Origin of the sequence: Hoylesella timonensis S9-PR14, from assembly GCF_000762405.1 — a bacterium.
Taxonomy (GTDB): Bacteria; Bacteroidota; Bacteroidia; order Bacteroidales; family Bacteroidaceae; genus Prevotella; species Prevotella timonensis_A.
In genome coordinates, this window is record NZ_JRPQ01000055.1 from 1 (window position 1) to 57,671 (window position 57,671).

Genomic DNA, 57,671 nt, shown 5'->3' on the forward strand with positions numbered 1-57,671 from the left:
TTATTTTACCAAAAAACGACCATCTAAAATCTTCAAAATAGAAAAAATCAATAGGCAATCCATATACAAAAATGGGCTGATTTTACCAAAAAAGCTGTCGTTTTAAGTTGGAATATTGATTTAACGGGCTTGGAAACATACATTAGCGGCGTTATTCACATGCTTCAACCTCATTAAAGCATGCAAATTGTTAGCTTATCTCAATGGGTTAGTCGAAGAAAAAAGGGGAAAAAGAAAGTAAAAGGAGAGACTTTACTTGTAATATGTTCAATAACAAGCGATTATGAACATTGCTCATAACTCGCGTATTTGCGACCAACTTTGTTGTTGGTGGTTTACATGCGAGTTATGAGAGGCACTTTGTAAAGAAAATTCAGCATTTATTTTTATTTAATACGTCGTATCATCGAGATTACAAACACGACTTCGGGGGTGTGCATCGTAGTGAAACTATCATTCATCAATGAAAGAGCTGTAGTTCATAGTTTTTTAGAGTCAAGCCATACTTATTGTTAAAAAGAGAGGTACAGGTTTGTCTATATATATAAATAAGGTGAAGATAATAATGCAAGTTTTGTCGGAATAATCTCTTTGATATATGGAAAATTGCGTATATTTGCATAACAAATGGGGGATTAGTTTTTAAGACATATTTTATACCTATCATTATTTTTGGACATTGTTCCAGTAATTGAATATAGTTTTACGTAGTAGATGATGAAAAGACTTTTATATATTTTCTTTATAGTAAGCTTTGTTGTGACTGCCCAAGGACAGAGAAAAGAGATTTTACAAGCAAGACAATGGGTGAAACGTGGAAACAATTTGGATAAAGCCGAAAAATCCATGCGCAGCTTGCTCAATGACTCAACCAACAGAAGCAATAAAAAAATATGGTTAACTCTTTTTGAAGCGGTTAGAAAGCAATATGAGCAAGGAAATGAGAAGTTGTATTTGAAGCAAAAATACGATACCACACGGTTGTTTTCTTTGGCAAGAAATATGTTTGAAGATTTACAGGCATTTGATTCCATTGATGCACTACCTAATAAAAGGGGGAAAGTAGCTCCAGCCTATCGTAGCGAACATGCACAATATCTGCATCAAATCAGACCGAATCTCTTTAATGGTGGGGCTTTCTTCCTTAATAAAAAGAAATATGCTGAAGCCTATCAAATGTACAATACTTACATTCAGAGTGCTTATGAGCCATTGTTTGAAAAATACCAGTATGTAGAGAAAGATAGGCGAATGCCTGAAGCTTCTTATTGGGCTGCATTTAGTGCTTACCAATTAAGGAACTATGATGCAACTTTGAAACATTCGCATCTCGCATTGAAGGATTCGGTGCATTATCCCTACATGCTGCAATATCTTGCCAATATCTATGAAGAGAAAAAAGATACAACCATGTATCTAAAGGTTTTGGACGAGGGATTTACCACTCATCCCAGCTTTCCATTTTTCTTCCCTCGATTGGTTGATTATTATGTAATGACGAAACAATTTGATAATGCCTTGGACGTCATTGACCGAGCGTTAGCGGTGGACAGTACCAATCAGTTATATCAATTTGCCAAGAGTACCGTACTTTTGAATACCGGTAGATACGATGCGTGTATTCAAATCTGTGATGACCTCATCGCAAAGAATGACAGCATGCCAGAACCCTATCTCAATGCAGGTCTTGCTTATTTCAATCAAGCTGTTCTCTTAGACAATGATACGAAATTATCAAAGAAAAATAGAAAGCAAATTCTTGGCTATTATCATAAGGCTTTGCCCTATTTAGAGCGTTATAGGGCTTTGGCTCCCGAGATGAAAGATAAATGGGGTACGCCGCTGTATACCATCTATCTGAATTTGAACATGGGTAAGGAGTTTGAAGAAATCGATCGTATTATCAATCAAAAACAAAAATAAGTCATGAATGTCACCGTCGATTTAGCCAAATTAGGGATAGAACAACTGAGTGCCATGCAGTTGAAAGCTTCTGACAGCATTGCACAAAGCGGACGTGATGTTATCCTTCTATCTCCAACTGGGTCGGGAAAGACTTTGGCTTATTTGTTGCCGATTCTTCAAAAGTTGGATGTAAGTTCAAAAGAGGTGCAAGCCGTAGTGATAGTTCCCAATAGAGAGCTTGCCATTCAATCAGCAGAAGTCTTGCAACTGCTCACCAAAGCAATGAAAGGATTTGCGTGTTATGGTGGACGTCCCGCCATGGATGAACACCGACAGTTGCGACAAGTACAACCACAAATCGTTTTTGCTACGCCTGGAAGGTTGAATGACCACTTAGACAAACGAAACATCAGTATTGAAACGATTCAATATGTCGTTATTGATGAATTTGATAAGTGTTTAGAGATGGGATTCCAAGAGGAGATGAGCAAGATACTTGAGAAGCTTACTGCCGTCAAACAGCGCATCCTTCTTTCGGCAACAGATGCCGTAGAAATTCCTCATTTCGTCAACATGAATAATGTCGACCGATTGGATTATCTCACATCAGCAACCGTCTCTCATCAGGTTCGAGTCTTTTCGGTTCGTAGTCCGGACAAGGATAAGCTGCAAACACTCAAACAACTGTTGTTGTCGTTTGGAAATCAGAGTACGATAGTGTTCACGAATTATCGGGAAAGTGCCGAACGCATCCATGATTTTTTGACATTTCAACATTTTTACTCTACTGTTTTTCATGGTGGTTTAGATCAGCAAGAACGTGAAAGTTCGATCTATAAATTTTCTAATGGGTCGGTGAATATCTTGGTGAGTACGGATTTGGCTTCGCGTGGATTGGATATTCCAGATGTAGACAACATCGTTCACTATCAATTGCCAGACCAAGAAGAAAACTATGTACACAGAACGGGGAGGACAGCTCGTTGGGAAAAAGAGGGTAGGGCGTTCCTGCTCATTGGCCCCACAGAGGTGATACCTGCATACACTATCAGTCATACTCAAGAATATAGCATCCCTGTTACGGACAGTCAGCCCGCATTACCCAAAATGGCAACTATATATATAGGTAAAGGGAAGAAAGATAAGATAAGCAAAATGGACGTTGTTGGGTTCTTGTGTAAGAAATGTCAACTTGCTCCTGATGAGATAGGACGTATTGATGTGAATAATTATTACGTATATGTGGCAGTCCAAAGAAATAAGTTGCAAGAAGTTCTAAAAAGGGCAAAAGGACAAAAAATTAAGGGTTTGAAAACGATTTTTGAGGCTGCAGAATAGAAAAAACGCGGAAAGTGCAAAATAATACAGTTTTTATTTTTGTCTTTCAAACTATTGTTGTAAATTAGCAACCAATTACTAATACTTGTTTAATTTTAACTTTAAAACAATGGAAAAATACAATTTTAATGCAGGTCCATCAATCCTTCCTCGTGAAGTAATTGAAAACACAGCGAAACAAATTCTTGACTTTAATGGTATCGGACTTTCTCTGATGGAGATTAGTCACCGTTCAAAAGACTTTCAGCCAGTTGTTGACGAGGCTGTAGCTTTGATTAAAGAGTTGTTGCAGATACCAGAAGGTTATGCAGTTATCTTCTTAGGTGGTGGTGCATCATTGCAGTTCCACATGATTCCTAACAACTTCTTTGTAAAGAAAGCTGCTTACCTGAATACAGGTACATGGGCTAAGAAAGCTTTGAAAGAAGCAAAATTCTTCGGAGAAGTAGTAGAAGTAGCTTCTTCTGCAGACAAGAACTATTCTTATCTTCCTAAAGGATGGAGCGTACCTGAGGATTGTGATTATTTTCACATTACTTCCAACAATACCATCTACGGTACAGAGATACGTAAAGACTTGGATGTAAAGGTGCCACTTATTGCAGATATGTCATCAGATATATTTAGTCGTCCTATTGATGTTTCTAAATACGCATGTATCTACGGTGGAGCACAGAAGAACTTGGCTATGGCTGGTGTTACATTCGTTATCGTTAAGGAAGACATGTTAGGTAAGACCGGACGTGAAATACCAACGATGTTGGATTATCGCACACACATCGAGAAGGGTTCTATGTTCAACACTCCTCCTGTTGTTCCTATCTATTCAGCTCTCGAAACATTGCGTTGGATTAAGAAGAACGGCGGTGTAGAAGCAATGGATAAGTTGGCTCACGAAAGAGCAGACTTGTTATATGCTGAGATTGACAGAAACAAACTGTTCAAGGGAACTGTTGCTAAAGAAGATCGCTCATTGATGAATATCTGCTTTGTCATGAACGAAGAATACCAAGATCTTGAAAAACCATTCTTCGAGTTCGCTACTGAACGTGGTATGGTTGGTATCAAGGGACACCGTTCTGTTGGAGGTTTCCGTGCAAGTTGCTACAACGCTATGAGTGTTGATGGTGTGAAAGCACTGATTGCTTGCATGAAAGAATTCGAAGACAAACATTAATCCATTACAAACTACAAACTAATCATGATTTACAAATAGGCTAAAATAAGAAAATTAGGTGAGCGTAATTATCCAGTTTGCTTGATACAACCTTATTTTAGCCTGTTTGTTCATCAATTCATGCGTAATCACTTCCTATTGTGGTTACGTACTTAATTAACCCATTCAATATTCTAAACAAATGAAAGTACTTATTGCTACAGAAAAACCTTTTAATGCAAAGGCAGTTGAGGCTATTAAAAAAGAGTTGGAGAGTCAGAATCATTGCGTTAAACTGTTAGAAAAATACACTTCTACCGATGAACTCAAAGATGCTGTTAAAGATGCAGAGGCGATGATTGTTCGTTCTGATAAAATAACGAAAGAAATCCTTGATGCTGCTCCAAAACTTAAAGTTGTTGTTCGTGCAGGTGCTGGTTACGATTCTATTGACACCGCTTATGCCAAAGAAAAAGGTATTGTGGTAGAAAATACTCCTGGTCAGAACTCTAATGCAGTTGCTGAATTGGTATTTGGCTTGTTGATTTATATGTGTCGTAGCTGCTTCTCAGGAAAATCAGGTTGTGAACTGAAAGGTAGAAAATTAGGTATCTTGGCTTTCGGTAACATTGGTCGTCATGTAGCTCGCATCGCTAATGGTTTTGGTATGGAGGTATATGGCTTCAGCCGTTCGCATGCAGAGAATCCTAAAAAAGAAGATGGCGTACAGTTTGTAGCTACCAAAGAAGAGCTTTTCAAGAAGTGTGATATTGTTAGTGTACATCTTCCCGCTAATGAACATACAAAACAAAGTGTTGGTTACGATGTTGTTAATTTGATGAAGAAGGGTGGCATTTTGGTAAATACTGCTCGCAAGGAAGTTATCAACGAACCAGAATTGTTGCGTTTAATGGGTGAACGTGAAGATCTTAAATTTGTGACAGACATCAAGCCAGATGCTGATGCAGAATTCGCAAAGTTCGAAGGTCGTTACTTCACTACTCCTAAGAAGATGGGCGCACAGACAGCAGAAGCTAACGCTAATGCAGGAATTGCTGCCGCACAGCAAATCAATGCTTATTTCAAAGACGGTTGCACGAAATTTCAAGTTAACAAGTAAACACTATGGCAACAATTAAACCATTCAAAGGCGTTCGACCTCCAAAAGATTTAGTCGAAGAGGTTGAGTCACGTCCATACGATGTCTTGGATTCTGAAGAGGCGAGAGAAGAAGCTGGAGATAATGAAAAGAGTCTGTATCACATTATAAAACCAGAAATCGATTTCGAGCCAGGAACTTCTGAATATGACCCACGTGTCTATGAGCAAGCAGCTAAGAACTTTAAGAAGTTCCAAGATAAAGGCTGGCTCAAGCAAGATGAGCACGAAAACTACTATATCTATGCCCAAACCATGAATGGTAAGACACAGTATGGATTGGTAGTAGGCGCTTATTGTCAAGACTATCTTAATGGAGTTATTAAGAAGCATGAACTGACCCGAAGAGATAAAGAAGAAGACAGAATGAAGCACGTACGGGTATGCGATGCCAACATAGAACCAGTTTTCTTTGCTTATCCCGACAATCAAACGCTTACAGCTTTGATAGAGCGTTATGCCTCTGAAAATCCTGAATACGACTTCATTGCTCCTATTGACGGTTTCAGACATCAATTCTGGGTAATCTCCGATGGGAAGGATATTGAAACAATTACAGCTGAATTTAAGAAGATGCCAGCCTTGTATATAGCTGACGGTCACCACCGTTCTGCAGCTGCTGCATTGGTTGGTGTTGAAAAATCGAAAGCCAATCCTAATCATACAGGTCATGAAGAATATAACTATTTCATGGCTGTTTGCTTCCCTGCATCTCAGTTAACCATTTTAGATTATAATAGAGTGGTGAAGGATTTGAACGGAATGACATCAGAAGAGTTCTTAAAAGCTTTGGAGAAAAACTTTGATGTTGTTGAGGAAGGTACGAAGAGTTACAAGCCGCAGCAGTTGCATGAATTCTCTTTGTATCTGGACGGAAAGTGGTATAGCTTGAAAGCAAAACCAGGAACATACGACGACAACGATCCAATTGGGGTATTGGACGTAGATATTTCTTCTCGATTGATACTTGATGAATTACTCGGAATCAAGGATTTACGTTCAGACAAGCGTATTGATTTCGTTGGTGGCTTGCGTGGCTTGGAAGAGCTTGAGCGTCGAGTAGACAGTGGAGAAATGAAGATGGCATTGGCTCTTTATCCTGTTTCTATGCAGCAGATTATGGATATTGCAGACTCAGGAAAAATTATGCCACCGAAAGCAACATGGTTTGAACCTAAACTGCGTAGTGGCTTAGTGATTCATAAACTATCTTGATGACAGATCAATATAGAACCATAACTCATCAAATGGGCGAGGGATTTTACTCCGAGAAACGGAGTAAATTCCTCGCCTTTGCGCACCATGTCACGACTGAAAATGAAGTGAAGGAATTGTTGCAAGCTTACAAGAAGAAATATTATGACGCTCGCCACTGCTGTTATGCGTACATGCTGGGAGCGGACAGAAGTGTTTTCCGTGCGAATGACGATGGTGAACCTTCCAGCACCGCAGGAAAACCTATCTTGGGACAAATTAACGCTCATGAATTGACTGACATCTTAATTGTTGTTGTGAGATATTTTGGTGGTACCAAATTGGGAACCAGTGGACTTATTGTCGCTTATAGAACAGCTGCTGCGGCAGCTATAGAAAATGCACAAATAGAAACGAGATATGTAGAAGATATTATTGATTACTCTTTTACCTATCCGCTGTTAAATGAAGTTATGCGAGTAGTGAAAGAGTTGGAGCCTCGAATTGTTTCTCAAACATTCGATAATACTTGTCACATCTCCTTAGCCATACGAAAATCTCAAGCTGCTGAATTGCGTCAGCGATTGCAACAATTATCTTTTCAATAATCCCTTGTGTACTGCTTGTCCTGTTGAAGTACAGTGTTTTTCCCTTTTGTTGCATTGAAAAACATTGACAAGTGATTTTGAACATACAAACTAAAAATGTTGAGTAATTTTGGAGCTGTAGTCAACTCTTAGAAATTGTGAGCTTCATTCATAGAGATAGAGCGCTATGAATGGTGGATGATTTTAATAATTATGCTGAAGGCTATTGAAAATTGCTTGTAGATTGAGAAAATATCGAAAAAATGTGCTATCTTTGTAACGTATATATACAGTTGATTTAACAAGGATAAAGTATTTCATGCGTGAGTGTTTCGTCTTATAGAAGAACTTCATACATGCCAATTAAGTTATTCAATTATTGACAGTTATCTCTCTTTCGGGATATTCAATTATTAGGAAAAGATAGTATTATGGGAATTTTTGGTCTCTTCAACAAGAAAAAGAAAGAAACCTTAGACCAAGGTTTAGAGAAGACAAAGCAAAGTGTGATAAGCAAACTTTCGCGAGCCGTTATAGGGAAATCTAAGGTAGACGATGAAGTGTTGGATAACCTTGAAGAGGTGCTTATTACCTCTGATGTCGGTGTTGATACGACTTTAAAAATTATCCAACGTATAGAAGAACGGGTAGAACGTGATAAATACGTCTCTACCTCTGAACTTAATGCCATTCTACGTGAAGAAATTGCCACTTTGTTAGCAGAGAATCATTCCGAAGATAATGAGAGTTGGAGTTTGCCAACAGATCATCAACCTTATGTTATCCTTGTTGTTGGCGTCAATGGTGTAGGAAAAACTACAACAATAGGAAAGCTTGCTTATCAGTTTAAGCAGGCTGGAAAGAAAGTATATTTGGGAGCTGCAGACACTTACCGTGCCGCTGCGGTAGACCAAATCGTGATATGGGGTGAGCGAGTAGGAGTACCTGTCATTAAACAACAAATGGGTTCTGACCCTGCTTCGGTCGCTTTTGACACGTTGCAGAGTGCTAAAGCTAATCATGCAGACGTAGTTTTGATTGATACAGCAGGACGCTTACACAATAAAGTGGGACTGATGAACGAGCTGAAGAAAATCAAAGAGGTAATGAAAAAGGTACTGCCTCAAGCTCCAGATGAAGTGTTGTTGGTTCTTGATGGTAGCACTGGTCAGAATGCATTTGAACAAGCAAAACAGTTTTCTGCGGTAACTCAAATTACGTCTTTGGCGATTACCAAACTTGATGGTACGGCTAAAGGCGGCGTAGTGATTGGCATCAGCGACCAATTGAAAGTGCCTGTGAAGTACATTGGATTAGGAGAGCAAATGGAAGATTTGCAACTCTTTCAGCGAAAGGAATTTGTTGATAGCCTTTTTGGATAAAAATAAAAAAAGTAGTTGGTTGTTTTGAAGAAAAATCAAATTGATATTATTACCATGGGTTGCTCAAAGAATCTTGTTGACAGTGAGAAGTTAATGAGATTGTTTGAAGACAACGGCTATCGTTGTACCCATGACAGTGAGTCTCCTGATGGTGAAATTGCGGTTATTAATACTTGTGGTTTCATAGAATCGGCAAAAGAAGAGAGTATCAATACCATTTTAAGTTTTGTCGAAGCTAAGAAAGAGGGTAGACTAAAGAAGCTTTTTGTGATGGGTTGTTTGAGCCAGCGATACAAAGATGAACTGGAGAATGAAATCCCTGAAGTGGATAAATTTTATGGAAAATTCAATTATAAGCAACTCTTGTCTGATTTGGGAAAAGCTGAAATATCCTCCTGTCATGGCTTGAGACATCTGACAACACCCCGCCATTATGCGTATTTAAAGATTTCAGAAGGCTGCGATCGTCAGTGTGCTTATTGTGCCATACCACTCATGACAGGTAAACATAAGAGCAGATTGAAGTCGGATATTTTAGCGGAAGTCAAGGACATGGTGGCACAAGGGGTGAAAGAATTTCAGGTCATTGCCCAAGAATTGACTTATTATGGTAGAGATATCGATGGCAAGCAACATATTGCGGACCTGATTTCTGCGATTGCAGAGATAGAAGGAGTGCAATGGATTCGGCTTCATTATGCTTATCCAAACCAATTCCCGTTAGAGCTTTTAGACGTAATCAGAGAAAACAAAAAAGTTTGTAACTATCTTGATATTGCTTTACAGCATATTTCAGATGGCGTGTTATCTCGTATGCATCGCCATGTGAGTAAGCAGGAAACGCTCAATCTCATCAAGACCATTCGAGCAAAGGTTCCAGGTATTCATTTACGAACAACGCTCATGGTTGGATTTCCTGGTGAGACGGAAGAAGAATTCCAAGAATTGCTTGACTTTGTTCGGTGGGCACGATTTGAAAGAATGGGTGCCTTTATGTATTCGGAAGAAGAGGGTACCTATGGTGCTTTGCATTATCAAGATGACGTGTCGTTGGCAATGAAGCAACACAGACTGGATCTACTCATGGCTGTGCAACAAGAAATTAGTGCAGAGATTGAGGCAGAAAAGATAGGAAAGACAATGAAAGTAATCATTGACAGAAAAGAAAACGATTACTATATTGGACGTACAGAATATTGTTCTCCTGATGTTGACCCTGAAGTCTTAATACATTCGACGGGGAAGAACTTGGAAATTGGAGCATTTTACCAAGTGAATATCACGGATGCAGAGGAGTTTGATTTGTACGGAGAAGTTGTTGAATGAAATATCATACAATCCATGAATAACAAAGAGTTTATCGCAGAACTTGCGCAGCGTTGTGGATATACACAAGAAAAAACGCAAAATTTAGTCAATATCTTGGTAGAAGCGATGGCTTCAAACTTTGATGAAGGAGAAGCCGTATCTATCCCTTCTTTCGGTACCTTTGAGATAAAAAAGCGATTGGAGCGTATCCTTGTCAACCCATCGACAGGTAAACGAATGATGGTACCGCCCAAATTGGTTCTCAACTTCCGCCCCACACCTTTAGTGAAAGAACAACTGAAGAAAGGAGGCAACTCATGATTAAATTAACAGATTTGGCAGCTGTATTGGTTGAGAAAGCAGAACTGACAAAGCGAGAGGCAGATTTTTTCATACCTTTATTTATAGATGTACTCACAACAGGACTGAAATCGGGCAAGCAAGTAAAGATTAAAGGTCTTGGAACTTTCAAGGTAACAGCAGTGAGTCCGCGTGAAAGTGTGGATGTGAATACAGGAGAGCGAATCTTGATAGAAGGAAGAGATAAAATATCTTTTACACCTGAAGTTGCGTTGAGAGATAGAGTGAACGCTCCATTTGAACAATTTGAGACGGTCACCATTAGCGATGATGCTGATTTCTCCGAAATAGACGAACGATATCAAGCTGAAGAAAATACGGAAGAACAAGAAGAGACTTCGCCTACACAGCCTCCAAAAGAAGAAGAACAGCAACCAGAGGAACAGCTTGCACAGCAAGAAGTAGTGACAGATAACGTTGATGCACCTTCTAAAGAGATGGCAAACGAACCCGAAGAAAAGCAGGTAGAGCCATTGGTTGAGCCTTCGCAACAGCCTGAAAGTTCGGTTATCGTAGCTCCTATGACCGAAGAAAAGAAGGAAGAAGCAAGTGAGAACCTTCAAAACACTGCTGATAAACAGAGTGAGGAGATGTCTACATTCGCTAAAACCGATACGGCAAAGGTTGAAACGACAGAGGCTGTATCCGATGAAATTGATGAGATTAGTGAAGATACGCAATATCTACGCAAAACTTTGCATCGTACTCAGCGCAATCAAAAATTATTGATTGGAGCGGTTTGCTGCCTGTTGTTGTTGATGATTGGTAGTGGTTTGTATGTCGCTCAACAATTCTCACTTCGTGATCATCGCATCGAACATCTCATGGCAGAACTAATTTCTGCAAAGAAAACAAATGAGAGTGCGGTAAAAGAAACACCGCAAATGGATGAAAATGCCGACCAGCAGGATAATAATACAAAAGAACAAACGAATCAAACGGACGGAAGTAACGACGTTTCTGCAGCACAGCAGCACGAGGATGCTGCTCCTGTGAGCAAGGAAACTTCATCTTTAGGACAGCAACAAGTTACAACTCGTTCAGCAAACCGAGCCACTTCTGCTGAAAAAACACAAGAGACACAAACGAAAGATTGCCAATATGCTGCAAAATATGATGCAGATCCTCGCATTAGAACGGGTGCTTACGCCATCATCGGTATTGCTCAAACAGTCACGGTTCGCCCCGGACAGACGTTAAGCTCAATCAGTAGAGCTTATCTTGGTCCTGGAATGGAGTGCTATATGGAAGCAGTGAACGATAAAGCGGAACTGAAAGCTGGCGATAAGGTGAAGATTCCAGCACTTAAGTTGAAGAAGAAACTGAAATAAAACTGCAAAACATCTCAATGATGAAGAAGTAGTTATTTTCCCTTTTACTTATTCCTTGTTTTTGATTTGCTTGAGGGGCTGCTCAAAGAAACAAGTTGTCAGCTTTGAAAATCCGCTCCCTATTAAATTTGGAGTCCGTTCTTTGTTGCACACAGAAGACGAAAAATATAATATGTTGGGTACTTCTTTGGCAATGTTAGCACCACCGAAGAAGATCGATGACCAACAAGCAGGGTAGGAAAGTCATTCGGTGAAATCTGCTGAAGTGAACAGAAGAGGAAAGAAGACTTGTTTTAGTTGAAAACAGACCGTATAAAAAAAGTAGAATTTAGACATTCTGAAATGTTCTAAATTCTACAGATAATCATTTTATTTTGTTTCAATTTCTTCCTTCATATCAATGAACTCCTTTTTTGCGTCATAAAATTCATATTGCAAAAAAGCGAGTTTCTGTGAAGGAACAATGTTCACACCCAGTCCATATTTTATCTGCCATTTTCGTTTCAAGGAGATAATTCCTTGATTGATGTAAGCAGCCACGTATGGATGGACGTGTAGATAGAATCGCTTAATTCCTATCTTGTTAACCAGTTTGTCAATTTTATCCTCAAGCCGATCGGTGAAGAGTATGCTTGAACGAATTTTACCAGTACCGTTACAGGTTGGACACGTCTCGTCAACACTCACATCCATGACCGGTCGCACACGCTGTCGAGTGATTTGCATCAACCCAAATTTGCTTAAAGGGAGTATGTTATGTCGTGCGCGGTCATTCTGCATGTTCTTACACATCCGCTCATAGAGCAATTGTCTGTCCTCTGCAAGGTGCATATCAATAAAGTCAACAACGATGATACCACCCATGTCGCGCAGACGTAACTGTCGTGCCAGTTCGTCGGCAGCGCCTAAGTTCACTTCCAAAGCGTTGGCTTCTTGTCCATTTTCGTTGCGTGTCCGGTTTCCACTATTTACATCTACAACGTGCAAGGCTTCTGTATGTTCAATGATGAGATAAGCGCCATGCTTGTAGTTGATAGTCTTTCCAAAGCTTGACTTAATTTGTTTTGTGATGTTGAAATTATCAAAAATAGGAACACTTCCCGTATATTTCTTGACAATTCCAGCCTTATTGGGTGCTATGAGTGAGACATAATCACTGACTTGTCGGTAAGCTTCGTCATTGTTTACATAGATGTTCTCGAAATCAGGACTAAAAATATCTCTTAAAAGAGCGATAGCTCGAACAGCCTCTTCATACACTAATTGAGGTCTGTTCTGTGTTTTTTGAACTTTGACAATTGCATTTTGCCAACGCTTTGTCAAGACTTTCATTTCACCCTCTAACGCAGCAATCCTTTGACCTTCTGCAACAGTTCTAACAATGACACCGCAGTTTTTGGGGCGTATTGTTTGAACGAGTTGTTTCAGTCTGGCACGTTCTTCGCCTTTTTTTATTTTCGACGATACTGATACCTTGTCTCCAAAGGGGATAAGTACCAAGAAACGTCCAGCAAACGATAGCTCTCCCGTAAGTCGAGGTCCTTTAGTAGAAATAGGCTCTTTCACTATTTGTACTAAAACTTCTTGACCTACAGTGAGTGTAGACTGTACACTGCCGTCCTTCTTTAAGTCAGGAAGGTGCGAGGCTTTATCGAATGGATAGAGTTTTTTTCGGTCACTCTGTACTTGTTTTAAGTACTTGGTGTAAGAATTAAATTGGCTTCCTAAGTCAAGATAGTGAAGAAAAGCGTCACGTTCGTAACCTACATCTACAAAGCAGGCATTTAAGCCTGGCATTAATTTCTTTACCTTTGCGATGTAAACATTACCCACAGAGAAAGAAGCTGATCGAGGTTCGTTCTGATATTCTACCAGTCGCTTGTCCTCTAACAAGGCAGTCGATATGTCTTTCTCTTGGACATCTATAACAACTTCGCTGGTCATTTCTCTTCTTTACTTTACTTAGTTACATTAAAAAGGGCGGGTCAATCAAAATCCACGCTAGGACTCTTTGACACGCCCCACTGTCAGTTTAGACGTTTTAGCAGGATTATTTGCTCTTATGTCTATTCTTTCTTAGTCTTTTTTTACGCTTATGCGTTGCCATTTTGTGGCCCTTCTTTTTCTTACCGTTTGGCATAATGTTAAATGTTTAAATTGTTCTTTTTATATTACTATAATATTTGTCCATTAAATGAATATGGGCGATAACGTAAAATACTGGAGATGAAACCAATGATTTAGTCTATCTAAAGTCTTAGTTAGACTCTTTCATCGCATTCACAAAACTCTTTGAAGGCTTAAAGCTTGGCAAGTTGTGAGCGTCAATCGTTATCGTTGTGTTCTTTTGTATATTCCTTGCTGTTTTGGCTGCTCTGTGTTTAATAATAAAACTACCAAAACCTCTTAAATAAACATTTTCCTTTTTTTCAAGAAGGCTTTCCTTCACTTTGCTCATAAAGCTTTCTACAACCACAGCAACCTCTTTCTTTTGCAATCCTGTAGAAGCGGCAATTTCATTAATAATATCTGCTTTTGTCATTTTACCAACGTGTTATTTTGTTGCTTGTTATTACTTTAGTTTTCTTTTTGAACTGCAAATATAGTGGTTTTTTGCCTTATACGAAAATATATTAAGTTATTTTTGCCAAAAGTGCCTATAATCAGCACATAAGCACTCTTGTATTCAGATGTTTATAAGAGGAGGAAGAGACCTCAATGCAGCTCAATCTTTATTTGATTTCAAAGAGCCGTTGGCATCAACAAATAAATGCTGAATTTTCTTTACAAAGTGCCTCTCATAACTCGCGTGTAAACAACCAACACTAAAGTTGGTCGCAAATACGCGAGTTATGTGCGAGGTTCATAATCGCTTGTTATTAAATATGTTATGAACAAACTGTCTCTTTTTATTCCCATTTTTACCTTTTCTTGGCGACTGAAGCATTGAGATAAGCCTGCTATTTGCATGCTTTAATGTCGTTGAAGCATGTGAATAACGACCCTAATACATGTTTCCAAGCCCGTAAAGTCAATGTTCCGACTAAAAAATCCGTCTATTTTGGTAAAATCAGCCCATTTTTGTAGGGCGTTTGCCTATTAAATTTTTCTATTTTGAAGATTTTAGATGACCGTTTTTTGGTAAAATAACAGAACAAAAGTAAGAAATACTTTTATCAAAAATGCCCAAATTTGGAATGCCATTATAGTTACAAAAAATGATGCTAATGAAGCGCATGAGGTTTACAATGCGATTCGTTCCATTCAGTAGGTTTGTTGTCGAAACGAAAGCACAAAGATGGTTTTGTATCAGCATCCACCTTTATTAAATAAAAAGGCAGTGGATAAGAACCAACTCGGTTTGCGTTATTTGGCAAAAATGAGTAGCTTTGCATCATGAGGAAAATTATTCATGTAGACATGGACGCCTTCTATGCAGCCGTTGAACAGCGCGATCATCCTGAACTGCAAGGTAAGCCTATTGCGATTGGGTATGATGGACCCCGTGGCGTTGTCAGCACTGCCAGCTATGAAGCGCGCCAATATGGCGTCCATTCGGCGATGTCAATTGCCAAAGCCAAACGCTTATGTCCTACATTGTTAATCATTCCTCATCACGGTGAGCGTTATCATGAAGTTTCAAAAGAGGTGCGACAAATCTTTCACGAATATACCGATGCGGTAGAACCTATATCCATTGATGAGGCTTTTCTTGATGTGACAGAGAATAAATTTCAAATAGAAGATGCCAAAGAAATAGCCATACAGATAAAAGCAAAGATACTCGAACGCACGCACTTAACAGCCTCTGCTGGCGTTTCATTTAATAAGTTTTTAGCAAAGATTGCCTCGGAATATCAAAAGCCAGATGGGCTTTTTGAGATTTCGGCAGATGAAGCATACGAATTTATAGGGCAGTTACGCATTGAAGATTTTTGGGGTGTAGGCCCTAAAACGGCAGCACAAATGCACAAGATGGGCATTTTTGTTGGTTCACAACTTAGACAAGTGTCAGAAAAACATTTAGTAGAGGTGTTTGGTAAGTTAGGTCATGTTTATTATCAGTATGCCAGAGGTTGCGACGATAGACCAGTGGTCTCGGAATGGTTGCGCAAGTCGGTTGGTTGCGAACGCACCTTTTTGAAAGATATTTCAAACCAATCTGCTGTTTTAATTGAACTATATCACACAGTGTTGGAGCTTGTGGAAAGAATAGAGGAAGCCAAGTTTGAAGGAAAAACTTTGACTTTGAAAATCAAGTTTTATGACTTTGAACAGATTACTCGAAGTGTAACGGCTTCGGAAGCACTGACAACAAAGAATCAGATACTGCCGTTGGCTAAGCAACTGTTGAAAAGCGTTGACTTTTCCATACGACCTATTCGACTGTTAGGATTGGCTGTTTCCAATCCTTGGATAGAGGAAAATATCCCAACCGAACGAAAGTGGAAGGAGGAATGGATAGAGGGGTTTGAAAATCTGTGAGCGCTACCTTAGGTAGTGCATGAGAGAGCTGTATCCTAAAAAACGATTTTGTATCGCAGATAAGCCAGAAAATCATTTGGACATATAAGATTTCTTTCGTAATTTTGCATACATAAGCAACCAGTTAACAAATCCAGTTTACTTTTCTGTAGCTGGTTTTGTTTAATTTTAGTTCAAAAAAAATATGGATAATAGCTAATGATGTTGCGACATCTGGTATAATCTTTGTAAACGACCACCATTTAACTCAAAAGAATAATGAAACAAACAAAAATAGTCTGCTCTATCAGTGATTTGCGCTGCGATGAAGACTTCTTGCGCAAACTGTTTTTTGCAGGGATGAACGTTGTGCGAATGAATACTGCACACGCTACACCTGAAGGTATGACTCGCATTATTAAAAATGTGCGAGCAGTATCCTCTCATATCGGTATTTTAATAGACACCAAGGGACCAGAGGTGAGAACGACCAATGTAGAACAACCCCTGACATACAAAACGGGCGAAATAGTGAAAATCTTTGGACGCCCAGACATTGACACAACTCATGACGCCATCAATTTGAGTTATGCGGATATTACGAAAGATGTCAGGGTGGGTGATGACATCTTGTTTGATGACGGTGCGCTCTGCATGAAGGTAATCGAGAATGCTGGTCCCATGTTGATAGCTCAAGTGCAGAATGATGGAGTGTTAGGAGCTCACAAAAGTGTGAATATTCCTGGCGAACACATTGATTTGCCTGCACTTACAGAAAAGGATAAGCATAATATTTTGTTTGCTATCGAGCAAGATATCGATTTCATTGCCCATTCTTTTGTGCGCAATGCAGAGGATGTCAAAGCGGTACAAGCTATTTTAGATGAGCACAATAGTGACATCAAGATTATCTCAAAAATCGAGAATCAAGAAGGAGTAGATAACATTGACGAGATTATAGAAGCCTCTTATGGTGTGATGATTGCTCGAGGAGACTTGGGAATCGAAGTTCCTATTGAGGAAATTCCTGGTATTCAGCGGCAAATCATACGTAAGTGTGTGATGAAAAAAAAGCCCGTTATCGTAGCTACACAGATGCTGCATACCATGATTCATAATCCACGACCCACACGAGCAGAAGTCACAGATATTGCTAATGCTATCTTTTCGCAAACCGATGCTCTTATGCTGAGTGGTGAAACGGCGTCAGGGAAATATCCTTTGGAAGCCGTGCAAACCATGGCTCGCATTGCAGAACAAGCAGAAGCAGATAGAACATGGGACAGTGATGTTAATCCTATTCAGAAAGACAATATCACCCAACGTGAATTCTTGGCACATTCAGCCATAGAATCAACACGACAGTTGGGTGTGAAAGGCATCATCACCGACAGTGAAACTGGTTTGACAGCTCGAAATTTGGCTGCTTTCCGAGGTCCTACACCTATCTTGGCTATCTGTTACAGAGAGAGGACACAGCGCTTGCTCAACCTCAGTTATGGTATTCTGCCCATCTACCAAAAGGAACACACCAACTCGGAATATATCTTTACAGCAGCTATCCGCATGCTCCGACAAAAAGGTTACATTCAGTCTGAAGATAAGATCGCTTATTTGAGTGGCAGCTTTGGAAAGAATGGAGGTACTACTTTGCTCGAAATAAATAGGGTGAGTCAGGTGTTCGATAAGTCATACGAGTTCCATTTGCCACGTTATGGCGATGTCAACTCAAAGAAACAGCAAGATTAGGAGAAAAGGTTTGTTGATGTGACAAGACTGAACATCAGAGTTATAAGTTCGGGAAAAATTGTTTGTGAACACATATCCATCATTCAGAACTTTGATCATATCCCCATTCAATCTATATGCAGCCAACCGCAAAGTCTTTCATAGGTGGGAGCGGTTGGCTGTTTCGTTTCCTATAGAGGTATCCTAAAGCAATGTGGGACAGACGCTTCAATGACCTTGGTTCAAGTAGATAGTCAGTTGAATGCTATGGACTATCCTGCACAAGATATGTGGAATGAGAAAACGTTGGCTGTTTTCAGTTAAAGCGTGTCAATCAGAGCCTTCATCCATGCTTCCTTTTTGTCCACTTTAGGATTAGTGGTGTTCACAGCTATATTATATGAGTTTTTTTCTTAAATTTGCAGTCTGATTTTATGGGTATGATAGATACAAGTGCTTTTCAAGGTAAAACGGCGTCCTACTATACACTGGGTTGCAAGCTCAACTTTTCAGAAACCTCTACTTTTGCAGAACTCTTGCAAGGGATGGGGGTACGAACGGTGCAGCGAGGTGAACCAGCTGATATTTGTCTTATCAATACTTGCTCTGTCACTGAGGTGGCAGATCATAAGTGTAGACAAGCTATTCGGCGCATGGTGCGTGAGAATCCTGGCGCATTTGTGATTGTGACAGGCTGTTATGCACAATTAGAATCACAAACGGTGAGCCAAATTGAAGGGGTTGACTTGGTGTTGGGTTCCAACGAAAAAGCGAATTTGGTGCAGTATCTCAATGATGCTTGGCTTCAAAAGAGTGAGTTGGCTGCAACGAGTCTGAATCATCGTCCATCTCTTCATACATATCAATCTGTTAAGACAAAGGATATCAAGACTTTTCAACCTTCGTGTTCGAGAGGAAATAGAACTCGCTATTTTCTGAAAGTACAAGATGGCTGCAACTATTTCTGTACCTATTGCACCATTCCTTTTGCGCGTGGTTTCTCGCGTAATCCCTCTATTGACTTTTTAGTGAAGCAGGCTGAACAGGCTGCAGCCGAAGGAGGGAAGGAAATAGTGTTGACTGGTGTAAATATAGGTGAATTTGGCGAGAGCACCAACGAGACATTTTTGGACTTGGTTAAAGCATTGGATCAGGTGCAAGGCATCAAGCGTTTTCGCATTTCCAGCCTTGAACCAGACCTCATTGACGATGAGTTGATAGATTATTGCGCACATTCCAGAGCGTTTATGCCGCATTTTCACATCCCCTTGCAAAGTGGTTCTGATGAGGTTCTTCAACTCATGCATCGCCATTATGATACTGCATTGTTTGCACATAAAATACAGTATATCAAGGAAAAAATACCCGATGCTTTCATTGGAGTAGATGTGATGGTGGGTTCACGTGGAGAAAAACCTGAATATTTTGAGGCTTGTTATCAGTTTTTGAAACAGTTGGATGTAACCCAGTTGCACGTCTTTCCTTACTCAGAACGCCCAGGGACAAGAGCACTATCGATACCTTATGTCGTTACGGACAGAGAAAAGAAAGTACGCTCTAAGCGTCTACTTCAGCTTTCTGATGAAAAAACAAAAGCTTTTTATCAAAAGTATATCGGTCATGAGGCTGAAGTCTTGTTTGAAAAAGCGGTAAGAGGAAGAACCATGCATGGTTTTACGAAGAACTATATTCGTGTAGAACTCCCTGCGTCTTTAGCTAAAGACAAATACGATAACCAATTGATTACCGTTAAGTTGGGCGACTTCAATCATCAACAATCAGCATTAAAAGTAGTTTTATGAAAGTAGCTGTCGTTATCTTAAATTGGAATGGCGAGAAAATGTTGGTCAAATATCTTCCCACTCTCTTGCAACATCTACAGGAGTCAGTAGAGGTATTTGTGGCAGATAATGCGTCTACCGATGGTTCTGTTGCATTGTTAAAGGAAAAGTTTCCTTCAGTGAAACGCATACTCTTGGATAAAAACTGGGGATTTGCCGAGGGATATAATCAAGCTCTACGACAAATCAATGCCACCTATTATATATTATTAAACTCAGACATCGAAGTTTCTTCTGGTTGGCTCTCTCCATTGATCACATGGATGGACGCACATCCTGAGGCGGCTGCGTGCCAACCCAAGTTGTTGTCGATAAGACAGCGTGACTATTTTGAGTATGCAGGAGCTTGTGGAGGATTTATCGATAAGTATGGATATCCGTTTTGCAGGGGTAGGGTGTTTGATGTGGTTGAGAAAGACGAGGGACAATATGATGAAGTTTGCCCTATTCTGTGGGCTACTGGCGCTTGTTTGATGATTAGAGCCACTGATTATTGGAAGGTAGGCGGCTTGGATGGTCGCTTCTTTGCGCACAACGAAGAGATTGATCTCTGCTGGAGATTGCGCGCCATGGGACGAGAAATATATTGTGTTCCTGAGAGTAAGGTGTATCATGTGGGTGGAGGAACCTTGCCAAAGAACAATCCAATGAAAACTTATTTGAACTTTAGGAACAATCTCACCATGCTTTATAAGAATTTGGAGACAGACGAATTGCAGCATGTGATGCGTGTCAGGTGGTGGCTTGACTATGTTGCTGCTTTCAAAATGCTGATTCTTGATGGGCATTGGGGTGATTTCAAAGCCGTATTCAAAGCACGTAAAGCCTTTCGTAAGTGGAAAAAAGATTTTGATAGCGACCGACAATACCTACAGCAACATAGAAGTGTTTCCAATCGTCAACTCTTGTCGCCATATTCTGTCTTGTGGCAATATTACGGAAAGGGTCGCCACCACTTTTCTGAACTCACTAAATAAGGTCTATTTGATTAAGCGAAATCGTGCCTTGAAGATTTCAATTGGAAACATCATTAAAGTGGGTTGACAACAAAAAATAAGAGGATTTCGGTGCTATCTTAAAATAAATTTGCTTAAAATTTATACTTTTTATCTTAAAATTTGCAACTTTTATTATTTTTATGTACTTTTGCTAAGTATAATCAAGAATAGGTTGGAGATTTGATAAAAGTACATCACATATTCATATTATTTGTTCTTTTGCTGAGTGCCTGTCAATTAAAACTCAAGCCAAACAATGAAGACGATCGCAAGTTGCTGGTAGAAGTTCAGCGCTATGATCGACTTGAAAGCCGTTATCTCACCACAGGAGATTATTCGGCATTGCAACAAATGAATACTACCTATCCTATGGAAACTCGTACTCTCATAGAAGATGTACTGAATATTGGAGAAGTAAACGAGACGGGAATCAATGCCAAGTTTTTAAACTTCTATCAAGATTCGCTATTGCAGGTCATCATTGCCGATGCCGAATCGGAGTTTGTAAGTATGGACGATATCAATAAAGATTTAAGTAATGCCTTTAGAAAACTCCAGAGGCTATTGCCCAACCTCAAAGTTCCTGTTATTTATTCACAAATTGGGGCGTTAGATCAAAGTATAGTGATTGGAAATGATGCGATAGGTATTTCTTTGGATAAGTATTTAGGGGCAGATTATCCTATTTATCGACAATTCTATACGGAGCGACAGCGTGAATCTATGAAGCGTGAATTTATCGTTCCAGATTGCTTGGTGTTCTATCTGTTAAGTAAATATCCGTTAAATAAAGAGCATCAGCATTCAGATTTCGTGAAAGAACTACACATGGCAAAAATGATGTGGACAACCAATAAATTACTTGGAAGGCGAATTTATCAAACTTCTCAAGTGAATATGATTGATCAATTTATGCGACAGCACAGAACTTTTACGTTGGAAGAATTGCTCAAACAGCAAGATTATTCAAGCTTCGAGGTTCACAGATAGAACTTACGCTAATGCAAATAACAGAACAGAAAAATTTGTTTGCGAATTACTAAAATCGTACTTTATACGAAACTGAAAGGTTGTCTGTATTCAAAAGTCGTGATTTTGTATTTGTTAATCGTCTCTACACTTTCGTGCGATGATGCTTATTGTGCTAAAAAATATGAATAAAGATTTGGCTCATTGTAATAAAATCAGTAACTTTGCAGCCGTTTCACACTTAGAACCATTAATATAGTTGAATGAAAAATGACAAATTAAGTAAACAGTACCGCGTGAATGAACAGATTCGCGTTAGGGAAGTGCGTGTTGTTGGTGATGACGGATCGCAGGTAATGCCAACCCGTCAAGCCTTGGATTTAGCTCGTCAGCAGGATGTTGATCTTGTAGAAATCTCTCCAAATGCGCAGCCACCAGTTTGTCGTCTCATCGACTATAGTAAGTTCCTTTACCAACAGAAGAAGCGTGCTAAAGAAATGAAGCAGAAGCAGGTAAAGGTAGATATCAAGGAAATACGTTTTGGACCTCAAACTGATGAACATGATTACCAGTTCAAACTCAAGCATGCACGCGAGTTCTTGAATGAAGGTAACAGAGTGAGGGCATACGTTTTCTTCCGTGGAAGGTCTATCTTGTTTAAGGAACAAGGCGAAGTGTTGTTGTTACGGTTTGCTAACGACTTGGAAGACTTTGGTAAAGTAGAACAAATGCCAAAGTTAGAAGGTAAACGAATGTTTATTTATCTCTCACCAAAGCAAGTAGGCGTGGAGAAGAAGAGTCAACAAAAGCGTGATCGTGAGCAAGCTCTGAAAGAAGCAAAAGAGGCGAAGAAGAAAGTTCCAATAGACGGATCATCAAAAGAGGAAAAGTCTAATGGCGGACTTTTTGATAACGCTAAAAATGGTTCTGAGGCACTCAAGAAACTTAAGGAAGAAGAATAAAGCTGGATTGTGCGTAACGTCCTGGTATATACGTTGCCACAGTAGTAAATAAATAACAATTTAAAAAGTAAAAAAATGCCAAAACAAAAAACAAATTCCGGTGCAAAGAAGCGCTTTAGTTTCACTGGAACAGGAAAGATTAAGCGTAATCATGCTTATCATAGTCATATCTTGACAAAGAAGACTAAGAAGCAAAAGAGAAACTTAGTAGGCTACACTCTTGTAGACAAGTCAAACTTGAAGCAAGTACGTGACTTGCTCAACTTGCGTTAATTCACTTTTAGTCAAATTATTTAAAGGAAAGAAAAACTATGCCAAGATCAGTAAATCATGTTGCATCAAAAGCAAAGAGAACCCGAATCCTTAAGCAGACTAAAGGTTATTTCGGTGCAAGAAAGAATGTGTGGACAGTAGCTAAGAACACTTGGGAAAAGGGTCTTACCTACGCATATCGTGATCGTCGTAATAAAAAGCGCAACTTCCGTTCTTTATGGATACAGCGTATTAATGCTGCAGCTCGCCTTGAAGGAATGAGTTACTCTGTTTTAATGGGTGCTTTGAACAAGGCAGGCATTGAAATTAACCGTAAGGTGCTTGCAGATCTCGCTGTTAATAACCCTGAAGCATTCAAGGCTATCGTTGACAAAGTAAAGTAAAGGAAGACAAACTTAGTCACAAATATTAAAAGAGTTGTAACTCCCAGATGAGTTACAACTCTTTTAGCATTATTGAATGTTGTGCTAATCTTCGCTTTGAATCATCTACTCAGGATGCTTGTTGGCACTGGAGAGGCATAACAAGATGTCACCTTTCTCTAAAGGTAATTGACCATTGGGAACCAAGATAGTTTTTCCACGTTTCACCATCATAACAAGCGTTCCTTTAGGAATGTTCATCTCAGATAATAAGTTTCCATTTTCAAGCATACTCTCTTCTAAAGTTACCTCTTTTAGTTTTGAGCCTAATTCCTCTGGAATCTCAACTCCAAATTCATTACCGCTCTTTTCTTCTGGCATGTCGAGCTGGAGTTTTTTCGCCACTAATGAGATGGTAGTACCTTGCACTGTAAGTGATAGCAGGGTGATAAAGAAGACAATATTAAACAAGAGGTCTGCTCCTTCGACACCGTTAATGATGGGATATGTGGCAAAAATAATGGGGACGGCACCTCGAAGACCAACCCATGATAGGAAAGTTTTGGCTTTCAATGGAATTTTGCGATAGGGTAGTAAGCATAAAAATACACTTACAGGGCGCGCAACAAGCATCATAAACACTGCGATAGCGAGGGAGAAGAGGCTTACGTCAATCAACTCTGAAGGATTAACCAGCAGTCCAAGGGTGAGGAATAGGATGATTTGGAGCAACCAAGTAAGTCCATCTAAGAACGTAGACATCTCTCGTCGATAAGACAGACGGCAGTTGCCCACTACAAGTCCTGCAATATACACTGCTAAATATCCATTGCCGTTTAACAAGTCGGTCAGTGTAAAGGTGATAAACACCATACTTAGAAGAAGTACAGGATAGAGTGCTGCGTTTGGGAGATTGATACGATTAATCAACCAAACTGTCAAGCGACCAAGACCGTAGCCTAGTGCTCCTCCTAATAAAAACTGTTAGCCAATGTTTAGTGATAAGTCTAAAAAAGAAAAATCATCACCCGAGAGGGCTACGTTGATGAGTGCTATCGTCAGCATATAAGCCATGGGGTCGTTGCTACCACTCTCTAATTCCAACGTTGGTCGCAATTTGTGTTTCAAGCCAATTCCTTGTGTTCGCAAAAGATTAAACACAGAAGCCGAATCTGTCGAAGACATGGTTGCAGCCAACAGCATCGATACAATCAATGACAATTGAATATCCATGCCTGCCCACTGCGATAATGCAAATATAAACCCGCCTGTCAAGACTGTTGTCATCACTACACCCAAAGTAGATAGGATGACACCCATTCCAATGATAGGCTTAACTTCCTTAAACTTGGTGTCCATACCGCCAGAAAACAGGATGATACTCAATGCCACCATACCAATGAATTGTGTGTCGTGTGGGCTATCAAATTCCATACCCAACCCTTCACTGCCAAAAAACATCCCTGTAAACAAGAATAACAGCAATGTTGGAATGCCGAAGCGATAGCCTGTTTTACTGATAAGTATGCTGACTAATACTAAGAAAGAGCCTAAGAGAAAAATATTTTCTGTTGAGAAAGTGATCATTACTTCTTTTAATAGTGAGTGATGTAATTTATGGTATGGTTATTAGAATCTGTAAATGGTCTAACTGATTATCATGGACAAAGATACGAAAATTGATGAATATAACAATATGTTCAAATGAAAGATTTTAAGAATAAAACACTCTATACAGCAGTACAATCATGAAATAGAGCCGAACTATTTATAAAAAAATCACAGCAAGGACAACCCTGCTGTGATAAATATAAAGTGTGTTTGTGTAACGAGATTGCGTTAAGCTATCTTACTCATACACATAGTCTATACAGATGTTTAAGATTTGGCATCTACATGCTCAGCCTTAGAATCTTCTTTGGGCTTGCTTGCAACTACTTCTTCTTTTGTTTCAGCTGTATTAGGATTGTTGTTCTCTGTTTCATCTACCTTTTCATTAGAAAAACTCCAGTCCTCTTGTGCTTTTCTTACATAGCTGTTGTAGCGCAACTTTGCCATGTCTTCCGCAGCTTGGAATAGTTCTTCTGCTTCATCGGGATAGGCTTTCTTAACAGACAGATAACGAACTTCACCTAATAAGAAATCATGGAATTTACTCCAGTCTGGCTCTTTGGAGTCGAGTTGGAATGGATTCTTTCCTTCGTTAGCAAGTAATGGATTGTATCTCCACAGATGCCAGTAACCGCAAGCAACGGCACGAGCTTCTTCGGCTTGACTCTTTCCCATGCCACCCTTAGCTTTCAAACCGTGATTGATACATGGTGAGTAAGCGATGATGAGTGATGGTCCAGGATAAGCTTCTGCTTCACGAATTGCCTTTAACGTTTGTGCTTGATCAGCTCCCATTGCTATTTGTGCCACGTAAACATAGCCATAGGTGGTTGCCATCAAACCTAAATCTTTTTTGCGGATACGCTTTCCTTGTGCTGCGAATTGGGCAATGGCACCTAAAGGTGTAGCTTTTGAACTCTGTCCACCAGTATTTGAGTAAACCTCTGTGTCGAGAACCAAGAAATTAACATCTTCACCAGAAGCGATGACATGGTCTAATCCACCAAAACCAATATCGTAAGAGGCTCCGTCACCTCCAATAATCCATTGCGAACGTTTGATGAGATAATGTTCAAGTGTCATCAGTTCTTTGCCAATAGTGCAGCCTTTGTCAGCGCAAGCTTGGATAAGAGGTTTGAGTTGAGCAGCTGCTTCTTTCGAAGCATCAGCATTATCCTTCGCTTCCATCCATTTTTGTGCAGCTTCTTTCAGTTCGTTTGAGGTATCTTCCTTTTCAATAAGTTGGTTTAAGAGCAATATAACTCTGTCTCGCATCTTCTTATTACCCAATACCATACCCATACCAAACTCACAGAAGTCTTCGAATAATGAGTTTGCAAAAGCTGGTCCCTTTCCTTCTGCATTGGTAGTGTAAGGTGTTGATGGTAATGATGCAGAATAAATGGAAGAACATCCTGTTGCATTTGATATCATTTCTCGATCTCCAAAGAGTTGTGAAACCAATTTAACGTAAGGCGTTTCACCACAACCAGCACATGCTCCTGAGAATTCGAAGAGCGGCTGTGCAAACTGTGTATTCTTCACATTGCTCTTGATATCTACAAGATGTTGTTTGCTCTTTACGTTCTTTGTGAGGTAGTTCCAATTTTCTATCATCTTTTCGTCACGTGTAAATGGAACCATCTTCAATGCCTTTCCTTGCTTGTTTCCAGGACATACGTCGGCACAGTTGCCACAACCAACACAGTCGAGCACACTTACTTGGATACGGAAGTTCATACCAGCCATTGGTCTCGGAACCTTCATTGCCAAGGTAGTATCATCAAAGCCTTTCACTTCCTCTTCATCTAAAACGAAAGGACGGATAGCTGCGTGAGGACAAACGTATGCACACTTGTTACACTGGATACAGTTTTCTGAGGTCCACTCGGGGTTGAAAGCTTCAACGCCTCGTTTCTCGTAAGCGGCTGAACCATTTTTCATGGTGCCATCTACCATATCATGCTTGATGAAATCTGAAACCTTCAGCAAGTCACCTGCTTGTGAGTTGATAGGTCGTACAATCTCTTTGATGTATGCGGGTACATCTTCTTCTTTCACCTCTGGGTCGTCTTCGAGTTGAGCCCATGCTGGGTCTACTTCCAATTGCTTGTACTCGTTACCACGTTCTACGGCAGCGTAGTTCTTATCAACAATATCCTGACCCTTGTTACCGTAAGATTTTACAATGAACTTCTTCATCTGTTCTACGGCAAGGTCAACAGGGATGACTTCTGTAATGCGGAAGAAAGCACTCTGAAGAATGGTGTTCGTACGATTACCCAAACCAATTTCTTGTGCAATCTTGGTAGCGTTGATGTAGTAAACGGTGATGTTGTTCTTAGCGAAGTAGCGTTTCAACTTGTTAGGAATGAAGTTAGCTAATTCTTTTCCTTCGAAGACCGTGTTCAGAAGGAATGTTCCATTCTTACGAAGTCCACGTAAAACATCATACATTCTTAAATATGCCTGTACGTGACATGCCACGAAGTTAGGCGTAATCACTTTATAGGTGGAGTGAATTGTATGATCGCCAAAGCGCAAATGCGAGCAGGTAAAACCTCCTGACTTCTTGGAGTCGTATGAGAAGTAAGCCTGACAATACTTGTCGGTATTATCACCAATAATCTTCACCGAGTTCTTATTCGCACCAACTGTTCCGTCAGCACCCAATCCAAAGAATTTTGCTTCAAACAATCCTTCAGATGCTAAAGGCTTATCTTCTAACAAAGGAAGTGAAGTAAATGTAACGTCGTCTACGATACCAACAGTGAAATGATTCTTTGGTTCGTTCATCTCTAAGTTGTTAAATACAGAGATGATGTGGCTTGGAGTTATGTCTGCCGAACCTAATCCGTAGCGTCCACCAACGATAAGTGGCTTGTTTTCTACATCATAGAATGCACTCTTTACGTCCAAGTACAGTGGTTCTCCTTCTGCACCTGGCTCTTTTGTGCGGTCAAGCACAGCAATACGCTTTACTGTCTTAGGAACAGCAGCTAACAAGTGCTTTACAGAGAATGGACGATACAAGTGTACAGAAACCATTCCCACTTTCTTACCTTCCTTCATTTGGTGGTCAATCACCTCACGAGTAGCTTCGCAAGCCGATCCCATCAGAATGATGATGTTCTCTGCATCCTTTGCACCATAATAAGAGAAGATATGATATTCACGACCAGTCAAATCAGAGATTTGTTTCAAGTAGCCTTCAACTACATCTGGAACATCCTCATAATGCTGGTTACATGCTTCACGATGTGTAAAGAAGGTTTCTGGGTTTTCAGCGGTACCACGAGTTACAGGGCGTTCGGGTGTTAATGCACGATCACGGAAACGCTTAATGTCATCGTTATCAACCATGTTTTTGATAGCCTCTTCATCAATCATTTCAATTTTATGATATTCATGAGAAGTACGGAAACCATCAAAGAAATTGATGAATGGAATGCTTGTTTTCAAGGTTGCCAAGTGTGGTACGGCTGACAAATCCATAACCTCTTGAACAGAACCAGAACAGAACATAGCAAAACCTGTCTGTCGACAAGCCATGACATCAGAATGGTCTCCAAAGATACACAGTGCGTGCGTAGCGACTGTACGTGCAGAAACATTGATGACACAAGGCAACTGTTCGCCTGCAATCTTGTACATGTTAGGAATCATCAACAGTAAACCCTGCGATGCAGTATAGGTAGTGGTCAGTGCACCTGATTGCAATGAGCCGTGCATGGCACCAGCTGCGCCAGCTTCTGATTGCATTTCTTGTACGAGGACAGGTTGTCCAAACATATTTTTACGACCCTTGGCAGCCCATGTGTCCACGTGTTCTGCCATCGTTGATGATGGAGTGATAGGATAAATAGCTGCAACTTCTGAGAACATATAACTAATATGTGCTGCGGCTTCATTACCATCACAAGTGATAAACTTTTTCTCTTTTGCCATTTTATTAAATATTAATGAATGTTTTGTATATAATCTTTGTATTCAAAATACTGATATTCTTTTGCATCACCCTGAACTTGTCTCGATGCTTTTTGTTCAGCTAATATAGAAAACCGAAAAGCCAAAGTGGTATCTTATTATATTGTCCTACCTCTGTATGATATCTAGCGTACAGCGTGTCATTGTTGTACCTTATCTTATGTTCGCTCTTGGCATCGCAAATTCTAAACTTTTTGTTGTCATCCACGATGAAGAAATGGTCTTTGGAACTCTGATTAACGGTATGATCTTTCCACATACAGTTTACAAAGAACGTCTCCATCAGGTCTTGTTCACTTGCTTTGTTGGGATAGATAACATATTGTAAATTAGTATTATGCATCATTACCTTCGCGGGTTTCTTTGGGAAATCCTGTCCCACGGGATAAATAATGTTAATCAATCGTGCGTCTGCCAGATATTTGATGTAATTCATCACCGTGGCACGGCTTGTCTTTATCTCATGCGCCAAATTACTGATATTAGGTGCACACTGACCTTCTGTAGCTAAGAGGTAGAACAGTTTTTTTATTTTTGTCAAATACTTCAATTCTATTTGTTTGATGAGCAGAATGTCTACCTCTGTCATCATGTTCATGGTCTTCAGTAGATTTTCCGAGAAATTTTGATTTTCCAAGAAGAAAGGATAAAAACCATGATGGATATAATCCTTGAAATATTTATTAGGACTTGCATTTGGTAAGATGTGCTTAACAATGCGTTCGTGGTCTTTAAGGATTTCATCAAGCGAATAAGCCCTAAATTGTTGATTTGTTTTTAAGTTTAGGAACTCCCTGAAAGAGAATCCACGAAGGTTGTAACTCTTAACAATGCCATTGAGTTCGGGGTTTTCTTCTTTTAAGCGCATGACGCTCGAACCCGTAAAGATGATTTTCAAATCAGGAAAATTATCATAGCATCGGCGGAGTTCTGTACTCCAATTTGGCTGCTTAAAAACCTGATCAATCAGCAAAACCTTTCCTCCGTTTTGTACAAAACTGGCTGCAAATTCGTCAATTCCACATCCTTGAAAGTAGAAGTTGTTCATATTGATGTACAGACAACTTCTATCTGTGCTTTCAAAGTTCTCTTGCGCATACTGCAATAGAAAGGTTGTCTTGCCCACCCCTCTGGAGCCTTTGATTCCAATCAACCTATCATTCCAGTCAATCTCATCCATGAGGGTGCGACGAACTGGCGCTTTTGTATGTTCGACAAGGTTCGTATGTGTGCGAAAGAAAGATTCCATGTAAAAAAACTAATTATGAAGTTTTTACCACTGCAAAGGTAATATTAATTTCGATAATTGCAAAGTCTATATTGCAAAATATCATCTTTTTTTATTATTTTTGCATGTACTTAAAACGAAAGGAGATTTGTTTAATGAAATTGCATGTTTTCAATCCTGAACATGACATCGCTTTGGCTGTCAATATGGAACAGTTTACTGCGCCACATGCAGCCCGTGAATTGCGCACTGACTTGGGTTATCTGCCAGCTCTATGGGCTGAAGATGGAGATATGGTATTGGTCGACGATGTCCCAGCAGCTTTAGAAACGGTACGGCATCATGGTGATGATGCGCAAGAAGTGATATTTGTCACGGATCGTGATTTGCAACAATTATCTACATTGTCACCTATGAAGGTGGAAGCATGGGGAATGAATAAAAGTTTGGTAAAACGTTTGTTAGCCTGCAATCCTAACTTTACAGCGGTATTGCCCAACGATGCACAGTTGGACACCATTCGACAAATGAGCAATCGTAGGTTTGCAGCCACCCATATCCTTCCTGCCTTGGTTGCTTCTCATCCAAGATTTGTGGGGAAAAGTACCTATTTTACAGGACAAGTTCAAAGTCTCAAGACACTGTTCAATCAACCTCATCAACGTTTTGTGTTGAAAGCGCCATGGAGTAGCAGTGGGAGAGGAATGCGATATGTTGATCATGATTTCACACCCCATGTAGAAGGGTGGTGCAAAAACCTGATACATCGACAGGGTGGCATCATGATAGAACCACAATATGATAAGGTATTAGATTTTGGAATGGAATTTGAAGCCTCCGCACAAGGTGACATCCAATATTTGGGGCTTTCTCTCTTTTCTACTGTGCATGGCGCTTATTTTGGGAATATCGTTGCCAGTGAGGAGACAAAGCGTCAAGAGATTTCACAATTTATACCCCTTGATTTGCTCAATTTCTTGCAACGTACCTTGCATTCCTTGTTGGTTGCGGAAGTATCTGGCAAGTATGTGGGTCCCTTTGGCGTGGATATGATGATTGTGAAGTTGGCAGATGCAAAAGAATTGTGTGTACATCCATGCGTTGAAATCAATTTTCGCCGCACCATGGGACATGTTGCATTAAGTTTGTCGACAAATGATGTACCCCAACCGAAGCGTTTAATGCAAATAACCTACACGGACAAATATCGACTAAAAATTTCCTTAGCGGGGGATGATCTTGCCACTCCTTATACTTTTTAATGGGATGTTGACAGGTGTGTGAAAGTGGTTTTTGTCCTGTTATTTTACCAATAAACGGTCATTGAAAATTTCCAAAATAGAAAATTTCAATAGGCAAACGCCCAACAAAAATGGGCTGATTTTCGAAAAATAAACGTCTCTTCAAGCTGAAACATTGAGTTAACGGGCTTGGAAACATGTATTAGAAGTGTTATTCACATACTTCAGTAGCCTTAAAGCATGCAAATAACACGCTTAACTCAATGGGTTAGCTGCCAAGAAAGGGCAAAAATGCGAACGAAAAGAACCGACATACGCATAACATTCTTAATAACAGTACGTTACAATCCTCTCTCATATTTCGCGTATTTGCGACCAACTTTGGTGTTGGTTGTTTTTACGCGAGTTATGAGAGGCTCTTTGTAAAGAAAATTCAGTATTAATTCTCCTTCCATTTGCGTACCCCCAATTTTGCATACGCTGTTTTGGTGACGTTTTTGGTTGTAACCATATCATTCTAAATGCTAGTAGAGAAGGAATATCAAACAAAGGCGGCTAATGTTGAGTGCTTACTCTTAATCTTCTTTTTTCTTCTTGTAGTAATCTTAAAATGCTCTGCTAATTTTAATACAATTGGTTAAAATTAACAGAGCGTTTGCATATCACCATCCCATTCAAAAGGCATGGGATAATAGGTTTTGATAATGAAGGGCGAACCCTTATGTGTTACATAGAGTTACCTATATCATTTAATCACCTTCTTTCCATTGACAACATACACGCCTTTAGGCAAACGAGCGATGTCATCTTTACCCTCTCCAACTTTAACCCCTTGAAGGTTATAGATGACATACTGGTGAGCATTTGTCGTTGTATGGGTAGGGATGCCCAACTCTACGTCATCCAATACAACAGTCAGCGACTTCACGGCGTTCTCGTTATTGATATGATTAGGCTCCACAAAAGCAGAGAAACACTCAACGGTTGGTGCCTGAGACAGTTCAAAGCGATTTGTTGCCGCATTATAGAGATAAGCCGAGCCCGGCTGATGTTGTCTAATCGTTCCTACAAAGTTATAATTGTCAGAACCGAGAACACTCTTGGCATGCTGATTTACTTCTACATCCTTGCCATGAATGGTCAGCATCATGTCTGCTGTTGTGTCATGAATGTGTTTTATTTCCAGAAGATAAGGACAATAAGCCTCTATATGCTGAGTCGTGTTAAAATAAAGTTTGTTCTCCTGCTCATGAACGAAATTATAAACATGTAATTCGGCGGGTTGTCCGTTTATCTTCATGTCATTGGGGACAAAAGGCAAAGAGAGGGTAGTCCATGCGCTTTCTGTATCCTTACCATTGGCAACCAAAGGACGCTGGCATGTAATTTCTCTTGCGGTAAAATTGCGCAACATCTTTATGGGCTGGTTGGTTTGTAAGGTTATCTTCGGTGCTTCATCACCCAAGATGACATTTTTGTCTTTCAAGGTCTCGGGTACGATGCTTGCTTCGTGTAGATAATATAGACAGTTGGGATTGTTGCTCGGCCTCAACTTTGTACCTTTCTTCACGTTTAAGTCGCGCATGTCTACCGCTATGGCATCCGTCAAGTCGATACTCTCTTCTGGTTCAAGAGCCACTGGCGTTCCATCTGCCAGGTACTTCATCACGGCAGCTTTGCATGTAATGGCTCCATTGCATATAGCCTTACCTTTTAGATAGATACCTTCGTACCCCAGTAATGTTACGATGTATCTTGTTCCAGGAATCAGGTTGTCGAAAGCAAACGGTAGCGTGATAGTCTTTCCTGCGGGAATGATAGCATTTAGCTGTTTCATCTGTACGTCTTGTTTCTCTCCAACTATTGCGATGAGCAAATCACGGTCGTAATCATCTGTCGCCGTATTTTTAACCTCAAACCGTCCTTCCATGTGGGTGCCATACAGTTCATCCGCCTTTTTGCGACTGCCGTTTGTGCAGAATACCGATGCCGTTAATTTGGCGTCTGGCACGTTCTTTCCTTCTGCGACGTCCACTTCTCCTTTGCCTACGAAATCGATGTCACGATCTTGCATGCTGTCCCAAACGTTAATGTGATATTGCGTTTTCGGCTTCGCTACGTCGGGTTGAAAGCTCAAAGGTACATCTATCGTTGCGCCAGGCGCTATGGATAAACCCAATACCGAGCGTTTGTTGCCGAAAACAAAACTTAACGAGCCGGTAAAGTCGGGACCGACATTCTTTATTTTCGCCATGGCCGTATAAGTCCTGCCCGTCTTGATGACTTTTGGCATGTCAATGGAAACCAATTTCAAGTCGATGGTTTGAGGGTTGATGATGGACGCGTTCAACTGGGTTTCCGTAATATGTAAGTTGCATACCGACTTCTCCGCACCAGGGCAAAGTTGCCAGGTGTTCGACTTTTTTTCCTTGCACATAGGCAACAACTGATAGTCACCTTTCAGTCCTGCGCCAAAGTTTTTCAAGATTGCCTTATAGAAAGTCCTTTTAGGGGTGATTGGCTCGTACGAGATAACATCGCTCTCATGCACCACCTTCATCAACTTACCGTCTTTATATAAGCCCACGCCCATTTGACCTTCAAAGGGCAACAGCATGTAATTGAACAGCTCGTAAGACATACTGAGCCCTTTAAAACCTTGTTCAATTCTTTTTCTCGACATCTGGCTAAGTCCGCGCAAGTGCAGGTCTATTACCGTCATGGCGTCCAACTGCTCTTCACCTTCATTCGGCTTAACGCCTAAAATGGCACACTGGCTCAATGAATATCCGCCCTCAAACGATCCTATTCCTTGTTGGTCTGGATTGAGAACAGACAAGCGGAAATATCCATCAGACAAGCCGCTCCATCCCCAGTTGATGTGAAAGTAATCGCCCGACTCGTATCCGTCGCATACGAATTCGTGTCCTCCTCCTGTTGGCGTCACGCCACCATACAGTACGGGTCGACCTTCTTTCAATTCCTCGTAAATCATGTTGTTCCATGTCTTTGAGGTATATCCACTACGGTCGGCATAGCGTGCCGCCTTGCTGTATCCAAAATAGTGCGTCAGTGCGTATGGTAACTCAACGGCTACCGTTCCCGACCCGCCTTGCTTGGCGGTGGCATAATCCATTTCCGTGGAGACACCGCAATATTTCATCAATTTAGCTACGGCGTTTTTCTGCTCCCGATTGGCATTCTCGTCGTACGTCCGCAGCATGTTTTTCCAGTCGAATGTCGTTTTGGGCAGCGTGTCCAGAACCTTTCCTATCTTCGGGCTCTTGTAGCCGGGTATCGTGTCGAGGGTTTCTCCCCGCGGGCATTGATGATAATACATCACTTGTGCCATGGCAGTTGCGACGCATCCTGTTACCGTTCGTTCAAAAGCCCCCATCGGGCAGGCGTCATTATAGGGTGCTCCTTGATTCCAGCGTGTTTCGATGAGCGGGTGAATGGAGCGTTTCACGCTTAGTCCCGCACGCGTTCCTGAAGCTGTTTTTAGGTTTTTCAACCGCAGGCGGACAGCTGTTTTTATCTCGTGCTCATACAAACTGAGCAAGTCTTTCAATTGCACGGGAATGTTGTTTACGTCAAACTTTCCCGTATAGGCATATCCCAATACCGCGTCTGTCCGGTCGTCTGCCGACGTGATGACGAAGCCTTGCCCGTTGCCATTGTTGAAGACATAATAAGCGTTGGGGCACTGCATGACCATTTTCAACTGGTTGCGCTGAGACTTCGCGCGAGTGCTTGTCGTTGGTTGTTTTTGCTTCAAGAACCGCATGGCCAGCTTCATGGCCTCTTGCTTTCCGATGGGATTGGCATTGGCCAAGGTGGAAATGGCGATTAAAACGAATAATAGAGTTTTCTTCATTGTTGATTTCTTTTGCAAGCACATGATCGTTGCTTGCGTAAGTCTGTAAATAAAGTATGGCAAGGGTGTTACGGTTTCTTTGCCGTAAGCTCCCTTGCCTTATACTGTCGTGATGTATTAAGATTTTGCAAATTTGACAACTTTGCTTCCTATTTTGGCTATATATTCGCCAGCGGGCAACGTGTTCAGGCTGATAGTCTTGTTGCCTCTTACCACATGGGTTGCCACCAATTGTCCTGTTACGCTGTACACGCAAACTTGCTCCGTGCCATTGTTTGTCGCCCCCTCAATGATTAGGCAGCCATTGCTAAAGCTAATGTTCGCTTGGTCATGGGTGATTTCTGCGATGCCATCCGTTTTCTTCTCTACTGCCGTGTTTTCTTCATAACTACATTCGGTTTCATCCGTAGATTCACTCATGGGAACATGCTTAAAAGCCTTGTTGAGCGGAAGGTGGTTGAAGTACATACAGTTGCGCGGACCTAAGTAAAGGCGGTCTCCTTCTGATTGCACCAAAGGAATGAACGTATGTGCGGCATCGTACTGTTCATCGCCTTCATCGCCATAGCTGAATGTGTAAGAGAAAGCTTCTGTTCCTGTGTTCGTGATGTCTCCATTGTCATCGTACACATACTTTAGCTCCATGGGTGTGCTCTCCGTCATTTCTTCTCCTGGAATATATTTCAAACCTACCATGCGGTCGTCAATGTTGTTATCGTATTCAAACACTTCTTTCCATACATTGTTGCCGTTGCTCATCATAAAACTAAAGGTCTGCTCACGTCCCTTGTCATCATAAGTAATGGTGGTATGGCGATCTGCGAAACCTTCCAGTTTCAGATTTTTCTCGTCAAACTGCACGTCATTGGTTTTAATCACGCGCATCTGTGCATCGTACTCGTATGTAGAACGTAAGTCTTCCATCAATATAAGGTTCCCCTTTTTATCCGGTTTTAACGTGTATCTATGATAGGTCTTGATAAATCCATTGTCGTCACGATCGTAAACGTCACGTCGGTCTTTTCGCTGTCCGCCTTCTGGCTTGACGGTATAGCGTGTTTCTTCTTTCAAATAGCCATTCGCATCATAAGAGAACTTGATGACTTCCGTTGGATTGTCATCTTCGGTAGATACCACTTCTGTCAGAAACCCATTGTCATCATATTTATATTTAAAGACTTCTGAACCTCCGAACGTACTCCATTGCGCAAGACGGTGCGTGTGAACTTTTGGAATAGCTCTGTAATAATTGGGTGCTTTCTTACTTTCGGCGTTAACGCCTAAACACAATACTGCCAAAAGAGCAGGTAGTAAAAATTTTTTCATGTTAATTGTTATTTTGTAAAAGTTTAAATGAATTTCTATGATAGTACGCAAACCAAATGCGGTACGCATATTTGAGTTATAGCGCCTTTTGTATTGCAAAAGTACGTCTTATCAATATAATGAGCAATACCTACTAATTGTGACGTTACTCAGGCATACCTATTTGTAGGTATAAATATAAGTCTGTTAAGGTATTAGTTTGTTTATCAGGTTGTTAGCTTGTTCAATATGAAACTTATATAACAATTAATCTATGTCCTTTATGTTGTCACCTTATTTTAAAGCTCTTCATTTTTCTTCTACCTACAACTAGTTACTTCTCTAAAAAATCATTTTGTCAGCTTATCTACAAGTGAGCGAAATACATAAAAATAGGTATTTTGCATTTTTTTTCATCTTTGTACCTTTGCAACTAAATTTATAACACTCATTATTCAAACAATTATTAAAATGAAAAAAATGACTACCGCCCTGTTTTTGGGCCTTACAGCCATGGTCTTTACATGGACATCGTGTGACAAATCGGAGGATTTATCCCAAAAGAAAGAGAAAGAAGAACAAAGTGTGATTTGCAAGCATGCCGATATTTTGTTGCAAGAAAAACAAATGACCAACTACGACAAGTGGGTTTACATTGATTTGGAAAGTGGCAAGACTGAAACCCAGACAGATTATCGCGCATGGGTGTATGGCATGATGAACCGGCAAACGGGCGAAATGGATCAGATTACCAAAGAGATACCCGAGCGTGCAAATAACGAGCCAAAGAAGTGGCACATCGCTTTCCACTTGTATGACCCCATGACCAATGGCGGTGAGGTGATGATTGCAGGTAAGGATACCACCTCTCTTGACCAAATCACTGAACTTCCCAAAGGTGGTACATGGACAGTAGACAAGCCTGTATGGATTTTGGTAGATATGGCAGGTATGATGCAGATGCCTCCGACAATGGGATACAGTAAGGGATTTTCTAATCCTAATCTGCACAAGTATATGCGTCGTGCGGGGATGGGGCAATATGAAATGGCAAATAAAGGGCGCATCTTTATTGTAAAATTTAAGGATGGAAGTTTTGCAGCCATCAAGTTCACAGACATTACTGATGCGACAGGAAAGAAGAAACAAGTGTCATTCGACTACAAGTTTGTTAAAAAGAATTAAACCCTTGTGAAGATAACCACCTTTCATTCTGCTGATAAGGGCATGAGAGGTGGCTTTTTTGCTTTATCAAGGCAGCAACCTATCAAACCGAATGTCCATTCTCGGAAAGGCGTTGTCACCTATACTTCTTTCACCGCAATATCGCTCAATATATAATAAATAAGGTGAGAAACAAACAAACCATCAAAGGTAGGTAACGCTCATCTATTTTTTTTCATTGTTTTCATGAACAAAATATTCTTGCTCTACTTATTCGCAATACTCCAATTTGTCACGACCTCTGCCAAAGCTGACGCTGCATCCTCTCGCTATACCATTCGTGGAACGGTAACCGATGAATGCAACAGACCGCTGCCAGGAGCACTCATTGCGGTTTCTGGCACTACCATTAAGCAAGGAACCAATAGCAAAGGCATGTTTGAAATCACGGTCAACGAAAATCGTAATTATGACATTACTGCTTCGTATGTAGGCTTTCAGCCCAAACATATCATCGCACGCCCCGGTCAAAACGCCAGCATTACGCTGTTCCCCTCGCGCACCAACCTGAACGAAGTGGTTGTAACCGGAACCCGTAGTGACCGCCCATTAAAAGACATGCCTGTGCTGACACGAGTTATCTCACGGCGCGAAATAGAAACGATAAACGCCATAGACCTTACCACACTGCTGCAAACGGCGTTGCCGGGATTGCAATTCTCGTACAATGACATGTCACAAGCAACCGAAATCACTTACCAGGGCCTGGGCGGAAAGGCGGTACTCTTTTTGCTCGACGGTGAGAGAATCAGTGGTGAGGGTGGCGCCAACAACATAGATTACAGCAGGTTTAACGTAAACGACATTGAACGGATAGAGATAGTGCGCGGAGCTGCCGCTACCTTATACGACAGCAGAGCCATCGGGGGTGTTATCAACATCATTACACGCAAAGGTTTCCGTCCCGTTACTGCTTGCGTTTCCACCCGATATGCAGGGAGAAACGGCGAGATGTACTCGGTTTCGGCAGGTGTCAACCGTAAGAACTTTTCAGCACTCACCTCGTTCGGGTATCGCAAGCGCGAGTCGTATACCATCGCCGACAGTACGGGTAAGGTGCGTGAGACACGTTTGTCTAACGGGGTGGTTAAGCGTGATACGCTGCCTGCTTACCAGTCTACCATTCACGGATACAGCATATTGGATGTCTCTCAAAAATTGTCATATGTGTTCAACGACCAGCTACGCGCAGATTTTCGTGGCTCGTACTATAACAACAGGCGTCCGAGCAATGAATACAAAAAACTGCATCAGGTTTACACGGATTTGACATTGAGCGGAAAACTGTCATACATACCATCCAGCAATCAGAACATAGAGCTGACCGTGATACGTGACGACTATCAGAAGACCAACGTGTTTGACAAGGTAGACCTGAAAGAGCATGTGTACCGCAACATCAACACGACGGGAAGACTGTATTATTCGGGTACGTTAGGCAAACACACCATAAGCGCAGGTGTTGACTATGTTCGCGAAGACTTGAAACATTATTTCCTGCCAGACACCGCACAAATGCACACAAGTCAATTTTCTTGCTGTTTGCAGGAAGACTGGAAACCGTGGCGGCAACTGAACATCGTGGCGGGCGTGCGTGCCGACAAGGTTACAAGATATAAGCTGCACTTTACACCCAAACTATCTGTCATGTATCGGCCTTGGGCGTTTGTTACTGCCCGTGCGGGCTATTCGCAAGGGTATCGTGCTCCAAACCTAAAAGAGTTGTATCAAGAATGGAGCATGGGTGGACTTATACAAATGTATGGCAATCCTAACTTGAAACCTGAAGTGGGAAGCCAATTGTCCGCATCTGTCGAATATGATAAGAATGGGTTGAACCTTTCCCTGTCGTCTTATTATAATAATTATCTCAACAAGATAACTTATGCGTATGTTCATCCAGAAAAAAACATGGACATGAGGTGGGAAAACGCCGACAGCGTTAGGACATTTGGGGTGGAGGCGACGGCCAATTACAAGTTTGTCTGGGGGCTGCAACTTGCGGGAGCATACACCTATATTACCGATTATAATAAGAAAAACGGATATAACCTGTCATGGCTGCGTCCACATAGCGCCAAGTTAAGTGCCGTATATTCAAAGAAATGGGGAAAGACGACAGAAACATTGTCACTCTACGCCAACTGGGTGTCGGCTCTCTCTACCTACACTTACAAAAGTAATAAAGATGAGCAGACAGGTAAAGGCGTTGAGAGCTTCACGCGAGAAGATTTTGAAGCACGCACTATCTGTTCGCTCAACTTGCGCTCGCAATTACCCCATGGCATTACAATCGGTGTCATGATTGACAATTTGCTGAACTATAAGGACAAAGCTGTTGATTCAGGATTACAATATCCACAAAATGGTCGTACTTATGTCGCTACGATTTCTATTAATATTGCAGATATGCTAAAGTTATAATCATATTAGAACATGATGAGAAAAAAAATTATCATTGCCGCTATTACAATAATAGTCATTATTTTGGCAACATGGGGATGGAGTCATTGGTTCTCACGTACCCGTATCGCATTTGTAAATTATCAAGCCATTGAACTTGCTCAAATTAGTCGCGCCAACGACAATGGAATGATTAAGATAGAAAATTTAAGTGTAGAAAATCTTGACGAGCTCAACAAGTACGACATGGTGTTTGTGCAAGCCATGGGGTTGAAACTTACTGGTGAACAGCGCAAGCTCATTACGACGGCTGCCCAAAAGGGGGTTCCCATGCTAAGTACGATGATTACAACTCCCGAAAACGATTTTACAACCATTGCCCAGGTTAGTGCTGACACCTTGCGGCAGTATCTGGGAAATGGTGGACGACAAAATTATCGTAATCTCGCCTTGTATGTACGCAAATACATTGACGCTAAAATTTTTAAGGCTCCAATGCCGCAACCCGTGGTTGAACATATACTTGGGTTGTTGCATCATCGTCCGAAAACAGAGGATAAGGCTGCCGATGATTTGCAGTTTAACTCTGTAAAAGAATACAATGCTTATTTAAAAAGACAAGGGTTGTGGCACGAAGGCGCACCGGCAATAGTGGTCATGGGTCCGATGGGCGAACCTACCTCGTTGATTGCACGATTGGAACAAACAGGAAATAATGTTTATCCTGTTAACGACATTCGAAAATTTATAGAAGAGGGACATGCTGACAGCATTCCTCTGCGTGCCGTTATCAATATGGCACATGGACGAGTTGGTGATAATCTGGTGGCTTTCTTGCAGCAAAAGAATATTCCCTTGTTCGCTCCGCTCAACGTAAACCAACCTGAGAAGGATTGGCGCAATGACAAACAGGGAATGATGGGGGGATTTTTATCGCAGAGTGTAACCATGCCAGAAATCGATGGAGCTATCCGTCCGTTTGCTCTTTTTGCTCATTATAAGGGAAAAGACGGTCTTGATTATGTAGATGCGATACCCGACAGATTGAACACTTTTGTGAAAACGGTAAACAATTATATTCGCTTGAAAAATATACCAAACAGCAAAAAACGTGTTGCCATTTATTATTACAAGGGGCCTGGACAAAATGCATTAACAGCAAGTGGTATGGATGTTTGCTCTTCATTGTTCAATTTGCTCACCACCATGAAGCAGCAGGGGTATAACGTGCAAGGCCTTCCGTCATCAGCAGAGGAACTTGAAAAACTCATTCAACAGCAAGGCGCGGTTTTGGGTACATATGCCAAAGGTGCCATCACTCATTTCATTCACACAGGGCATCCTGCGCTGGTAAATAAAGAGGAATATGATAAATGGGTAAAGGCTTCTATCGTTGGTGAGAAATATAAGGAAGTAGTAGAGAAGAATGGAGAATTCCCTGGTAATTACTTAGCGACAGACAAAGGCGAATTGGCTATACCGCGCATACAGTTGGGTAATATTGTTCTCATGCCTCAACTCGCTGTTAGCACACAGGGTAACTCCTTTAAGATCGTACATGGAACAGATGCGGCTCCATCTCATGCTTTCATCGCGTCTTATTTGTGGATGCAACATGCCTTTAAGGCCAACGTGTTGGTGCATTTTGGCACACATGGCAGCATGGAGTTTACGCCAAAAAAGCAAATTGCCTTGAGCAATGAGGATTGGCCCGATAGATTAGTGGGGGCAATTCCTCACATATATATATACACAGTAGGCAATGTTGGCGAGGGAGTCATCGCCAAACGCCGTTCGTATGCTTGCTTGCAAACCTATCTTACACAGCCTTATATGAAGAATGACGTGCGCACTATGTACAAGGCATTATTGGATAAAATGGATGTGTATCATACTAAAGTTGCTAAAAAACTTCCTGGTATAACGGAAACAGCCTTGCAAGTGAAGGCGATGGTTGTGAAAATGGGCATTCATCGCGACTTACAATTAGACGCGAACCTTAAGCGGCCGTACAATGAAGAGCAGATGCAACAGGTAGACAACTTTATTGAAGAATTGGCAACCGAAAAGATCGGTGGCCATTTATACACGATGGGAGTACCTTATGATACCCAAGGTTTGCACTCTACGGTTATGGCTATGTGTGCCGATCCTATTGCATATGCGCAATTCGCAGTAGACAAGCAAAAGGGGAGAGCGTCTGATGTCATGATGAAACAACGTTCTTTGTTCGTACAACGTTATCTTTACCCTGCTCAGAAGTTGGTAGATAAACTTCTTGCAAACCCTTCTCTTGGCAATCCAAAAATGGTGTGCCAAGTATTAAGTATTGCTCCCGCCGAATTGCAAAAAGCACATCATCTTTGCGAGGCACTTAACGCACCAACCAGTATGATGGCTATGATGCAAGGTATGAGTAAAAAGTCACCGATGGCTAAAGGCATGAAAAAGAACATGAATTCTATGAAAGGAAATATGCCAAAGGGAATGGGAATGGGTGGCATGAGAATGCAAAAGCCTTCGTTCTCATCTCATGAAAAGGATTTAGCATTTGCTGTCATAGAAGCCGAACGAACAATTATGAACGTGGCGAAATACCGCAAATTGCTGATACAAAGCCCCGCAATGGAATTGAAAAGCATTCTTAATGCAATAAATGGTGGCTACACATCACCTTCACCAGGGGGCGATCCTGTGACGAATCCCAACACATTGCCAACAGGGCGTAACATGTATAGCATTAATGCCGAAACAACTCCCAGCGAAGCTGCATGGGAACAAGGTAAACAACTGGCAGAAAACACCATTGCCCTGTATCGACAACATCACCATGACAGCATTCCAAGAAAAGTGAGCTTTACGCTTTGGAGTAGTGAATTTATTGAAACACAAGGCGCATCTATTGCACAGATTTTATACCTTTTGGGGGTAGAACCCGTTCGTGACTTCTTTGGACGCATATCAGACATCAAGCTTATTCCGTCAAAAGTGTTAGGACGTCCACGCATAGATGTAGTTGTACAGACCTCTGGACAGTTGCGAGACTTAGCCGCATCACGTTTGTTCTTAATCAACAGAGCTGTCGAAATGGCCGCCGCTGCTCATGATGATAAGTATGAGAACATGGTAAGCGAGGGAGTAAAGGAGACCGAGCGAGTGCTGACAGAGAAAGGTGTTTCACCAAAAGAAGCACGAAGCATGGCTGCGCGACGGGTGTTTGGCGGAGTAAATGGCAGTTATGGCACCAACATACAGTCGATGGTAATGAGTAGCGACCAATGGGAAAACCGTTCAGAGATAGCGGATACCTATCTAAACAATATGGGAGCTTTCTATGGTGATGACAAAGAGTGGGAGGATTTTAAAGAATATGCCTTCGAAGCTGCTCTTACTCGTACAGATGTCATCGTTCAACCGCGACAAAGTAACTTATGGGGAGCATTAAGCTTAGACCATGTTTATGAGTTTATGGGCGGGCTCAACATAGCCGTCACCAAGGCAACAGGCAAAGAACCGGATGCTTACATTAGTGATATGCGCAATCATTACAATATGCGTATGCAAGATTTGAAAGAAGCGGTGGGTATAGAAAGCCGAACTACTATCTTCAATCCTGCTTACATCAAAGAACATATCAAGAGTGGAAAAGAGGGAGCTGACGAGTTTGCAAAAACTATACAAAATACTTTTGGTTGGAATGTGATGCGTACCAACGTGATTGACCAACAATTTTGGAATAAAATTTATCAAGTTTACATAAAAGACGAATATAGGTTAGGAATACAGAAGTATTTTGAACAAAAAAATCCTGCAGCTCTTGAAGAGATAACGGCCGTGATGCTGGAAGGCGCGCGCAAAGGAATGTGGAAACCTACGCACGAACAAATAAAAACCTTGGCTTCTCGGCACATGGACTTAGTGAACCGCTTTAAACCCTCATGCTCGGGATTTGTGTGTAATAATAATAAACTTCGTCAGTTTATCGCGAAGGAGGGAACGGACAATGCCGTTCAACGGCAACAATATCTCCGAAACATTGATCAGATAAGAGAGAAGGCTACTGAAGGCAAACAGGGAATGACCATGAAGAAGGAGACTTTGTCTGACAACCAAAATACTACCTCTGACACCGTAAACGGTACGGTTATTATCATTGTCGTACTTATTGCCATAATTGCTGTTGCATTCATAGTGCGACGCAATCGTAAAATGCGATAAAGATGAAGGAAGGCTGTTTCTGAAAAACCATCTTATGGGTAAATGTGATTATATGAGAATACATCTTGACTTAAAAAACAAGTTAAAAAATCCATCATAGATAATTTTCTGTATCAGCAAAGAGCAAAAAAAATTAAACAATGAAATTGATATAATGGTTACTGTCATAGCTATTCTTATGTTATTGGTTTGCTTCAATTTTCTATTGAAGCAAACCTTTGGAACGTGGAAAGGAATTGCGGTATACACCATGCTCATAGCAGTGTTTACGATAAGTACATGGCAAATCGCCATTAACCAATCGCGTACGCATATAGCCGAATGGTTCGCTTCTGAGCCGATCATGCAAAATATGGCTGTCATACTCTCAGTAGACATTATTGTCCAATTGCTTTTTTGTATGGTTGCAGCGCGGGAAAAGACAAGGATGCCACAGGCTGCTACGTTTCGTCAAAAAATATATTACGCTATATTACAATGGTGGCCAGGCTTTGCAATCTTTCCTGTTGTTTTTGCCATGCTGGTTGAGTGCATCTTTGGCTTGCCCGGTCTCTCGTTCTCGCTCATAGCATATGTATTGGCGGCGGTATTTGTCGTATCCATACCATTGCTCACTTTTCTGTTGCGAAGACTTTTAGGCGATAGAGACGTACGCTTAGAAATGCTTTTCCTCTCAAATTTAATCGTGGCAATGATTGCTGTCGTGGCAACGGTTCGGGTGTCGACGCCACAAAATAGCAATTCGCCTGTTAATTGGTTCGCTACGGCTGGAGTGGCTTTGTTGCTTGCACTGGGCGTTTTCTTAGGGGCTTTGATACGCTACATTAAAATAAAATAGGACATTGATAAATACATGATTGTAAAAACATCTTGATTGAAAACTAAATAAAAACAAATATGACTTATATTTCAGATTTTCTTTTTTGGATTACCACAGGACTTTTAATTCCTGTCATCGTAATTTTATTGTTGCTCTTTATTCGGGCATTACTCTTGTTAGGTACATTCTTCGGGCAGTATCTTGGCATGCGACATACGGTGCGTGTCATTGAAAAGCATTTCGACACTCTTACCGTCGCTGGATTGCCCAGTCTCAAAGAGCAGCTGCCTACGCAAAGAACGTCGCCTCTTTTAGTTTACGCGCATCGCATATTAGATGCGAAAGGAAGCGAGCAACACATTGAGAGGTTGCTTTCCCAATTTGAAATAGATTATAATAAAGAGATAGGCGCGCCTGCCTTGTTGGCTAAATTAGGACCGCAGTTGGGACTTATGGGAACGCTTATTCCCATGGGACCTGCTCTTGTGGGATTGTCAACTGGTGACATTGCCTCTATGGCATACAATATGCAAGTGGCTTTTGCCACAACCGTCGTAGGATTATTCTCGGCTGGCGTAGGCATGATAACCATGCAGGTTAAGCGGCGTTGGTTCATGCAGCAGCGCACGCAATTAGAGTTCTTGGCAGATTTAATCTTAGAAAACAAGGAGAGAGTATGAGAAGACGTCGCCGTTATGCATCATCTTCAAACGATGAAGATTTTAATCCCATGAGTGTGGTGGGCAATCTTTTTGACGTGTCTATGGTCTTTGCCGTGGCTCTCATGGTGGCATTGGTAACACGGTACAAGATGCCAGAGATGTTCAGCAGTCAGGATTTTACGATGGTAAAAAATCCAGGTAAAGAAAATATGGAGATTATTACGAAAAAAGGTAAAAAGATAGAGCGTTATACTCCTTCCAACGATCAAAGTAATGCCGACGGTACCAAGGGAAAAAAAATAGGAATAGCATATGAATTAGATAATGGACAGGTAATATATGTGCCTGAATGAGAATAACTCAATATATATGGATAGACTTCTTCAAAAGCATCCCACAAAAGTGGCTAACGTGCGATGCCTTTGACGAGAAGTTCCGACATCTTTCTCGTAACTTATTTGTAAGTTATGTAAGTTATTCTGTAAGTTTGTCAGTCTTTTGTCCTTACTGACTAATTTCGACCACAAATTCGCTTGTAGGGACAATAGGTACACCGTTTGTTGTCTTGGGTAGGTGTGAAGGGGTGAGATGAATCGTATATATCGGTCAATACTTGTTGTAAATGTTTGCTGAAATCCGAGCTGTAAGTACCGATGTCGCTCACTTTTTCTTTTGATAGGAGCAGTGTCGGGTCAAAGTCATCATCCGGATTTCGCTGAATGAAGAGTAGGGCAGGACTGACAGGCAAGCCTTCTGGATTGAGTTCTTGATGCTGCCTTACAATGTTGGCATACAGAAAAGTCTGTAGATAATAGTCTTTGTGTTTTTCTGTTAGGTTGTCGTCACTAAAGATATCTTCTACATCTGTAGGTACAGAAGTGGCTGGTCGCCCTGTTTTGTAGTCAACGACTCGTATACGATGTGTGTCGTCTGGGTCGGTAACTTCGTCCAACCTGTCGATAATGCCGCCCACAGTGATGGTCTTCAATCCTTGTGCAGTCTCAAAAGAAATCGTTGTATTAACCCTTTCTTCCAACGAAAGAATCCTAAAAGGAGCTAAGGCTTCGTCTATTTTCAACAGTCGTTTTAAGTAGTCGATAATCACTTTACGATTAATCAGTTGCAGCCCATTATATTCAATAGGGCGTACCTTGTCTTTTGATTTGTAAATTTCTTCATAAAAAGCTTGATCTACAAATCTTTCGAGTAGCTGACTTTTGGTTCTTAACTTGTTAAGCTGCGTGGGTTTTATCCACTCGCTCTCTTGTTGTAAAGACGTATAAATGAGTTCTGCACTCCTATGAAAGATGTTTCCGAACATGCGGTTATCAATGTCGTTATCGGGTTCTGGCTCGTAAAGTTTTGCAATCGTGTTGTAATAAAACTGCAATTGACATCTCATATATCTGTTAATCGCAGTTGGTGAAATTTGGTTCAAGTTGTACAACACCTCCATGACCATTTCCTTCTTCTCAATGGGGTGGGCTTCATGATGTTTGATTTCCTGTCCAGAGAGCATCGCAATTTTTTGGATAGGATGACCGCTTTCCACTAACATTTGCAGCATAAATCGGCTCATCTCGCTTTTATGACTTCCTTCTGTTGAATTGTTGTAAGTGAGTGTGATGTCAGAGGCTCGCTGTAATAAACGGTGAAAATAATAAGCGTAGATCGCTACTTTGTGCTTCACGGTGGTGAGTCCGTAGGCCTCACGAATAGAGTAGGGGATAAATGAGGCGTCATTGACACCTTTTGGCATATTCCCCTCGTTGCAAGAGAGAATGAGGATGTGGTCGAAATCCAAATTGCGAGTTTCGAGTACTCCCATGATTTGGATGCCTTCGGCAGGCTCTCCATGAAAAGGAATGGAAGTATTTTGAATGAGCTGGAGAATGAGTTTCTCATAAGTAGTGAGCTGTATGCGCAAATCTCCGCTATGGATGAGCTCATGTAGTCGATTCATGAGTGTGTACATCCGAAATACAGACTCTTGAAAAAAGGCATCTTCACTATCTCTGCCGTTCTTGCCAATGAGTTGAAGTATTTCTAATATCCACTCAGTAAGATAGAGGTTTGTAGAATCGTCTACCAACTCTTTGAACACCAAAGTTAATCCCGCATCTACGGACAATTCCTTCCGAGTGGGGAAATAATGCTTATTTTCTTCCAAGTTTGCCATCAATTCTGGTGCATTTTCTGAAAGATATTTGATGTAGGGGTGGCTAAGCATGCGTTTCACCTCTGTTAATCGATATTTGCCATTATGCGCATAGCTTGACAACTGCAATTTTAGCAGTTGGTGTATCAATGACGCTACAGGTGATTGGGCTAAAGGATAGCCAGTGGTAATATTAACCTTGCTTACTTCAGGAGGGATGCAATGGATGACTGTTTGCAGGATAGACTCATCGCACATCACGATAGCGGTTTTAATGCCAGCCTCCATTCTGCCATTATGTTGTAGCCATTCGCTGATATATCTTGCCTGTATTGTTTCAGTAGGCGCAGAGAGGTAAGTAATTTGCTTGGGCTGTTTGAATTGTTGGTAGATGTCGGCATTGTGGCAATCTAACTCGTTGGGGAAAACGTCAAGATATTGGCGGATGAAGTGGCTCGCCTCTTGTTTCTCATCGCTCATATAGTAATCGTCGAAATCCCAATAAAATTTGGCTTTACCCATGCTCTTTAAGTGACGAAAAAGCTCTTGCTCAACTTGTTGCAGCACATTGAAACCTACGAAAATATATTGGTCGAATTCAAATGAGAGGTTCTTGTCTGATACCACATTTCTATATAATGCTCCCTCGTAGGCAAGTCCTTGCAGCGATAGCTTTTCATTGAAATGGTGATAGATGTCGCTTAAATGACTCCACAGTTCGATGAATCGGCGTTTGAGTTCTGTGTGATGGTTTTCATCAAAATTGCTAAAAAACTTTTGCAATATTTGCTTTTGATGTTCGGACAGATACGAGATATCATCCAACTCGTGAATGTTTTGTAGATTTGCAAAGACCTTATCGGCATCTGCTAAATTCTTGTCAATGTCGTCATAATCTGCCAATAACAGTTCACCCCACGCATAGAACACATCCAGCGTGTCCTCTCTGCCAGTGCAGGTGATAAATGACTTGTGGAGATCACAAATCAACTTGATAGGATCTCCAACGGTAAGCGTAGAGTGCTGTCTGAACAAATCGCTGATTGTGAGGTAAGATGGACTCCACAAAGGGCGATCGGACAGCTGTGCAAGGTACTTGTTCAAAAACAATGAGGCACGTTTGTTGGGAAAGACAACGGCAATGTGTGATAAATTGGTACCAAATTTTTCTAATAAATCTTTGGCAACATATTCTAAAAAACTATATTTCATTTTATTTCTTCAATCAAGTTACTATAAACAAACCATAAATATCCTGTCACTTGGGTGTGTCCCATTTGCTGAAGTAGATGGATGTATTCTCTGATTTGGTCGTGATATTCGGGATGAGGCTTACCAAACTTAAAATCTACCACCACAACTTTATCTCCTTGCATCATTACTCTATCGGGTCTGTGGGTCATAACTTCACCTGTGATAGGATTGGTGTGGATGATGCTACACTCGTTATATAGCTCCCATTGAGGTGAAAACCACTCTGCCACTTTTGGATTGTTGAGACGTTTTTCCAATAACTGTTGCAGCTTTTCATGGGTAATGATGTTGTCGTAAAGCACCCCTTCAAACTCCAGTTCTCTTAAAATGGTGGGGATGTCGGATGTGGTTTTTATTTTGGAAAAAAGCATGTGTAGCACATTACCAAGTTGAATGTAGCTTTGCTGCGTGGTATCTTCGTTTGTTTCAGGGAGAGTGAATGTTCTGCTCTGATTGCTTTGTCTAAATTCTACACTGTTGCCATAACTCTTCATCTCTACAGATCGCGTTTCAATGGGCGAGAAGAAAACATTTTCAGAAAATTTAGTTTCTTCTTCAGAAGGTACCCATAACTCTCCGTAGCTAAAGCAAAGCACCTCGTCTCGCTTGTTCATATCTCCTTCCAGTCTACTGTCGGATAAAGACGTATGCAGTTTCTCCAGCGAGTCTTCAATGATTTTAGAACGTCTCGCTTGTACTTTTCGCTGCCCAAAAATAAACAAACTCTTACAAGCACGGGTAAAGGCAACATATAAAAGATTCATGTTGTCAACAACATTTTGCAGGTGTTCGTACTGATAGCTATCTTCAAAATAGGACTCTTGCATTTTCCCCTCATTGAAAGTAATAGGTATCACGGGCAGTTCATTGAATGGGGCAACATCGGTTTTGCACCATAGTGTTTTTTCTTTTTCTAATTTCCAATCACAGAAAGGAATAATGACATGATCAAACTCTAATCCTTTACTCTTGTGAATTGTCAACATCCTGATGCCGTCAATGCCATCAGATTGGATGGTCTTTTCGTGCAACGTCTCATTCCATTGATTGATAAAGCTGTCTATCTCGGCAATATTGTCTGAAATATACTGACTGAGCACATCATAAAATGCACATACATAGGCACTTTGGTTCTTGAGAGATGATAAATCAAACAGGGCGTATAGTCGCTCCACCAAGTCCATTGCAGGTAGAGACAGTAGCGCTTTTGCTTCTAAGACATATTGCTTGGGCAGGAAATCCCAAATATCTTTTCCTTGAATCAACAAATCATCATCGCCCAAATCGTGGTTGAGAACTTGGGTTTGATATGTTTTTGCCAAATTTGCCACTGTTAGTTGATCTTCTGGATGCGTCAAACAGTGGAGGGCATCCACCAATATATTCACCGCACTTGAAGAATCTAAGCGGAACGCCTCATCAGAAACCAGCTTGATATGAGGCATTGCTTGCATCAACACGTCGGCTATATCATGGATGTTCGCTTTGTTTCTCACTAAAATGGCAATGCTGTTTTCTTTGGCTCCGTTGTCTAACAACAACTGAATGGTTTGGATTATCTCATCAATTGTAGTTTCATTGTATTGCTCCTTAGGGAAGAGTTTGATACGTACACAGCCATGTTTATCTTTAGATTTATGAATCTTTTGAACGACATCTGCGTAAGCCTTTTGCATTTGCTCAGCTCCTTGCGTCTGTGAGGCAACCAACTCTTCGTATTCCTGTTGTGCTGCAATTTCAAAGAAGTGGTTGTTAAAGTTCACAATATGATGTTCTGACCGATAGTTGGTATCGAGAGGTTCTATTTTTAATTGATGTGAGGGGGCAAACTCTTGCTCAATATTGTTTAGCAGTCTCCAATCTCCAGAACGCCATCTGTAGATGCTTTGCTTCACATCTCCAACAATCAAGCTGTTAGTGTCTTGATGACTCATCGTCTCTTGAAGCAGTATCTTGAAGTTTTTCCATTGTACGGTGCTCGTGTCTTGGAACTCATCAATCATAATATGTGATAACTGCGTTCCAATTTTCTCAAAAATAAAAGGGCTGTCATTTTGGTCTATCAACTCATGTAGCAATGTTTGTGTGTCGCTCAACAAGAAGTTGTTGCCTTCGTCGTTCAGTTCTCTAACCTTATTTTCAATACTACTTAATAAACGTAGTTGGTTGAGATTCTTCAAAATAAGGTCTGCTGTACGATAAGGCTTAATCATTGCTCTTCGCTTTTTCTCTGCATTTTCCAGAAGTTGTGTCAGTTCTGTTGCTAATTGATATAATCGTGGATCTTTCAAATTTGTTTTAGTCAACCAACCGTCTGGGCTTTCTAAAGCCTTTTGAACATACGAATTGATGAGCATCTTGGAGTCAAAAGTACCTTTGCTCATTTTCAAGAAGTAGCTTGCAGGTCCTCCTGATTTTCTCGACAAGTCGTCAATGCAAGCGTTGTATTTCGTCAGAAGGGACGTAAACTCTTGCGGAATATCTTTTAATTCCTTGATAGTCTTCTCTTTAATGGCATATAACTGTTGGACATATTGAGGGAAGAATCCTTTTTGGTTGAGCTTGGTAGTTAGTTCGCTTTGATGGTCTTTATAGGTATCTTGAAAAATATTATTACCAAAATCCTTGATAAGCCCAATCACATTCCATGATTTGTCGTCTGCTATTTTCTGTTCAATAAAGTCTAATATCCACCCTAACAGTTGTTGTTTGGGATGAAGTTCTTCTATCAGTTGGTCTACCGCTTTTTCTTGTATCTCTTTGTCATTGAGTTCAATCCTTAAGTTTGCCGTTAAGTCTAACTCACGTGCAAGATTTCGTAGTACACTCTGAAAAAAGGAGTCTATCGTCTCTACCCGAAAATAGCTGTAATTATGGAGCAATAAGTCTAATGCCTTTTCAGCCCGTTCCCTTATCTGTTTGTCTGATAAATCTAAGGCTTTTTTCACTTCTTGTAAATAACTTTCTGAATCAGACAGTCCATGAGCAATACCGTAAAGTTGACTGAGAATGCGTATTTTCATTTCTTCTGTCGCTTTGTTGGTAAATGTCACCGCCAAGATGTTGCGATAAGCGTACGGATTATCAATGACTATTTTGATATATTCTGTGGCTAATTTAAAAGTTTTACCACTCCCCGCACTTGCCTTGGAGATAGTAAGAGAACTCGGTTGCTGTGTATTCATATTCTTTATTTCTGTGATGAAGGGTTACCACCGCCTAAATAATTCAAAACCAAACTTAAACCCAAAATCCTTTGTTCTGCCATTCATGTTCGACATAAATGCGCCAATAGAGAGAAAGCGTGTCTTGATTGCATAGCCCAATTCTAAATATGGATTTGCATTTTTAACACGAAGTGCACTTAGATACAGCCTTTCACGTTCAATAAAATGCCCTATGAGAGGTGTCCAAGCCAATACTAAGAAAGGAGATTCGTAGGTGAAATTTGCACGAACGTAATAATTAGATTGGTTATATAGACTACTTTCCAAGAGTTCAAATTCACCAGACCATTCGTCGTTCCAACCATTTGGTAGGAAAGTTTGTCTGAAATTTTCAAAATCCACAAAGTAATCATTATGAGATCTATCGGTGTAAAATCCCGTTCCAATGCGCATGGATAGCGATTGTACGTTGTGAAGGGGCAAGATGTATTGTCCATCAAACTCCCAACGAGTATAGGGTGTGTTGGTTCCTGCCAGTTTCTTGATGCTTTTTTCGTAACACGCCATCAGTGTAGGACCTTGATATCCCCATGGCCTATAATGTACTTGAAACTTGGGAGCTAAAGAAGTATATACAGAAGGTTTGTTAATAAGTTCAAATCCTACTTTGTTTAATGCTGTTCGGCGGTGAAAAACAAACCCTGCTTGGAAGCCTATCTTAGGCGTAAAGTCGTAGTTCGCATAACAATCCCAAAAGGAATCGTTAAACTCATATAAATTCAGATTATCCCAAACACGATTATTGTTTGTTGCTATTCTCAATTCATTTACTAAATTTCCATTTTGAATTCTTCGACCTCCTGATATTCCTGAACTGATAAATCCGTTGTGCCGAATGTCAAAGTAATAGATAAGAGGTATCCAAAAAGAAAATTGATGTAGTCGAAAAGAATAACCTCCTTTTAGCTGGAGCCAAATGTTGCTATTTTCAGAAAAATGGTATCCGCCACGAATGTTGAAGTTATAATAAAATCCTTGACTTGGGCTATATTCCATGTATAATGGATTTAAGATGGGATCTATCCGCAGAGAGCCTGCTTTGTTTGGGCCAAAATCTTGGTGGATATCATTAAATATATTTTCGCCAATCATATCCCAAAGGACAGATTTCACAAAATTTACTTTAGGAGGAGTTGCAACAGAATCCAATGCGGTAGTGTCTCTTTCTTCGTTTCGTTTATCTTTGAGTAATTCGCTATACACCATTTTCTCGTAAGAAGTTAACGGTTCTGGGCGAATCTGTTCCATCAATTGAAAATTTTGATTCGCTTCAGAGATGTTAGGAAGAATCTTAGGCAAATGATAAGCAATGGTATAATGTGTTCGGACATCGTTACCAAAGAATAAAAAGCGTGAAGTAAGGCTGCAATTTTGAGGTGTCAGAGATTGTACTCCATGGTTTCCCATCTGAATGGATAGTCTGTAAAAGATCATATCATACTCGCCTGTTAGTTGTATACTGCTAATTTTCCCCGAACGAGCATCGACTTTCGCCTCACCAGTTACTAACAGTGTGTTCTTTAACCGTGGCTTGAAATGGAGCTTTAGTAAGCTGTCTGCCGATTCTTCAATAGTATATTTATAATAAATTTTATTTTGCCTGTTAAAAGGAGAAAGCACATTCTCGTTAATCAGAGTGACATCATATATATTAGGTGTCAAGTAATGAAGCATGGCAGGAAATGATAGACGGCGAGTGCCAGCAGAAGATAGCGACAGAATTTTATCTATTTGGTATTTGCCATTTGGTAAGAAAGTGACTTTATTATAGCTTTCTTCAAGATAACGTCTGCTGCCAACATGTGCCATTGCATACATAGTTGGAACAGCCATTAACAGCAGATTTCGCTTGTTAATGTGAAAAGAAGACTTCATATATGCATAACTCACAGTGTCAGGTGCTTGTAGCGTCTTTATCTTTTCGGGATATGTAAATATGCGAGTTAAGATAGAATCTTTCTTACTTTTAGCTGATAACGATTCTAACAAGCCATACTGGCAGATGATGAGTAATATGAATATCTTGAAATATTGATTTTTCATTTGCATCAGATAGAACAAGCTACTAATGGAAAATAATATTTTTCCATCTTTGCTCCTATCTCATGCAAAGATAATATTTGTTTGAAAAAAAGCCAAATCAAACTTTGTTTTTGTGACACATCAGCTTTTTTCGAAAGTTTAGAAGTTTTCAAAGATAGTGTCTTCCATTCTTTCATTTTAGTGAAAAGTAGGTGAAGGATAGTTTGATAGACGACTTACTTTTCCAAAAAGAAGTTCGCAACGCCTATTGATGGGCATTGCGGATATGAAAATAGTGTCGATTTGACGCTTAGTGAACGATAATACTTGTTATCAGATTTATGCACATCATGCGATTAAGCTGAAAACAAGTTCTTAAACCGTCTTTTTTTGCTTGTTTTTTCGATAACGATATTTTATAAGGAAGTAGAGTGCAACAATGGCAGCTATACCAAAAATCACAACCTTGATGTGGTCGTTATACTCAATAATCTTTTCGTTGAGTTGTTCCTCTGGTACTATAAAATGTAAATACCATCCCAATGCTGCTAACACACAATTCCAAATTCCTGCACCAATGGTGGTGTAAAGGATAAACTTCCAAAACTTCATTTTTGCAAGACCAGCAGGTACAGAGATGATTTGTCGAATGCCGGGTAACAAACGTCCTGTCAATGTCGCGATAACGCCATGGTCATAAAAATATTTTTCGCTCTTTTCTACCTTCTCTTGGTTTAACAAGCACATGTGTCCCCATTTGCTATTTGCAAACTTATACACAATCGGTCTACCTAAATAATAAGCAGCCATATAGTTTGTAGCGGAACCAAGAACAGCTCCCAAAGTAGCGACAAGGATGACAAGTGTGATATCAAGGTGTCCTGCGGCAGCGTGATAAGCTGCTGGCGACACAATTAACTCCGAGGGAACGGGTATTACAGTACCCTCAATGTACATCAGTAGAAAGACGGTACCATAATTCAAGTTTCCCATGAGTGAAGAAAACCAGTTCATGTAAATAATTCTAAATAGTTTGTTGTGATAATAAACACATTTTTTACTTATTGGTTCTGAAGGAGAAAGTTGTAATATTCTTCAGGTGCCATACCTTCCGGGAAAAAGGTTTGCAATACTTTTTGGGCTTCTTCTGGATTTTTTTCGCATGCTTTTTTCACTGCTTGTAAAAATTCATCCGTTTTATTGAGAGTTTTACAACAAACAGCAAAAAAGGAATATCCATATTCCCAAGTCTCATCCGCACCTTCAAGAAAGTTTTTAAGAACTTCATAAGCCATTTGTACATAACCGCAATCATATGAACAGATGGCTATTTTCAAGACAGTATTCGCAGAAGCATCGGGCTGGAGTATGGCTTCTTGAAAAATTTCTTGTGCTGCTTCTATCTGATCATTTTCAAGTAGGATATGCCCTTTTGTTAGTTTTATGTCCTCCATGTCCATGCATTCCAAATTCTGCATCTTATCAATGTAGGACAAAGCCTCATCCATTTTTCCTAAATGAGACAGCGTCAAGGCAATATTTTCATAAAGCTCTGCTAAGCTTTCCGGATCGTCTTGATTCTGTTGTTCCGCCCTTTTCAAGTGAGCAATTGCTTTTGCGGGCTGGTCAAGTTGAAGATAAGAAACACCTATCAGACCGTCAATAGTCACGTCATTTGGGTCTAACTGCTGGTATGCAAGATAATATTTCAAGGCTTCTTCAAAGTTCCCTATGTTGAAAAGTGAATTGGCTTTGATAATTATTGCGAGTGAGTTCTTGGGATTGATAGCAATAGCGTATTCACAGCTTGTAATCGCATCGCTAAAGCGGTCATTGATAGCTTGCAAAGAAGCTAAATCTGTCCAATAATCAACAGAGTATGGATTCTTGTCTATGAGTTTTTGAAAGATTCGTTCACTCTCCTCATAATCGCCCAAACCTAAAAGTATACGCCCTTTCAACTCTTGGCAGTCATCATCTGTTTTTGATTTCAATAGCTCGAACCAGTCTTCGGCTTTCATGAATTGCTCGTTTACTGCGTATAGTGAGGCGATGTCGAAAATGAAATTTTCTCGCTCTTCCTTGACTAAATCATTCAAGTGATTCCGAAATAATTTCTCTGCTTCTTCCGTTTGTTCTTCACGCAATTTCAACTTACCTAACAAGTAGATGTACTCAAAGTCGCTCTTATCTTCAACTCTCTCAAGATAGGTGTAAGCTTTTGTAATATCCTTCTCTACTAAAGCAGTTAATTTCGCTTTGAGAATCCACAAATCCGTTGAATGAGGAAAGATATCCAAACCGTCATGAATAGCCTTTTTGGCATTTTTGAAATCTCCTTGATTAAAATAATATTCTGCTATATCTGAAAAGTCGTCTGAATCCATAAACATAGGATTGCCTGACGTTTGTGATTTTTCAAATTGCTGCAAAATATTTTTAAACTCTTTCGATTCAAAATACGAATTGTTGTTACTTGTCATTTAAGCGGTTCTTTAGATAGAATAAATGGATATGCTTACTTCTTTACTTTTGCCCAAGCATCTTTTAATCCTACTGTTTTATTGAATACTAAATGTGATGCACTGCTATCTGGGTCTGCCATAAAATAACCAATTCGTTGGAACTGTAGGTATTCTCCAGGCTTTTTGTTAGCTGCATATTCTTCGACATAACAGTTTTTGAAAACATGTAGACTGTCAGGATTTAGCAACTCATGGAAATCTCTTTCATCTGCTCCAGGGTTCTCTACGTAGAACAATCGGTCATACTCTCTCACCTCTGCCTGTTGGCAATGGTCTGCTGATACCCAGTGTAGAGTACCTTTTACCTTGCGATTTGCTCCTTCCATTCCACTTTTGCTTTGTGGATCGTACTCGGCTTGGATTTCTATAATGTCACCATTTTCGTTTTTGGTACATCCAGTACACTTAACAATATACGCATTCTTCAGTCGCACTTCTTTGCCAGGTGTCATTCTGAAAAACTTTCTGGGTGCATCTTCCATAAAGTCATCTCGCTCAATCCACAGATTTTTGCTAAATGTGATGGTGTGCGTGCCGTCTGCTTCATTCTCTGGATTATTGATGGCTTCCATTTCTTCAGACTCGCCATCGGG

General features: G+C 40.6%; 37 protein-coding genes and 1 pseudogene (1 of these 38 running past the window's edge). 25 read left to right on the forward strand and 13 right to left on the reverse strand.

Features of this window, described 5'->3' with window-relative positions; genetic code table 11:
- Positions 1-717: 717 nt before the first annotated feature.
- From HMPREF9304_RS02340 to HMPREF9304_RS02385, 10 genes are all read left to right on the forward strand, one after another.
- Positions 718-1,923, forward strand: coding sequence for a tetratricopeptide repeat protein (locus HMPREF9304_RS02340; RefSeq protein WP_036926223.1), 1,206 nt, complete (start codon positions 718-720; stop codon positions 1,921-1,923).
- Between the two features lie 3 nt (positions 1,924-1,926).
- Positions 1,927-3,243, forward strand: coding sequence for a DEAD/DEAH box helicase (locus HMPREF9304_RS02345; protein WP_036926190.1), 1,317 nt, complete (start codon positions 1,927-1,929; stop codon positions 3,241-3,243).
- 109 nt (positions 3,244-3,352) lie between these two features.
- Positions 3,353-4,420 carry a 3-phosphoserine/phosphohydroxythreonine transaminase gene (gene serC, locus HMPREF9304_RS02350; RefSeq protein WP_036926191.1) on the forward strand — a complete coding sequence of 356 codons (1,068 nt, stop codon included), beginning with the start codon at positions 3,353-3,355 and terminating at the stop codon, positions 4,418-4,420.
- 181 nt (positions 4,421-4,601) lie between these two features.
- Positions 4,602-5,519 carry an NAD(P)-dependent oxidoreductase gene (locus tag HMPREF9304_RS02355; protein ID WP_036926192.1) on the forward strand — a complete coding sequence of 306 codons (918 nt, stop codon included), beginning with the start codon at positions 4,602-4,604 and terminating at the stop codon, positions 5,517-5,519.
- 5 nt (positions 5,520-5,524) lie between these two features.
- Entirely contained in the window at positions 5,525-6,772 is a 1,248-nt protein-coding gene (locus HMPREF9304_RS02360) for a DUF1015 domain-containing protein (RefSeq protein WP_036926193.1), read from the forward strand.
- Complete coding sequence (locus HMPREF9304_RS02365) at positions 6,772-7,359, forward strand: IMPACT family protein (protein WP_036926194.1); 588 nt, start codon at positions 6,772-6,774, stop codon at positions 7,357-7,359. Before HMPREF9304_RS02360 ends, HMPREF9304_RS02365 begins: the two co-directional genes overlap by 1 nt.
- Positions 7,360-7,769: 410 nt before the next feature.
- A complete protein-coding gene (gene ftsY / locus HMPREF9304_RS02370; RefSeq protein ID WP_008125600.1) occupies positions 7,770-8,720 on the forward strand; it encodes a signal recognition particle-docking protein FtsY in 951 nt (316 codons plus the stop codon).
- 24 nt (positions 8,721-8,744) lie between these two features.
- Positions 8,745-10,046, forward strand: coding sequence for a 30S ribosomal protein S12 methylthiotransferase RimO (gene rimO, locus HMPREF9304_RS02375; RefSeq protein WP_036926224.1), 1,302 nt, complete (start codon positions 8,745-8,747; stop codon positions 10,044-10,046).
- 15 nt (positions 10,047-10,061) lie between these two features.
- Positions 10,062-10,349 carry an HU family DNA-binding protein gene (locus tag HMPREF9304_RS02380; protein ID WP_008125604.1) on the forward strand — a complete coding sequence of 96 codons (288 nt, stop codon included), beginning with the start codon at positions 10,062-10,064 and terminating at the stop codon, positions 10,347-10,349.
- Positions 10,346-11,719: an HU family DNA-binding protein gene (locus HMPREF9304_RS02385; protein ID WP_036926195.1), complete on the forward strand. Its 1,374-nt coding sequence runs from the start codon at positions 10,346-10,348 to the stop codon at positions 11,717-11,719. Before HMPREF9304_RS02380 ends, HMPREF9304_RS02385 begins: the two co-directional genes overlap by 4 nt.
- 369 nt (positions 11,720-12,088) lie before the next feature.
- On the opposite strand, the gene HMPREF9304_RS02390 is transcribed toward HMPREF9304_RS02385, so the two are convergent.
- On the reverse strand, positions 12,089-13,663 hold the full coding sequence (locus HMPREF9304_RS02390; RefSeq protein ID WP_036926196.1) for an Rne/Rng family ribonuclease: 1,575 nt from the start codon (positions 13,661-13,663) through the stop codon (positions 12,089-12,091).
- A gap of 313 nt (positions 13,664-13,976) precedes the next feature.
- Complete coding sequence (locus tag HMPREF9304_RS02395; RefSeq protein WP_008125609.1) at positions 13,977-14,261, reverse strand: HU family DNA-binding protein; 285 nt, start codon at positions 14,259-14,261, stop codon at positions 13,977-13,979.
- Positions 14,262-15,115: 854 nt separating this feature from the next.
- On the opposite strand from HMPREF9304_RS02395, the gene dinB reads away from it, so the two are divergent.
- From dinB to rplT, 8 genes are all read left to right on the forward strand, one after another.
- Positions 15,116-16,204, forward strand: coding sequence for a DNA polymerase IV (gene dinB / locus HMPREF9304_RS02400; RefSeq protein ID WP_036926197.1), 1,089 nt, complete (start codon positions 15,116-15,118; stop codon positions 16,202-16,204).
- A gap of 258 nt (positions 16,205-16,462) precedes the next feature.
- A complete protein-coding gene (pyk, locus tag HMPREF9304_RS02405) occupies positions 16,463-17,932 on the forward strand; it encodes a pyruvate kinase (RefSeq protein WP_008125614.1) in 1,470 nt (489 codons plus the stop codon).
- Positions 17,933-18,351: 419 nt separating this feature from the next.
- On the forward strand, positions 18,352-19,713 hold the full coding sequence (gene mtaB, locus HMPREF9304_RS02410) for a tRNA (N(6)-L-threonylcarbamoyladenosine(37)-C(2))-methylthiotransferase MtaB (RefSeq protein ID WP_036926225.1): 1,362 nt from the start codon (positions 18,352-18,354) through the stop codon (positions 19,711-19,713).
- Positions 19,710-20,729 carry a glycosyltransferase family 2 protein gene (locus HMPREF9304_RS02415; protein WP_036926198.1) on the forward strand — a complete coding sequence of 340 codons (1,020 nt, stop codon included), beginning with the start codon at positions 19,710-19,712 and terminating at the stop codon, positions 20,727-20,729. The genes mtaB and HMPREF9304_RS02415 overlap by 4 nt, the downstream gene beginning before the upstream one ends.
- 201 nt (positions 20,730-20,930) lie before the next feature.
- Entirely contained in the window at positions 20,931-21,740 is an 810-nt protein-coding gene (locus HMPREF9304_RS02420) for a gliding motility protein GldB-related protein (protein WP_036926199.1), read from the forward strand.
- 242 nt (positions 21,741-21,982) lie between these two features.
- Positions 21,983-22,681 (forward strand): translation initiation factor IF-3, encoded by a 699-nt coding sequence (infC, locus tag HMPREF9304_RS02425; protein ID WP_036926200.1) that lies wholly within the window; start codon positions 21,983-21,985, stop codon positions 22,679-22,681.
- Positions 22,682-22,756: 75 nt separating this feature from the next.
- Positions 22,757-22,954, forward strand: a complete 198-nt coding sequence (gene rpmI, locus HMPREF9304_RS02430) for a 50S ribosomal protein L35 (protein WP_008125624.1) — start codon at positions 22,757-22,759, stop codon at positions 22,952-22,954.
- A 38-nt stretch (positions 22,955-22,992) separates the two neighbouring features.
- A complete protein-coding gene (gene rplT / locus HMPREF9304_RS02435; RefSeq protein ID WP_008125626.1) occupies positions 22,993-23,337 on the forward strand; it encodes a 50S ribosomal protein L20 in 345 nt (114 codons plus the stop codon).
- A 105-nt stretch (positions 23,338-23,442) separates the two neighbouring features.
- Here the strand turns inward: rplT and HMPREF9304_RS02440 are convergent.
- The 3 genes and pseudogenes from HMPREF9304_RS02440 to HMPREF9304_RS02450 form a co-directional block, all read right to left on the reverse strand.
- Positions 23,443-24,900 (reverse strand): annotated as a pseudogene (locus tag HMPREF9304_RS02440) (potassium/proton antiporter).
- Between the two features lie 294 nt (positions 24,901-25,194).
- Positions 25,195-28,875: a pyruvate:ferredoxin (flavodoxin) oxidoreductase gene (nifJ, locus tag HMPREF9304_RS02445; protein ID WP_036926201.1), complete on the reverse strand. Its 3,681-nt coding sequence runs from the start codon at positions 28,873-28,875 to the stop codon at positions 25,195-25,197.
- Between the two features lie 100 nt (positions 28,876-28,975).
- A complete protein-coding gene (locus HMPREF9304_RS02450) occupies positions 28,976-30,163 on the reverse strand; it encodes an ATP-binding protein (protein ID WP_036926202.1) in 1,188 nt (395 codons plus the stop codon).
- Between the two features lie 134 nt (positions 30,164-30,297).
- Between HMPREF9304_RS02450 and HMPREF9304_RS02455 the strand changes: the two genes are divergently transcribed.
- Complete coding sequence (locus HMPREF9304_RS02455; RefSeq protein ID WP_036926203.1) at positions 30,298-31,404, forward strand: hypothetical protein; 1,107 nt, start codon at positions 30,298-30,300, stop codon at positions 31,402-31,404.
- A 724-nt stretch (positions 31,405-32,128) separates the two neighbouring features.
- Here the strand turns inward: HMPREF9304_RS02455 and HMPREF9304_RS02460 are convergent.
- Positions 32,129-35,260 (reverse strand): C10 family peptidase, encoded by a 3,132-nt coding sequence (locus tag HMPREF9304_RS02460; RefSeq protein WP_231564448.1) that lies wholly within the window; start codon positions 35,258-35,260, stop codon positions 32,129-32,131.
- Positions 35,261-35,377: 117 nt separating this feature from the next.
- The gene (locus tag HMPREF9304_RS02465; protein WP_036926226.1) at positions 35,378-36,586 is read right to left on the reverse strand and encodes a T9SS type A sorting domain-containing protein; all 1,209 of its coding nucleotides are present in this window, start codon (positions 36,584-36,586) and stop codon (positions 35,378-35,380) included.
- A 450-nt stretch (positions 36,587-37,036) separates the two neighbouring features.
- Between HMPREF9304_RS02465 and HMPREF9304_RS02470 the strand changes: the two genes are divergently transcribed.
- The 6 genes from HMPREF9304_RS02470 (at position 37,037) to HMPREF9304_RS02495 (ending at position 46,245) form a co-directional block, all read left to right on the forward strand.
- On the forward strand, positions 37,037-37,750 hold the full coding sequence (locus HMPREF9304_RS02470; RefSeq protein WP_052045856.1) for an HmuY family protein: 714 nt from the start codon (positions 37,037-37,039) through the stop codon (positions 37,748-37,750).
- 225 nt (positions 37,751-37,975) lie between these two features.
- A complete protein-coding gene (locus tag HMPREF9304_RS02475) occupies positions 37,976-40,213 on the forward strand; it encodes a TonB-dependent receptor (RefSeq protein ID WP_036926205.1) in 2,238 nt (745 codons plus the stop codon).
- Positions 40,214-40,228: 15 nt separating this feature from the next.
- On the forward strand, positions 40,229-44,410 hold the full coding sequence (locus HMPREF9304_RS02480) for a cobaltochelatase subunit CobN (protein WP_036926228.1): 4,182 nt from the start codon (positions 40,229-40,231) through the stop codon (positions 44,408-44,410).
- A gap of 205 nt (positions 44,411-44,615) precedes the next feature.
- Entirely contained in the window at positions 44,616-45,248 is a 633-nt protein-coding gene (locus tag HMPREF9304_RS02485; protein ID WP_231564449.1) for a hypothetical protein, read from the forward strand.
- Between the two features lie 59 nt (positions 45,249-45,307).
- Positions 45,308-45,910 (forward strand): MotA/TolQ/ExbB proton channel family protein, encoded by a 603-nt coding sequence (locus tag HMPREF9304_RS02490; protein ID WP_036926207.1) that lies wholly within the window; start codon positions 45,308-45,310, stop codon positions 45,908-45,910.
- Positions 45,907-46,245 (forward strand): DUF2149 domain-containing protein, encoded by a 339-nt coding sequence (locus tag HMPREF9304_RS02495; protein WP_036926208.1) that lies wholly within the window; start codon positions 45,907-45,909, stop codon positions 46,243-46,245. Before HMPREF9304_RS02490 ends, HMPREF9304_RS02495 begins: the two co-directional genes overlap by 4 nt.
- A gap of 158 nt (positions 46,246-46,403) precedes the next feature.
- Here HMPREF9304_RS02495 and HMPREF9304_RS02500 read toward each other — a convergent pair whose 3' ends face one another.
- The 6 genes from HMPREF9304_RS02500 to HMPREF9304_RS02525 all read right to left on the reverse strand — a co-directional run.
- Positions 46,404-49,262 carry a PD-(D/E)XK nuclease family protein gene (locus tag HMPREF9304_RS02500; protein WP_036926209.1) on the reverse strand — a complete coding sequence of 953 codons (2,859 nt, stop codon included), beginning with the start codon at positions 49,260-49,262 and terminating at the stop codon, positions 46,404-46,406.
- Positions 49,259-52,489 (reverse strand): UvrD-helicase domain-containing protein, encoded by a 3,231-nt coding sequence (locus tag HMPREF9304_RS02505; protein WP_036926210.1) that lies wholly within the window; start codon positions 52,487-52,489, stop codon positions 49,259-49,261. Before HMPREF9304_RS02505 ends, HMPREF9304_RS02500 begins: the two co-directional genes overlap by 4 nt.
- A 24-nt stretch (positions 52,490-52,513) precedes the next feature.
- Positions 52,514-54,574: a DUF5686 family protein gene (locus tag HMPREF9304_RS02510; protein WP_036926229.1), complete on the reverse strand. Its 2,061-nt coding sequence runs from the start codon at positions 54,572-54,574 to the stop codon at positions 52,514-52,516.
- Positions 54,575-54,928: 354 nt separating this feature from the next.
- The gene (locus tag HMPREF9304_RS02515; RefSeq protein ID WP_036926211.1) at positions 54,929-55,567 is read right to left on the reverse strand and encodes a DedA family protein; all 639 of its coding nucleotides are present in this window, start codon (positions 55,565-55,567) and stop codon (positions 54,929-54,931) included.
- 47 nt (positions 55,568-55,614) lie between these two features.
- Positions 55,615-57,036, reverse strand: a complete 1,422-nt coding sequence (locus HMPREF9304_RS02520; protein ID WP_036926212.1) for a tetratricopeptide repeat protein — start codon at positions 57,034-57,036, stop codon at positions 55,615-55,617.
- A gap of 35 nt (positions 57,037-57,071) precedes the next feature.
- On the reverse strand, positions 57,072-57,671 hold the end of the coding sequence (locus HMPREF9304_RS02525) for a glutamine--tRNA ligase/YqeY domain fusion protein (protein WP_036926213.1). It continues 1,116 nt past the right edge of the window; the window shows 600 of its 1,716 coding nt (coding positions 1,117-1,716); the start codon falls outside the window, past its right edge; it ends in the stop codon at positions 57,072-57,074.

What these genes read in the sequence shown, in the direction of transcription:
- HMPREF9304_RS02480 (WP_036926228.1), top strand. Translation starts at nt 40,229, where the DNA reads ATGAGAAAAAAAATTATCATTGCCGCTATTACAATAATAGTCATTATT.
- HMPREF9304_RS02415 (WP_036926198.1), top strand. Translation starts at nt 19,710, where the DNA reads ATGAAAGTAGCTGTCGTTATCTTAAATTGGAATGGCGAGAAAATGTTG.
- HMPREF9304_RS02460 (WP_231564448.1), bottom strand. Translation starts at nt 35,260, where the DNA reads ATGAAGAAAACTCTATTATTCGTTTTAATCGCCATTTCCACCTTGGCC.
- HMPREF9304_RS02515 (WP_036926211.1), bottom strand. Translation starts at nt 55,567, where the DNA reads ATGAACTGGTTTTCTTCACTCATGGGAAACTTGAATTATGGTACCGTC.
- mtaB (WP_036926225.1), top strand. Translation starts at nt 18,352, where the DNA reads ATGATAGATACAAGTGCTTTTCAAGGTAAAACGGCGTCCTACTATACA.
- rpmI (WP_008125624.1), top strand. Translation starts at nt 22,757, where the DNA reads ATGCCAAAACAAAAAACAAATTCCGGTGCAAAGAAGCGCTTTAGTTTC.
- HMPREF9304_RS02385 (WP_036926195.1), top strand. Translation starts at nt 10,346, where the DNA reads ATGATTAAATTAACAGATTTGGCAGCTGTATTGGTTGAGAAAGCAGAA.
- HMPREF9304_RS02505 (WP_036926210.1), bottom strand. Translation starts at nt 52,489, where the DNA reads ATGAATACACAGCAACCGAGTTCTCTTACTATCTCCAAGGCAAGTGCG.
- HMPREF9304_RS02345 (WP_036926190.1), top strand. Translation starts at nt 1,927, where the DNA reads ATGAATGTCACCGTCGATTTAGCCAAATTAGGGATAGAACAACTGAGT.
- HMPREF9304_RS02465 (WP_036926226.1), bottom strand. Translation starts at nt 36,586, where the DNA reads ATGAAAAAATTTTTACTACCTGCTCTTTTGGCAGTATTGTGTTTAGGC.
- HMPREF9304_RS02390 (WP_036926196.1), bottom strand. Translation starts at nt 13,663, where the DNA reads ATGACCAGCGAAGTTGTTATAGATGTCCAAGAGAAAGACATATCGACT.
- HMPREF9304_RS02455 (WP_036926203.1), top strand. Translation starts at nt 30,298, where the DNA reads ATGAAATTGCATGTTTTCAATCCTGAACATGACATCGCTTTGGCTGTC.
- serC (WP_036926191.1), top strand. Translation starts at nt 3,353, where the DNA reads ATGGAAAAATACAATTTTAATGCAGGTCCATCAATCCTTCCTCGTGAA.
- HMPREF9304_RS02490 (WP_036926207.1), top strand. Translation starts at nt 45,308, where the DNA reads ATGACTTATATTTCAGATTTTCTTTTTTGGATTACCACAGGACTTTTA.
- HMPREF9304_RS02470 (WP_052045856.1), top strand. Translation starts at nt 37,037, where the DNA reads ATGAAAAAAATGACTACCGCCCTGTTTTTGGGCCTTACAGCCATGGTC.
- HMPREF9304_RS02495 (WP_036926208.1), top strand. Translation starts at nt 45,907, where the DNA reads ATGAGAAGACGTCGCCGTTATGCATCATCTTCAAACGATGAAGATTTT.
- HMPREF9304_RS02395 (WP_008125609.1), bottom strand. Translation starts at nt 14,261, where the DNA reads ATGACAAAAGCAGATATTATTAATGAAATTGCCGCTTCTACAGGATTG.
- HMPREF9304_RS02380 (WP_008125604.1), top strand. Translation starts at nt 10,062, where the DNA reads ATGAATAACAAAGAGTTTATCGCAGAACTTGCGCAGCGTTGTGGATAT.
- HMPREF9304_RS02340 (WP_036926223.1), top strand. Translation starts at nt 718, where the DNA reads ATGAAAAGACTTTTATATATTTTCTTTATAGTAAGCTTTGTTGTGACT.
- infC (WP_036926200.1), top strand. Translation starts at nt 21,983, where the DNA reads ATGAAAAATGACAAATTAAGTAAACAGTACCGCGTGAATGAACAGATT.
- HMPREF9304_RS02475 (WP_036926205.1), top strand. Translation starts at nt 37,976, where the DNA reads ATGAACAAAATATTCTTGCTCTACTTATTCGCAATACTCCAATTTGTC.
- HMPREF9304_RS02360 (WP_036926193.1), top strand. Translation starts at nt 5,525, where the DNA reads ATGGCAACAATTAAACCATTCAAAGGCGTTCGACCTCCAAAAGATTTA.
- HMPREF9304_RS02520 (WP_036926212.1), bottom strand. Translation starts at nt 57,036, where the DNA reads ATGACAAGTAACAACAATTCGTATTTTGAATCGAAAGAGTTTAAAAAT.
- nifJ (WP_036926201.1), bottom strand. Translation starts at nt 28,875, where the DNA reads ATGGCAAAAGAGAAAAAGTTTATCACTTGTGATGGTAATGAAGCCGCA.
- pyk (WP_008125614.1), top strand. Translation starts at nt 16,463, where the DNA reads ATGAAACAAACAAAAATAGTCTGCTCTATCAGTGATTTGCGCTGCGAT.
- dinB (WP_036926197.1), top strand. Translation starts at nt 15,116, where the DNA reads ATGAGGAAAATTATTCATGTAGACATGGACGCCTTCTATGCAGCCGTT.
- rplT (WP_008125626.1), top strand. Translation starts at nt 22,993, where the DNA reads ATGCCAAGATCAGTAAATCATGTTGCATCAAAAGCAAAGAGAACCCGA.
- HMPREF9304_RS02365 (WP_036926194.1), top strand. Translation starts at nt 6,772, where the DNA reads ATGACAGATCAATATAGAACCATAACTCATCAAATGGGCGAGGGATTT.
- HMPREF9304_RS02450 (WP_036926202.1), bottom strand. Translation starts at nt 30,163, where the DNA reads ATGGAATCTTTCTTTCGCACACATACGAACCTTGTCGAACATACAAAA.
- HMPREF9304_RS02500 (WP_036926209.1), bottom strand. Translation starts at nt 49,262, where the DNA reads ATGAAATATAGTTTTTTAGAATATGTTGCCAAAGATTTATTAGAAAAA.
- HMPREF9304_RS02355 (WP_036926192.1), top strand. Translation starts at nt 4,602, where the DNA reads ATGAAAGTACTTATTGCTACAGAAAAACCTTTTAATGCAAAGGCAGTT.
- ftsY (WP_008125600.1), top strand. Translation starts at nt 7,770, where the DNA reads ATGGGAATTTTTGGTCTCTTCAACAAGAAAAAGAAAGAAACCTTAGAC.
- HMPREF9304_RS02510 (WP_036926229.1), bottom strand. Translation starts at nt 54,574, where the DNA reads ATGAAAAATCAATATTTCAAGATATTCATATTACTCATCATCTGCCAG.